Annotated in this window: 44 protein-coding genes, 4 tRNA genes, 1 pseudogene and 1 CRISPR repeat array (2 of these 50 running past the window's edge); of the genes and pseudogenes, 21 read left to right on the top strand and 28 right to left on the bottom strand. The window is 54.8% G+C overall.

Annotated elements, in window-relative coordinates; genetic code table 11:
• From OSH09_RS11835 to cas1f, 8 genes are all read right to left on the bottom strand, one after another.
• Positions 1-503, bottom strand: the start of a protein-coding gene (locus OSH09_RS11835) for an ABC transporter permease (RefSeq protein WP_266121076.1). The gene continues 1,456 nt to the left of window position 1, outside the view; only the first 503 of its 1,959 coding nucleotides appear in the window; it begins with the start codon at positions 501-503; the stop codon falls past the left edge of the window.
• The gene (locus OSH09_RS11830; protein WP_266121075.1) at positions 497-1,675 is read right to left on the bottom strand and encodes an efflux RND transporter periplasmic adaptor subunit; all 1,179 of its coding nucleotides are present in this window, start codon (positions 1,673-1,675) and stop codon (positions 497-499) included. The genes OSH09_RS11835 and OSH09_RS11830 overlap by 7 nt, the downstream gene beginning before the upstream one ends.
• Before the next feature lie 374 nt (positions 1,676-2,049).
• Positions 2,050-5,258: direct repeats of the CRISPR family, unit length 28 nt; unit sequence TTTCTAAGCTGCCTATGCGGCAGCAAAC.
• A gap of 128 nt (positions 5,259-5,386) precedes the next feature.
• Entirely contained in the window at positions 5,387-5,953 is a 567-nt protein-coding gene (cas6f, locus tag OSH09_RS11825) for a type I-F CRISPR-associated endoribonuclease Cas6/Csy4 (RefSeq protein WP_266121074.1), read from the bottom strand.
• A gap of 4 nt (positions 5,954-5,957) precedes the next feature.
• Positions 5,958-6,977, bottom strand: a complete 1,020-nt coding sequence (csy3, locus tag OSH09_RS11820; protein WP_266121073.1) for a type I-F CRISPR-associated protein Csy3 — start codon at positions 6,975-6,977, stop codon at positions 5,958-5,960.
• A gap of 153 nt (positions 6,978-7,130) precedes the next feature.
• On the bottom strand, positions 7,131-8,153 hold the full coding sequence (gene csy2 / locus OSH09_RS11815; RefSeq protein WP_266121072.1) for a type I-F CRISPR-associated protein Csy2: 1,023 nt from the start codon (positions 8,151-8,153) through the stop codon (positions 7,131-7,133).
• A complete protein-coding gene (gene csy1 / locus OSH09_RS11810) occupies positions 8,150-9,505 on the bottom strand; it encodes a type I-F CRISPR-associated protein Csy1 (protein ID WP_266121071.1) in 1,356 nt (451 codons plus the stop codon). The genes csy2 and csy1 overlap by 4 nt, the downstream gene beginning before the upstream one ends.
• Before the next feature lie 479 nt (positions 9,506-9,984).
• On the bottom strand, positions 9,985-13,395 hold the full coding sequence (gene cas3f, locus OSH09_RS11805) for a type I-F CRISPR-associated helicase Cas3f (RefSeq protein WP_266121070.1): 3,411 nt from the start codon (positions 13,393-13,395) through the stop codon (positions 9,985-9,987).
• Positions 13,396-13,405: 10 nt separating this feature from the next.
• Positions 13,406-14,386 carry a type I-F CRISPR-associated endonuclease Cas1f gene (gene cas1f / locus OSH09_RS11800; protein WP_266121069.1) on the bottom strand — a complete coding sequence of 327 codons (981 nt, stop codon included), beginning with the start codon at positions 14,384-14,386 and terminating at the stop codon, positions 13,406-13,408.
• A gap of 259 nt (positions 14,387-14,645) precedes the next feature.
• On the opposite strand from cas1f, the gene mutS reads away from it, so the two are divergent.
• The 7 genes from mutS to bioD all read left to right on the top strand — a co-directional run bounded on the left by mutS (position 14,646) and on the right by bioD (position 25,218).
• On the top strand, positions 14,646-17,282 hold the full coding sequence (mutS, locus tag OSH09_RS11795; protein WP_266121068.1) for a DNA mismatch repair protein MutS: 2,637 nt from the start codon (positions 14,646-14,648) through the stop codon (positions 17,280-17,282).
• A 237-nt stretch (positions 17,283-17,519) separates the two neighbouring features.
• Positions 17,520-18,710, top strand: a complete 1,191-nt coding sequence (locus OSH09_RS11790; RefSeq protein WP_266121067.1) for a JmjC domain-containing protein — start codon at positions 17,520-17,522, stop codon at positions 18,708-18,710.
• A 455-nt stretch (positions 18,711-19,165) separates the two neighbouring features.
• Complete coding sequence (locus tag OSH09_RS11785) at positions 19,166-20,410, top strand: benzoate/H(+) symporter BenE family transporter (RefSeq protein ID WP_222667541.1); 1,245 nt, start codon at positions 19,166-19,168, stop codon at positions 20,408-20,410.
• Positions 20,411-20,801: 391 nt separating this feature from the next.
• The gene (locus OSH09_RS11780) at positions 20,802-21,998 is read left to right on the top strand and encodes a cytochrome P450 (protein ID WP_266121066.1); all 1,197 of its coding nucleotides are present in this window, start codon (positions 20,802-20,804) and stop codon (positions 21,996-21,998) included.
• A complete protein-coding gene (locus OSH09_RS11775) occupies positions 21,995-23,161 on the top strand; it encodes an aminotransferase class I/II-fold pyridoxal phosphate-dependent enzyme (RefSeq protein ID WP_266121065.1) in 1,167 nt (388 codons plus the stop codon). The genes OSH09_RS11780 and OSH09_RS11775 overlap by 4 nt, the downstream gene beginning before the upstream one ends.
• Before the next feature lie 6 nt (positions 23,162-23,167).
• Entirely contained in the window at positions 23,168-24,508 is a 1,341-nt protein-coding gene (bioA, locus tag OSH09_RS11770; protein ID WP_266121064.1) for an adenosylmethionine--8-amino-7-oxononanoate transaminase, read from the top strand.
• Positions 24,505-25,218: a dethiobiotin synthase gene (gene bioD, locus OSH09_RS11765; RefSeq protein ID WP_266121063.1), complete on the top strand. Its 714-nt coding sequence runs from the start codon at positions 24,505-24,507 to the stop codon at positions 25,216-25,218. The genes bioA and bioD overlap by 4 nt, the downstream gene beginning before the upstream one ends.
• A 2-nt stretch (positions 25,219-25,220) precedes the next feature.
• Here the strand turns inward: bioD and OSH09_RS11760 are convergent, their stop codons facing one another.
• From OSH09_RS11760 to OSH09_RS11735, 6 genes are all read right to left on the bottom strand, one after another.
• A complete protein-coding gene (locus OSH09_RS11760) occupies positions 25,221-25,595 on the bottom strand; it encodes a FecR/PupR family sigma factor regulator (protein ID WP_207873530.1) in 375 nt (124 codons plus the stop codon).
• Positions 25,596-25,605: 10 nt separating this feature from the next.
• Positions 25,606-25,926: a sigma factor-like helix-turn-helix DNA-binding protein gene (locus OSH09_RS11755; RefSeq protein ID WP_222667546.1), complete on the bottom strand. Its 321-nt coding sequence runs from the start codon at positions 25,924-25,926 to the stop codon at positions 25,606-25,608.
• Between the two features lie 223 nt (positions 25,927-26,149).
• Positions 26,150-27,283 (bottom strand): outer membrane protein assembly factor BamC, encoded by a 1,134-nt coding sequence (gene bamC / locus OSH09_RS11750; protein WP_207873528.1) that lies wholly within the window; start codon positions 27,281-27,283, stop codon positions 26,150-26,152.
• Positions 27,280-28,185, bottom strand: coding sequence for a 4-hydroxy-tetrahydrodipicolinate synthase (gene dapA, locus OSH09_RS11745; RefSeq protein WP_207873527.1), 906 nt, complete (start codon positions 28,183-28,185; stop codon positions 27,280-27,282). The genes bamC and dapA overlap by 4 nt, the downstream gene beginning before the upstream one ends.
• A 79-nt stretch (positions 28,186-28,264) precedes the next feature.
• On the bottom strand, positions 28,265-28,915 hold the full coding sequence (locus OSH09_RS11740; RefSeq protein WP_207873526.1) for a site-2 protease family protein: 651 nt from the start codon (positions 28,913-28,915) through the stop codon (positions 28,265-28,267).
• 161 nt (positions 28,916-29,076) lie between these two features.
• Positions 29,077-29,703, bottom strand: coding sequence for an L-threonylcarbamoyladenylate synthase (locus OSH09_RS11735; protein ID WP_207873525.1), 627 nt, complete (start codon positions 29,701-29,703; stop codon positions 29,077-29,079).
• Between the two features lie 195 nt (positions 29,704-29,898).
• Here OSH09_RS11735 and OSH09_RS11730 point away from each other — a divergent pair.
• The 4 genes from OSH09_RS11730 (at position 29,899) to paaX (ending at position 33,174) form a co-directional block, all read left to right on the top strand.
• A tRNA-His gene (locus tag OSH09_RS11730) sits at positions 29,899-29,974 on the top strand.
• 367 nt (positions 29,975-30,341) lie between these two features.
• A complete protein-coding gene (locus tag OSH09_RS11725; RefSeq protein ID WP_266121062.1) occupies positions 30,342-30,578 on the top strand; it encodes a hypothetical protein in 237 nt (78 codons plus the stop codon).
• A 4-nt stretch (positions 30,579-30,582) separates the two neighbouring features.
• The gene (locus OSH09_RS11720) at positions 30,583-32,052 is read left to right on the top strand and encodes a phospholipase D-like domain-containing protein (protein WP_207873523.1); all 1,470 of its coding nucleotides are present in this window, start codon (positions 30,583-30,585) and stop codon (positions 32,050-32,052) included.
• 159 nt (positions 32,053-32,211) lie between these two features.
• Positions 32,212-33,174: a phenylacetic acid degradation operon negative regulatory protein PaaX gene (gene paaX, locus OSH09_RS11715; protein WP_222667549.1), complete on the top strand. Its 963-nt coding sequence runs from the start codon at positions 32,212-32,214 to the stop codon at positions 33,172-33,174.
• 135 nt (positions 33,175-33,309) lie between these two features.
• Here the strand turns inward: paaX and OSH09_RS11710 are convergent, their stop codons facing one another.
• The 3 genes from OSH09_RS11710 to OSH09_RS11700 all read right to left on the bottom strand — a co-directional run bounded on the left by OSH09_RS11710 (position 33,310) and on the right by OSH09_RS11700 (position 35,760).
• Complete coding sequence (locus OSH09_RS11710; protein ID WP_266121061.1) at positions 33,310-35,028, bottom strand: cation acetate symporter; 1,719 nt, start codon at positions 35,026-35,028, stop codon at positions 33,310-33,312.
• Entirely contained in the window at positions 35,025-35,333 is a 309-nt protein-coding gene (locus OSH09_RS11705; RefSeq protein ID WP_207873520.1) for a DUF485 domain-containing protein, read from the bottom strand. The genes OSH09_RS11710 and OSH09_RS11705 overlap by 4 nt, the downstream gene beginning before the upstream one ends.
• Positions 35,334-35,683: 350 nt before the next feature.
• A tRNA-Arg gene (locus OSH09_RS11700) sits at positions 35,684-35,760 on the bottom strand.
• A 272-nt stretch (positions 35,761-36,032) separates the two neighbouring features.
• Here OSH09_RS11700 and OSH09_RS11695 point away from each other — a divergent pair.
• The gene (locus tag OSH09_RS11695; protein ID WP_376912279.1) at positions 36,033-37,334 is read left to right on the top strand and encodes a phospholipase A; all 1,302 of its coding nucleotides are present in this window, start codon (positions 36,033-36,035) and stop codon (positions 37,332-37,334) included.
• A 17-nt stretch (positions 37,335-37,351) separates the two neighbouring features.
• Here OSH09_RS11695 and OSH09_RS11690 read toward each other — a convergent pair whose 3' ends face one another.
• Entirely contained in the window at positions 37,352-38,305 is a 954-nt protein-coding gene (locus tag OSH09_RS11690) for a LysR family transcriptional regulator (RefSeq protein WP_376912280.1), read from the bottom strand.
• Positions 38,306-38,432: 127 nt separating this feature from the next.
• Between OSH09_RS11690 and OSH09_RS11685 the strand changes: the two genes are divergently transcribed.
• The 4 genes from OSH09_RS11685 (at position 38,433) to OSH09_RS11670 (ending at position 44,800) form a co-directional block, all read left to right on the top strand.
• Entirely contained in the window at positions 38,433-41,990 is a 3,558-nt protein-coding gene (locus OSH09_RS11685) for an indolepyruvate ferredoxin oxidoreductase family protein (protein ID WP_266121059.1), read from the top strand.
• A 242-nt stretch (positions 41,991-42,232) separates the two neighbouring features.
• On the top strand, positions 42,233-44,122 hold the full coding sequence (locus OSH09_RS11680) for an LTA synthase family protein (RefSeq protein WP_266121058.1): 1,890 nt from the start codon (positions 42,233-42,235) through the stop codon (positions 44,120-44,122).
• Positions 44,123-44,181: 59 nt separating this feature from the next.
• A tRNA-Pro gene (locus OSH09_RS11675) sits at positions 44,182-44,258 on the top strand.
• A 227-nt stretch (positions 44,259-44,485) separates the two neighbouring features.
• Positions 44,486-44,800 carry a hypothetical protein gene (locus OSH09_RS11670; RefSeq protein WP_266121057.1) on the top strand — a complete coding sequence of 105 codons (315 nt, stop codon included), beginning with the start codon at positions 44,486-44,488 and terminating at the stop codon, positions 44,798-44,800.
• Here OSH09_RS11670 and OSH09_RS11665 read toward each other — a convergent pair.
• Both OSH09_RS11665 and OSH09_RS11660 read right to left on the bottom strand, forming a co-directional pair.
• Positions 44,779-45,195, bottom strand: coding sequence for a c-type cytochrome (locus OSH09_RS11665; RefSeq protein WP_207873514.1), 417 nt, complete (start codon positions 45,193-45,195; stop codon positions 44,779-44,781). The two genes, OSH09_RS11670 and OSH09_RS11665, sit on opposite strands and share 22 nt — an antisense overlap.
• Positions 45,192-46,819, bottom strand: a pseudogene (locus tag OSH09_RS11660) (flavin monoamine oxidase family protein). The gene OSH09_RS11665 and the pseudogene OSH09_RS11660 overlap by 4 nt, the downstream one beginning before the upstream one ends.
• Positions 46,820-47,104: 285 nt before the next feature.
• Between OSH09_RS11660 and OSH09_RS11655 the strand changes: the two are divergent.
• Positions 47,105-47,181, top strand: a tRNA-Pro gene (locus tag OSH09_RS11655).
• A 107-nt stretch (positions 47,182-47,288) separates the two neighbouring features.
• Here the strand turns inward: OSH09_RS11655 and OSH09_RS11650 are convergent.
• Positions 47,289-47,726 (bottom strand): PACE efflux transporter, encoded by a 438-nt coding sequence (locus tag OSH09_RS11650; RefSeq protein WP_207873512.1) that lies wholly within the window; start codon positions 47,724-47,726, stop codon positions 47,289-47,291.
• Between the two features lie 97 nt (positions 47,727-47,823).
• On the opposite strand from OSH09_RS11650, the gene OSH09_RS11645 reads away from it, so the two are divergent.
• The gene (locus OSH09_RS11645; protein ID WP_266121056.1) at positions 47,824-48,729 is read left to right on the top strand and encodes a LysR family transcriptional regulator; all 906 of its coding nucleotides are present in this window, start codon (positions 47,824-47,826) and stop codon (positions 48,727-48,729) included.
• On the opposite strand, the gene OSH09_RS11640 is transcribed toward OSH09_RS11645, so the two are convergent.
• On the bottom strand, positions 48,713-49,438 hold the full coding sequence (locus OSH09_RS11640) for a transporter substrate-binding domain-containing protein (RefSeq protein WP_266121055.1): 726 nt from the start codon (positions 49,436-49,438) through the stop codon (positions 48,713-48,715). The genes OSH09_RS11645 and OSH09_RS11640 overlap by 17 nt on opposite strands.
• 82 nt (positions 49,439-49,520) lie before the next feature.
• On the opposite strand from OSH09_RS11640, the gene OSH09_RS11635 reads away from it, so the two are divergent.
• Positions 49,521-49,922: a DoxX family protein gene (locus OSH09_RS11635; RefSeq protein ID WP_207873509.1), complete on the top strand. Its 402-nt coding sequence runs from the start codon at positions 49,521-49,523 to the stop codon at positions 49,920-49,922.
• 55 nt (positions 49,923-49,977) lie between these two features.
• On the opposite strand, the gene OSH09_RS11630 is transcribed toward OSH09_RS11635, so the two are convergent.
• Genes OSH09_RS11630 through OSH09_RS11620 form a run of 3 tightly spaced genes read right to left on the bottom strand, consistent with a single transcriptional unit; the run spans position 49,978 to position 52,530 of the window.
• Positions 49,978-51,339, bottom strand: coding sequence for a sensor histidine kinase (locus tag OSH09_RS11630; RefSeq protein WP_266121054.1), 1,362 nt, complete (start codon positions 51,337-51,339; stop codon positions 49,978-49,980).
• Positions 51,336-52,001 carry a response regulator transcription factor gene (locus OSH09_RS11625; RefSeq protein ID WP_266121053.1) on the bottom strand — a complete coding sequence of 222 codons (666 nt, stop codon included), beginning with the start codon at positions 51,999-52,001 and terminating at the stop codon, positions 51,336-51,338. The genes OSH09_RS11630 and OSH09_RS11625 overlap by 4 nt, the downstream gene beginning before the upstream one ends.
• A gap of 1 nt (position 52,002) precedes the next feature.
• The gene (locus tag OSH09_RS11620; protein WP_266121052.1) at positions 52,003-52,530 is read right to left on the bottom strand and encodes a PepSY domain-containing protein; all 528 of its coding nucleotides are present in this window, start codon (positions 52,528-52,530) and stop codon (positions 52,003-52,005) included.
• Positions 52,531-52,757: 227 nt separating this feature from the next.
• Between OSH09_RS11620 and OSH09_RS11615 the strand changes: the two genes are divergently transcribed.
• On the top strand, positions 52,758-53,168 hold the full coding sequence (locus OSH09_RS11615; RefSeq protein ID WP_266121051.1) for a hypothetical protein: 411 nt from the start codon (positions 52,758-52,760) through the stop codon (positions 53,166-53,168).
• A gap of 303 nt (positions 53,169-53,471) precedes the next feature.
• The gene (locus tag OSH09_RS11610; protein ID WP_266121050.1) at positions 53,472-55,097 is read left to right on the top strand and encodes an acyl-CoA synthetase; all 1,626 of its coding nucleotides are present in this window, start codon (positions 53,472-53,474) and stop codon (positions 55,095-55,097) included.
• A 331-nt stretch (positions 55,098-55,428) separates the two neighbouring features.
• On the opposite strand, the gene pstB is transcribed toward OSH09_RS11610, so the two are convergent.
• The 3 genes in view from pstB to pstC are tightly spaced (at most 33 nt apart) and all read right to left on the bottom strand, a layout consistent with a single transcriptional unit that may run on beyond the window.
• Positions 55,429-56,208: a phosphate ABC transporter ATP-binding protein PstB gene (gene pstB / locus OSH09_RS11605; RefSeq protein WP_189392002.1), complete on the bottom strand. Its 780-nt coding sequence runs from the start codon at positions 56,206-56,208 to the stop codon at positions 55,429-55,431.
• A gap of 33 nt (positions 56,209-56,241) precedes the next feature.
• Positions 56,242-57,105, bottom strand: a complete 864-nt coding sequence (gene pstA / locus OSH09_RS11600; protein WP_207873503.1) for a phosphate ABC transporter permease PstA — start codon at positions 57,103-57,105, stop codon at positions 56,242-56,244.
• A 12-nt stretch (positions 57,106-57,117) separates the two neighbouring features.
• On the bottom strand, positions 57,118-57,671 hold the 3' portion of the coding sequence (gene pstC, locus OSH09_RS11595; RefSeq protein WP_207873502.1) for a phosphate ABC transporter permease subunit PstC. The gene runs 385 nt beyond the window's last position; 554 of the gene's 939 nt are visible here — the last part of the coding sequence; the start codon falls outside the window, past its right edge; it ends in the stop codon at positions 57,118-57,120.

Here is a 57,671-nt window from a genome sequence, read left to right as displayed (position 1 = left end):
TTCATCAGAGCGCGAGCAATGGACACCCGCTGCTGCTGGCCACCGGACAACTGATTCGGCCGATTATCCAGCTTGTCCGCCAGTCCCAGACTGCTGAGTAATTCTGCAGCCCGTGCTGCACGTGCGTCCTCATCCATACCCGCATAAATGGCGGGCATCTGGACATTTTCACTGGCGCTTTCTGTGGGAATCAGGTGATAGCCCTGAAACACAAAACCGAAGGTTTCCCGACGTAGCTGGGCCAGCTCGTCCGGGCTTAAATCCGCAACATTCCGGCCCTGAAACAGATAACTGCCACTGCTGGGTTTATCCAGACAACCCAGCAGATTCATCAGCGTCGATTTACCCGAGCCCGAGGCCCCCACAATCGCTACAAACTCACCCGGCTCAATACACAGGCTGACATCGAACAGAACTTGCACAGCAGGCTTGGTGCTGGGCGGACCGCCATAGATACGGTTAATGTCGCGCAGCTCAATCAAAGGAGGCGCAGACCCTACCATTGCAACCACCGCCAGCCACGCTCAGGTGTGATCACTGCCAGAACAACCTGCTCTCCTTTAGCCAGCCCCTCCACGACTTGCACCTGATGGCGATTGCGCACCCCCAGGTCAACCGGCTTTTCCTGCAGCTTGCCACGCTCCAGCACTGGCACCGTAAAAGCGTCAGGACCGCGAGCAGGATCGGGGCGCAACGCCACCAAAGGCACCAGCAAGGCCTGATCGGCACGATCAATTTCAAACAACACCTGAGCCGTCATCTGCGGCATCAACTCGCCATCTTCATTGTCCACATCAAACAGCACCGTATACATGATGGCCTGCGTGGCCGTCGGTGCCGCTGCCGTGCTTTCATCCTGAGTGCTGCCTTCGGGCGCAGGCATGATTTGACGAGCCTTGGCCTGCCATTGACGCGCCTGAGTTTCGCCCTGCTCACCCAAGGTTGTGAAGGTAACCGTCATACCGGGCTTGATACGACGAATATCGGCTTCGGACACGCTGGTCCACACCGTCATGGTGCTCAAGTCTGCAATGCGCAGAATATTGGGGGTTTGGTACGTGGCATTCAGCGTCTGGCCTTCACGGGCCTGTACGCCAATGACCGTGCCACTCATGGGTGCATAAATGCGCGTGTAGCCCAAGCGCGCCTCATCAGCTTTCAGCGTGGCCTGGGTCTGCTCCATCTGCGCTTGCACATGCGCTACCCGAGCCTGCGACGTTGCCAGATTGGCTTGAGCAATCTGAATATCTTCCTGACGGCTGGCTTGCTGGCGCTCCAATTGACGCTGACGAGTCAACTGCTGACGCGCCAGTAAAAGCTGCGCCTGCTGCTCGGCCAACTGGGCACGGAACGCGGCCAAAGAAGCTCGGCCTGCATCCACTGTGGCTTGTTGCACACTGGGATCAATTTCCACCAGCAACTGGCCCTGCTCAACCTGATCGCCCGGCGCAACTGGCAAAGCCGTAATCTGTCCCGACACTTGCGCGCCCACATCCACATAGCGGCTGGGTTTCAAAGTGCCTACTGCTGCAACGGTGGTGCGTATATCGCTTTGCTCCACCGATACCGTCTCAAACTGCTCGGACGAACGCCCGGCCTGCGCGGCCAGCGCCCCCAGTACCAGCACCGCCACAATGGCCAACGCCCAGCGGCGCTTTACTGCTTTGGACTTCATAAATAATCCCGTTAAAACCGTAGATCTACACCCGCCGGATCATGCATGACAGGTGATCAAAAAAGTAATAGTGGTCAAGAAGGCAACGGCTTGCTCACACCGAAACTGGCGTCGTGCTGCTTAACAGACAGCGAGGCCCATCACCCAAACGGTGCAGTCAAGCGGACAGGGCAAGAGGTCCTTTTTCAGGCCTTCCTTATAAAGACGTTTGAGAGCCCACTTTCCGGACATTTATTTTGTAAAAGTTATAGCGATGGGCTGGAAAAAGGACGACAAGGTCGAACCAGATGCCTTAAATGAGAATGAATTCTATTATTGATTATAAACAAAAAGGCAAATATTACCCGCAGTAGACACTTAATGATGTGAAAACATTGTTAGGCTGCCTATGCGGCAGCAAACGACAATATTCAAAGCGAACTTGACGAACTGAATTTCTAAGCTGCCTATGCGGCAGCAAACATGTGGGCTGGGGTGCTTTCCATCGCACTGCTTTTCTAAGCTGCCTATGCGGCAGCAAACCATGCGGCCTCCGACAACGCAGCGCGGGCCATTTTCTAAGCTGCCTATGCGGCAGCAAACGGCCGGCCCTTGGTAGTGCTCTCCAATAACGATTTTCTAAGCTGCCTATGCGGCAGCAAACACGGAGTGAATGGCATGAGCAAGGAACATTTATTTCTAAGCTGCCTATGCGGCAGCAAACTAACCCGATCACGCTCATAGGGAGGCCCGCATTTTCTAAGCTGCCTATGCGGCAGCAAACGCGTTGCTGCAGATTCATCATCTGCTCCACCTTTTCTAAGCTGCCTATGCGGCAGCAAACATCGCGAGGTGTGATATGCAGCGGTATGAAATTTTCTAAGCTGCCTATGCGGCAGCAAACATGGACGAAAAACAATTACAGCCGATGGGAAATTTCTAAGCTGCCTATGCGGCAGCAAACATGGGGTGGTGCTGTAGTCGTGATGCTTCATATTTCTAAGCTGCCTATGCGGCAGCAAACCATACGCACCGCCGTTCATCCGAGCGCAGCGGTTTCTAAGCTGCCTATGCGGCAGCAAACTGAAAGGAAGCGCCGCGGTTCAGTTCCTTAAATTTCTAAGCTGCCTATGCGGCAGCAAACTGTGTCCGCGCCGCTATCGACGCAGCCCGTAATTTCTAAGCTGCCTATGCGGCAGCAAACGACGTTTGCGACTTGGCGTGTCGATGAAGACATTTCTAAGCTGCCTATGCGGCAGCAAACATACGCGTATCCGGTCTTTGTCGCCAGATCCATTTCTAAGCTGCCTATGCGGCAGCAAACACGGCACTGTAGAGCGCGTCTCGCCAGTTCAATTTCTAAGCTGCCTATGCGGCAGCAAACGCCGAAGAGGCCGAGCAGCGCCGCCGCGAAGATTTCTAAGCTGCCTATGCGGCAGCAAACTTTGCGTGCCAAGCTGGATGAGGAGGTGGGCTTTTCTAAGCTGCCTATGCGGCAGCAAACTGACTGGCACCGAGCGCGGTACTGGTGGGTTTTTTCTAAGCTGCCTATGCGGCAGCAAACCATATGGTCGGGATTCCCACGGGGTCCGCATATTTCTAAGCTGCCTATGCGGCAGCAAACAAATCATGGGCTGGACCGGCATTAAAACGCACTTTCTAAGCTGCCTATGCGGCAGCAAACATTATAAGGGCAAAGAAAAACCCGCCGAAGCGTTTCTAAGCTGCCTATGCGGCAGCAAACATCACGAGGGCAAAGATCGGGGTTGCTGAAGTTTTCTAAGCTGCCTATGCGGCAGCAAACTTAAACGATACAACCAGCGTGGAAACGATTAATTTCTAAGCTGCCTATGCGGCAGCAAACTGTAGATGTCGCCCACCTGGGCGTCCGGGTGTTTTCTAAGCTGCCTATGCGGCAGCAAACGACGTCACACAGCAAACGCTCGATGATGTGATTTTCTAAGCTGCCTATGCGGCAGCAAACATGTGGTTTAAAAACCTGCGCATCTTCCGCCTTTTCTAAGCTGCCTATGCGGCAGCAAACGACAATAATGGAGTGAAGCGGCAAGCCCTAGATTTCTAAGCTGCCTATGCGGCAGCAAACATCTCGCGGGCGGCCTGTCTTTGTTGTGGGCATTTCTAAGCTGCCTATGCGGCAGCAAACTTCTGGTTATGGCGACCGCCAACACACCACTTTTTCTAAGCTGCCTATGCGGCAGCAAACTTAAGCGTATCGGCAAGCCTGCCGCGATTGCTTTTCTAAGCTGCCTATGCGGCAGCAAACGCATGGGGGCTGGTGCATGAAGCTCTAAGCATTTTCTAAGCTGCCTATGCGGCAGAAAACGCCAAAAACAACTTTGAACAACCCCCCTAAGATTTCTAAGCTGCCTATGCGGCAGCAAACTTGTTCGGCTGCGGCTTTTGCGCCCAGGTCTATTTCTAAGCTGCCTATGCGGCAGCAAACGCCAATATGCAAGGATGCTAGGTGGTCGAGATTTTCTAAGCTGCCTATGCGGCAGCAAACGTTAATGACATGAATATTGGCGACAAAGTGAATTTCTAAGCTGCCTATGCGGCAGCAAACGATTCGATGGACGAGGATACTGGCGAGATCCTTTTCTAAGCTGCCTATGCGGCAGCAAACTTGGCCTTGGATTGTAGGCGTGTGCTTGATGATTTCTAAGCTGCCTATGCGGCAGCAAACGGCCAGACTCTTGGCATCTTTGGGGCCATAGATTTCTAAGCTGCCTATGCGGCAGAAAACAGGGTATTGGTATTGCTCAGACCGTCCCAGTCTTTCTAAGCTGCCTATGCGGCAGCAAACTGCCGGTCTCGCAAGTTGTTCCACTGATCAACTTTCTAAGCTGCCTATGCGGCAGCAAACGGTACAAGACGCTTGCTGCTGGTGCTGTCAATTTTCTAAGCTGCCTATGCGGCAGCAAACACTGCATCGCCGGTGATCTTTGGCTTGTTCATTTTCTAAGCTGCCTATGCGGCAGCAAACTGCATCATCCCAACGGTGATTACTCCTGACATTTTCTAAGCTGCCTATGCGGCAGCAAACAATTGTCGGTGTATGCTTGATCAGGTCATCCATTTCTAAGCTGCCTATGCGGCAGCAAACGTAGCAGTAAAGATCAAACGGCGACACGGGATTTTCTAAGCTGCCTATGCGGCAGCAAACCAGAACATTGGTCAGCAGAACCGGGCGATTGATTTCTAAGCTGCCTATGCGGCAGCAAACCAGGAGATCGGCATGTCCGCTTTCTGTGTATTTTTCTAAGCTGCCTATGCGGCAGCAAACGTCCCGGCCTTCGACAATGCCGTACCAGCGAATTTCTAAGCTGCCTATGCGGCAGCAAACCAGCGCATCGCAGTAGTTGAATCTGTGGTGGTTTTCTAAGCTGCCTATGCGGCAGCAAACCAGCCACTCTACGCCGCCCCCGTTGCCGCCCATTTCTAAGCTGCCTATGCGGCAGCAAACTATCAGCCTCATACTGCATGATCGCCCACTCTTTTCTAAGCTGCCTATGCGGCAGCAAACTACGCACCACCAAAAGAGCGAACGCGCAATATTTTCTAAGCTGCCTATGCGGCAGCAAACTAGAGTCAAAACGCCGAAAGTGCTGAATCCTCAGCGCTCTCCAGCTTTTGCACCTCCAAAACCCTTTTTTTAGACAAAACCCCAAACTATTGATTTTTAAAGATAATTATTTTCAATGAAAATTAGGGTCAAAACCATGGGACGCTCGCCTCCGAACTTAGCCCATAAGCATTAAACCTCCCAGCCGCAGGAACTCCATGCTCCGGTCCTATTTCCAGGAAAAGACAAAATGGTTGTGCAGTGCTTTGGCTACGCAACTGTATAAAAGGCAAATCTGGCTGTTGTTGAACACGATCTGGAATAGCTGCCGCAGCTTGCTCCGCTGTTTCACCATGCCGCTTCATACGCCTACGTCGCAAACGATCAACATTCGTTTTAAATTGACGACGATAAACGGTTCGGTATTTCACTCCTTCCGGCACAGGGCACACTTCCTTCAGCTTTATATGATCACGCATGCCACTTAACCACTGGGTTTGCTCCAAACGCTGCAACTCTGGCAAGCCTCCATGAATCCGCATCACCTGCCCTAACCCACGCGGCTTTAAGGAATAATCCGGGAAGCTGACTCCCAAGCCCTGAGTTCTCATTTGTACTAAAGCGCGATGCAGCTTGGCATATAAGGCGCCCATCAAATGAGCCGCACTGAACTCTGGATCAGGCAAAATGCGAATTTCGATGTAGTGCGTACTCATCGGACTAATTCCCGGCATCGCCAAAGACACCTCCACGAATCAATACGGCAATGACAAAGTGTTGATGGTCCAAAGCTGGAACTTTGTCTTTCAGCACCCAGTTATCCAGCAGTGTATAGAAGTCCAGATTCTCTTTAGGCTGACGATACGCCTTACCCTGAGTCGTCACCGAGCCATACGGCTCCACCGCAATAGGCCCCAACTCCTGCGAACCGGGATACCAATCATCGATGGTACGAATCGCATTGCCAATTTTTTGTGAATGCATCGCCGCCACATTATTGACTTGATAAAGCGTCCGGCTTTTATCGCCTTTACCTCGTTCCAAAATCAGCTCCTGAGAAGGGAAAACCTCCTGCCCTTCTCCCATACGCGCATAAGCACGAATACGCAGCAAAACGTGGCGTACCCCAGCCAAACCTTGGGCAATCACTTGCGTCAACGCCTCCAGCTCTGGGGGTTGTCCCTTTGTATCAAACTGACGCAGGCTCAACTGCAGCGCATCAAACAACCAGCTTTGACTGGCCTGGCCCTGCTCCAGTAAATCGATGACGACTTGGACCTGCTCAGCCCCAATTCGATTGCGCCACAAAAACCGGCCATTAGCCAAATTATGAGCATAACGACGTGCCAGCTCCTCAAAGCCATTGCTCTGTATATAACCCTGCACCACCTGTTGAAGCTTGGCCTGATACTCAACGTTATTACAGGCTGACGGCAATCCCGCGCCAGACAAAATACGTAAAGTAAAACTGACCTGCAAAGTATCGCTGTCTGGTGGTAAAGCAGCGACATCTACCGTTTGCAAATTAGGCTTTTCAATAGCCGCATCCAGCTTGGCTGGATCTTGATCTTTTGTTTTAAGTCGGTTGGAGATCGTACCGCGGACGGACTTCTGGCTTATAGCAAGCGTTTGCCAAGTCACCTGCTGACTCTGATCTTGCCAATTTCCTGCATAAAACAAAGCATCAGACGGGTCTATTTTGCGCTCGAATGCTAATACGGATGCGGTCTTCAAAGACATAAAAACTACTCCAGAATAATTCGTAATCAGATTGAATGGAGGCCAAAAAGAACGCGAAAAACACATTCACTTTTATGGCCTTCCAAGACACTTATCGCCTTATTTACAAACTGCCAGCCCAAGCTGGAATTCACACAAAACTGCTTGCAAGACTTACGAGGCCCAATCAAAGGCCGAGTCATCCAGAACAGACAGACTTGACTCAGGTTCCAACTGCGGAGCCTGATACGTATTGCAGCAAAGATAACTTCCCACAGACTCTTGATGTTGGGCGTACCAGAGCAAATCATCAGGGTGATTTAAATGATGAGGGCCGAGCCACTGTCCAATCGAATAAACACTTTCTACAAATCGGAAAGGCGTGGACGTGTCACGGGCATTCTGAACAGCCCCCGACTCATGCAACGGGCCTAGTGCACGATAACCAACGGGAATAGGCACAATCCAACCAGTACGATCGTGCTGCCACTTGACCGACCCATCCTCCATTTCCTGGCTACGGTAATTGAACCGTGATAGATCTAGCCAAGCATCCAGCAGGCTCGTTTCCGGTACTTCGTCTTTTAGTGTCGCCCAGTGCGACTGCAACAAGTCTTCCCGACTCACCAAGGCAAAACCGGGCAAACAACGGCGCCGCAACATCCGAAACACATCTTTCTGCTCCCACTCATCTGAGGGCCAAAGAATCATGGATGGACTTCGCTCCACGCCCTGGTGCCCCAGCACACTACCACCAGCCACACGCATGGTCGCCAAACACTCATCGACCTGTTTCGCCCAGTCCTGAAGTTGAGCTTGCTCTTGACTGGCCAAGCTCAGGGGCTGAGCGCTGTCAGCTCGCCCTCTTGCCTGAAAAATAAGGCTGAGCTCCATGTGCATACGCCCCTCTTCGACAATCGCGACTGTGTCGCCTTTCTTGTCGACTGGATTACGAGTCAGGTTAAAGGTGCTGACAAAACCCGTATCCACCTGCTCCTGATGCGAGTGGCATACAACACCCACCTTTTCCAACACGATAGGGACACCTGCTTTTTCCAGCTTACGATTCAATGCCCACATCAAACCCAGAAAAGCGCTCATGGCTGGGAAGCCATGGGTTAAGGGGCTGGAGATCGCATTGGCGTTTTGAACACGCAAGCGGGGGATCAGTAGCAAGGCCTCAATACTTGAACTCATGCCTCCTCCCCCATATCCGTTTTTGATAAGAACACTTTTCGCTGTAAGGTCTGCAATTGATCTACCCAATAAGTCTGGTCAATTAACAGCTCTTTCTTCCAGTGACGATACTCAACATCGCCTACAGGTAAATAAGCATCCAAACGCCCATTAATCCAACGAGCAAAACGCTCGCCAATTTGATCAGGCCAGTCCATCCAGTACCATTCGGCTCGAAACTCCTGATCTGCCTCCGTACTAAAAACCTCTTCCTGACGAACTCGTTCAATATCCAACCAAAGCTGCTCTTCACGAGCAAGCTGACAACGACTATCCGCAGTCCAACCAGCAGGCCAAACCATACGTAACTCAGCAGCAAACGACACCAGCTCATCAATCAAACGAGCTAGATAATCGTCAACGCGGTCCCGGGTTTCTTTAATAGACTTAGGCTGACTTTGCAAAAACCGTCGCAAACCACCTACTTGTTGGCGCACTTCCCGACGCTGTATCAATAAGGAGTCAAAAATAGACTCGACCCCCCAGGGGCTAGGAGAGGATCGGGAGGTCCAGCTAGGAGGCAAAGAGCTCAACAAATAATTAACTCCGCCCCGCTCGCTATTTAACTGAGAAATATTCTGCGGCTTAGTGCCTCCCAACTTGCGCACGGCCAAATCCGGATACCAACGCACCGCATGTTCATGCATCACTTTGTCGCGCTGTGCCTGTCGAGCTTGCTTCATCTGCTCGCCAAACCGGTCCTTTTGAAGCACAGCATGAACAGCATGCACCAACGAAGTAGGAAACAAAGGAGCAAGCAAATGATATTGGGCGTCATCCTGACAATCTTCACCCACCAACCAATACAGTTGCTTAGCCAAGGCGTGGCTGGATATGGATTGCCCATTGTCCTGACGCAAGCCTAAAAAGGCATCACGCCACTCACGAGCCTGTTCAACATCTGAGCCTAAAGCCGCCAGCACCGCTGGATCATCAGCCTGCAAGCGATCCAAAATACTGATCCCATCCAACGCCAAGCGGAGAAACTTGTAAACATCAAGCGCCGCGGCATTACCGACCACATCACTGGCAAAGTTTTCATCTAACACGTGGCTTCCAAGCTGAGCTAATGCAGATAATGCCGTCGGATCCACATACAGATTAGTGCCACGCGCATCAGGGTGAATGGGTTTTAGCGCATGCGTTACAGCCTGAATCTGCTTAACCCGCCGAGCCGCATCCGCCAACCAGGTCTCGACTTGATACTGAGCGATCAAATCAGGGCGCTTCGGGTCACCCTCGGCCATTTTTTCTAACTTGGCCTCTAAACGGGCCTGGATAAAGTCATGGATCAAGCTTTTCAGTTTTTCCACATTCTTCGTAAAACCAGTCAAAACGTACCTCTACGAAAAACTATCGTGAAAGGCAAGCGAGGTGCCTTGGAAGAACACCGCGCTTAACGTAAAATCCCTATGCAACACAAAAAGTATCGCCTAGGGAAGTAGCGTTTTTAAGGGCAGCAACGCCCTAACTTCTTCTGATCGGATGAGGGTCAATCATCTCTCCTCCTTTCTACCCTTAGGTAGGTCAAAATGGCCGGCAGCCATGTTGCATCACCTGTTACAGCAGGTGGTTTTTAAAAAAATAAACCACTATATTTTGACTTGCATAGCAATTTAAAAAACACATATGGAAGCACTGTATACTTTTTCACTCAAAACCGCAACTGCTGGAAAAGCAGCTTAGAAAACTATGTTTTGACTCGCTTAGCAAACCTTCGCTGCCGCATAGGTAGTTTTGTAAGCAAGCTCAACAATTACACCCCGATGCCTTGAAATAGGCATCGGTTTTTTTAAACCCTCCGAAAACCTAAGGCTTCATCCCAAAACCACCCACTTTCACTAGCTCCCACAGACGCCAGTCCAAACTTGTAGGCAAACGCCTCTAAGGACAACCCCATCTCCTCAGCTTGCCTGTGCATCATTTCATCCAAACCCTCCATCCGCCATCTACAAGTGCCTTTATCCTCTGGCAAAAACACGGCGTGTCTCAGGCTTTCATTGACGGATACATACAGCTTTCCACCACGCCACTCCTGGTCCTTCACTTTATGCAGTGACAGCACTCCATCCCCGTCCGGTAAAAAGACAAGCTCCACTTGTTGAATGGTTTGTTCCCTGAAGGGTTGCATTTGCTGTACAAAGCCCAACAAATGCGCTTTGGGATCAGCCCAAAAACTGGAAGCATTCAATAAAGATGCCGCAGTAGGCGCTGCGTTATTCGCATCACTAGGCAACATCCACTTCTCCAGCCGTGTGTGCTCCAGATCGATCAGGCTTTTGCGAGGCTCTCGTTGCGGCAGAACACGCGGCAATATTCGCGGGCGGGCATCCACAGGAAACTGATGCTTCTCATCCAACAAAGGCTTGAGCACATCTTCCAATACATGACTTTCCAAGAGATACGAGCCGTCCGCCTCAAACCCAGGTCGACAAAACGCGGGCTTGCCCTTGCCTGCGTCGAAGTGCAATAAATTAGCGTTGCACAGCAAAATATTGGGTTCACCAGCGTGTAGATCACGTCGATGCCGGAGAACCCGCCCCGCTAGCTGAATAATGGATCGCATGGACGACGGTTCAACCAAAGCCCAGTCATAATCGTGATCTCGACCTACTTCTGTAACCGGCGAACCCAACACAACAAATAAATGATCCTGAGCGCTGGAATGATCCAGTGCATGTCGAACAACGGGATGATCAAAAACAGCCTCTGCTTGCCGTCTATTCAAAACCTGATCCAGCATATGCTCGATCGCTGAACGCATTGCTTGTGGATACTGAGAGTGATACACACACAAGTGCAATTGGACACCACTAGGCATCCCGATTTGATGCAAAGCCACCGCCACATCGAACAAAGGGTTGATGTTCGCCATACGCACCAGACCAAAGCTAATTCGCTTGCCACTTTTGGGATCTTGGCAATGATGTGCTTTATGCAGCTTAAACATCCCGCGCCGTGCCACCTCCGCAAACTGCGTACGCCGCTCTTGTTTGGAGAGACTGGCCATATTTTTAGGCAAAGCCAATAACTCGGCCTGGCGCCTTACGGCTTGGCGATTTAGCTCTTGCACCCGCTTCTGTACAAACATCTGATGTTGATCTGCAAATTCTTGACCCTGCCAACACGGTGCATACGACTGATGAAATTCGTCTATCCACAGACACGGAATAGGCCCAGACATCACGGGATTCTGCCCCCTATTTCGCTCAAACCAATGACGTCCCGCCGCATAAGCTAAATAAAGCCCTTGAACCAAAGCCGGAGGCAGGGTCGCGGAGGACAAAAGAACGCGAGCCCCTAACAAACCAGCCCAATGCACCAAACGCGTTAATGCGGGCAGATCAGCCAAATCAAAATCATCCGGCTCATCCAGGACCAGATCTCCCGTCAATAAACGCAACATAGGCGCAATCTGTCGCCCACCACGTAAGCTCTCTGTTGCCGGAGTCAAATGATCTATGGTGCATACCAACAAAGGCGCAATTAATAATTTTTGGGCCCCAGGTTCGTGCGCCAACTGCTTTAAGGCCGGATGATCGGTATTGCTTTCATAAATGACATGGCTACTTTCATCAATCAGACTTTGCCGAGATGCAGAACCGCTACGCTCTGCCAGTTGTTCGTAATATTCAAACAAGGCTTTCTGGCTGGAGCCCCCCACTTGAATAGCCAAGGCATCCTCATCCAAACCTAAATCTGTCTGAAAGCTGCGCCCGGTCTGCAGAGTTAACGTACGCAAACCAATTGCAAATGCACAACGTAGTCCCAAAGCCGGATCAGCCAGGGCATTCATAATGCGAGCATTGGCCAAGGTTTTACCGCAACCCGTCGAAGCCATGTTGACAATAAAAGCGCCACGATCCTTGGAGTCTTGCCGTATCGCCACCGCCAAGTCTGCGGCCTTATCCTGCCAGCGAAACCGAGCATCAGCGCTACGTTGTTTCAATTTTCGATGAGCAATCAAATGGGGCAATTGCCCTTTTAAAGACGGCAAGCTATACACCAGCTTTCCTGCCTGATGCTCCACCCCCAACAAGTGCTCGTCTAGGGGCTGTAATAGTTGACCAGTCGCTCGATCTGTATTGGCGTATAGGGGAAAGCTTTTCTCACCCTGAAGTCGATGCTCCTCTTTTTTCAGACCAGAGTAATAATGATCCGCCAGCATCAAAGACAAGCGCGATAGGTGCATTACATAGGGGTCATACAGCATGTCTTGCCCATTCAAAACATGCTGCCGCAAGGCCTTCGCAAAACGAGCTGCCCGCTGCCTCCACTGCAAAGTGCGCACAGGCAAGCCGTAAGGGAAATGCCAATAAGGCTGGCAGCGCTCAACGGCTTGGGTATCCGCACTTTCAGGCCAAGGCTCATTCCAATCAGCATCCACCCTATCCAGCAAACTCTCTATTCGCAGCGCACTGCCGCTATAAGGCTTTTTCCCATGCCAATGACTACGCTCTGGATCCGGATTCAAATCGTCGGGGCAAGCAGGTAAACGGTGATGCGTTAAGACCAGCCAGGCAATAGCTTGTGCCAAAGGGGGCAAGCCGGAACCATCTTGCGTAAAAGGTCGATGTTGTTTTGCATTTTTATCTAGGCCATCTTTAAACAAAACATGGTCTGAGTCACCCAGCCATATTTGCTCAAATTCCTGAGCATCAGCCTGTTTTTGCCCAGCCTGTATCAAACGAGTCAGCCAAGCTTGATCGTCATCCTTACCCACAAATGCCTGAAACAGACGCACCGACACCCACTCATGTCGATAACGATTCTTTTCCGGTAAAGAACCAGGTCTTAAGCGATCCTGAAACGACTGGCAAGACTTACCCAAATCGTGCAGCAAGGCCGCCAATCCAGACAGCAAATTGATAAGCGACAGATTATGCCAGTTGTTCTCATCAGCTTGCCGCAACACATCCCGGGCCGTGGAATGCGTAGGCACCGCACCATACTCATTAAATTGGCTACGATTGCCCACAACCCACAATAATTCGGTGTGATCCTTGGCGCGTATCCAGTGGCACGCAACGGCTGTATTCTTTCTTGCCGTTTGCCGCAACAGTTTGCGTAAGGTTTCTAAACCAGCCTGAGTAATTGCCGTTTGCCAGGTACGCTCCCCTCTACGCTCTGCAAACTGATCCAGAATACGGCGTGTTTGTGCCAAGGCTTGTTTTGTACATTGCGACACCAGCAAAATATTCATGCCTGCCGCCCTACGAATCTACAACAGCGGCTGAAACACTCATCGCAATATCTTTCAGGCTCTCAATCATAAAGTCTAGCGATTCACTGCGTGTCAGCGCCTCAATGCACTGTCGCCGAAACTCCTGCTCCTGATCGCCACGCATCGCAGATAAAAACGCTTGCGGCAGGATAATGGCATCCTTAACCAAATCAGCCGCATCAAATACCAGGCCACCTCGACGCGTTTTGCCATGCAATACTGCCAAACCATGAGGTAAGCCCAGCACCCAACACGCAGTGGCACCTAGGCCATAAGCCAGATAATTACCATGATCCAAAAAACGATTGGCAGGGTCCAAACCCTGCCCTTTTTTGACTCGGGAAAACTCGCCATATTGCACCGCGTTTGCAGCTATACGAAACAGCGCTTTACTAAGCCGTGCCTCCTCAGTCAAAACATGTGTGACATCGGGAGCATAAAGCAACGAGGATTCACTTTTCTCCAATAAAGCATCGAGCTCGGACAAAGGCGGCTGAAAGCCTATCTCCTGCATCTCCCTACGCCCCCACTGAGAGCGCAAGAATTTCAATCGCAAGCTCTGCAATTTCAAGGCAGCCTGCAAGCGTAAATCCTCTTTGAACCAAAACCGCACCCAAGCCTGCAGGTACTCGGTCGGTCGATATTCGCTTTGAGGATTAAGCCATGCCACCTCTACATCCATGGGAGTACCTGCAAATAAAGGAGTCCCTCCTCCACCGCAAAACCCTACAAGCACTCCTGCCTTAGCCAGCTCCCGCATAGCTGCCTGAGTCAAAGAAGTGCCGGTTCCTAACAAAATGCAGGTGGTATTAGCAATGGGAATATTCCAATACAAAGCCTTTTTTCCTGCGTCGGTTACGTACTCGACCCGTCCACCATTAAGCAATACGCGGCAATGCTCCAAATAATAAATATTTGCACGTTTGGAATGCAAAATAGTTTTCAGATCAGAGGCAGCAATAGGTTCCATAAATCAGCTTGTAACATTTTCTTCTTTATTTTTCTATTGGATAAATCAGCCGCCTGATTGGTTAACTACCTTATTACTTAAGACGCAAATAACTGACGACTAGTTGCTACAAGGTCAACGTATAAAGACTGCCAGGAAATATCGACGCTAGAGAAAACTGTCACAGCTAGGCCCCAGCACTTGACTGCCCTCGCTACAATATCGACTCAGCCGCCTCTTGGGCGGCCTTGTTGTTGAATTCCCTGACTTGTACTGCGCCATGACTTCTGCTGCCGATCTGTCCGCCCACACGCCCATGATGCGTCAATACCTTCAGCTCAAGGCTGAAGCTGGCTCGCATCTGCTGTTCTATCGGATGGGAGACTTCTATGAAATGTTCTACGCCGACGCCGAGCGCGGTGCGCGCCTGCTGAACCTGACGCTGACCAAGCGCGGTTCTTCCAATGGCGAGCCCATCCCTATGGCAGGTGTACCTTTTCATGCTATGGAAGGCTATCTAGCGCGTCTAGTGGCCTTGGGCGAATCCGTCGCTATCTGCGAGCAAATCGGTGATCCCGCCACCAGCAAAGGCCCGGTCGAGCGCAAGATCATGCGCGTGGTCACTCCCGGTACGCTGACTGACGACGCCTTGCTGCCTCCCAAGGCAGACCGTCTGATCGCTGCTTGCACCCTGATTAAAGTTCAGCGCCAGGAAATGATAGGGCTGGCCTGGATGAATCTGGCCAGTGGCGAATTTCTGGTCAGCCAGTGCGAGCCAGACATGCTGGACACGGAATTGAACCGCATCGGGCCGGTAGAACTGGTCTACCCCGAATCCCTGCGCCCGGCCCCTGAATTGCCGCAAGCAAGCTGCCATACCTTGCCAGACTGGCACTTCGCCCAGGACGGTTCGCGCGAAACCTTGCTGGACCATTTCGATCTGGACTCCCTGGCCAGCTTTGGCCTGGACGACTTGCCCGCCGCCACCGCGGCCGCCGGTGCCTTGCTGCGCTATGTAGGCAGCACACAATCCCAGTCGCTGGTTCACATCACGGCCATTCGCGTTCAGCACAGCTCGGACTTTCTGGTGCTGGATGCCGTCACCCGCAAGAATCTGGAAATCACGGAAACCATTAGCGGTGAAACCAGCCCAACGCTGTTCTCCACCCTGGATCATTGCCAGACCCCGATGGGCAGCCGTTTGCTGCGCCGCTGGCTACACCATCCGCTGCGCTTGAACCAAGCCGTTCAGCAACGCCAGGATATCGTGTCACTGTTCTTTCAGACTCAGCAAACAGCCAGTTTGAATGCGGGCGACCCCTTAGGCGTGCTGCGTCAGGCCTTGCGCCGCTTCCCCGATCTGGAACGTATTGCAACACGTATTTCGCTGCGTAGTGTCCGTCCTCGGGAACTGGCCAGCTTGCGTGATGCCTTGGCTACCCTGCCCGAATTGCGTCAGGAGTTGGAGCAGAACTTTGGGCAGTCTGAACACCTGTATGCCCATTTATTGAATCTGGCCCTGGACCCTGAGCTGGCCACCTTGCTGCACACTGCCATCGCCCCCGAACCCGCTTTGCTGATCCGTGACGGTGGTGTCATTGCCGACGGCTACGACGCCGATCTGGACGAGTTGCGCAGCCTGGCCAGCGACAGCGGCGATGTCTTGGTCAAGATCGAAGCCCGCGAACGCGAGCGCACCGGCATTGCTACCCTGCGTGTCGAATACAACCGTGTGCATGGCTTCTTTATTGAAGTCAGCCGCGGTCAGGCCGATAAGGTGCCCGATGATTACCGTCGCCGCCAGACCTTGAAAAATGCCGAGCGCTTCATCACGCCCGAACTGAAAGAGTGGGAAGACAAGGTGCTGTCCGCCAAGGACCGCAGCTTGAGCCGCGAGAAGTTCCTGTTCGACGAACTGCTGGACAAGCTGCAAAGCTATGCGGGCCCCTTGGCCCTGTGCTCCAGTGCGCTGGCCGAACTGGATACCCTGTCCTCCCTGGCCCTGCATGCCCTGGACAACAACTGGATCGCCCCGGAACTGACAGAACAGGCAGGCATCTGGATTGAAGCCGGTCGCCACCCTGTGGTGGAACACAGCATCGAACGCTTCACACCCAACCATTGCGAAATGCATACCCAGCGCCGCATGTTGCTGATTACCGGCCCGAACATGGGTGGTAAGTCCACCTATATGCGTCAGGTGGCCCTGATTGCCTTGCTGGCCCGCATCGGCAGTTTTGTACCGGCAAGCAGCGCCCGCATTGGGCAGATTGACCGTATCTTCACCCGTATCGGGGCTGCCGACGATCTGGCCGGTGGCCGTTCCACCTTCATGATGGAAATGACCGAAGCCGCTGCCATTCTGGCAGGTGCCACCCCTTACAGCCTGGTGCTGATGGATGAAATCGGCCGGGGCACCTCCACCTATGATGGCCTGGCCCTGGCCTGGTCTATTGCACATCGCCTGCTCAGCCACAATCAGGCACTGACCCTGTTTGCAACGCACTACTTCGAGATCACCCGTTTGCCCAACGAGTTGCCTGCAGCCGCCAACGTGCATTTGGCCGCGGCTGAATCGGCTTCAGGCATTGTGTTCCTGCATGAAGTTCAGGAAGGCCCGGCCAGCCGCAGTTACGGGATTCAGGTGGCACAACGTGCCGGTATTCCCTCTGCGGTCATTCGTCAGGCCAGCCGTGAACTGAGCCGCCTGGAAGCGCAGAATGATCCTAGTGCACAACTGGACTTGTTCAATGCGGGCAGTGCGCCTGAAACCTCGGTTGCAGAGCCTGATCCTACGACCGATCAAGCATTGGAACTGCTGGATCAGTTCAGGCAGCTAGATGTGGATGAGCTAAGCGCACGGGATGCACTGGACCTGCTGTATCGCTGGAAAAAGGATATGAAGGCGGCTGGTTAAACAGTCCGGAAGGGAGCCCAAGAGGCTCCCTTTTTTATGCAGTTTGCCGAGGGCCGTTGATAAGCAGATAGACAATCAATCATTCTCAGCCTGTCCACCGTGAATCAATCACTCTATTTCGTGAATATTTCTCTGGATTCTTTGCGCTGGATACGCCTGATACGCAGGCTAGCCATACACCGGGGCAGGCCGGATCAGTTAAGCTACGGGCTAATTTAATTCTTGTTCGGGCAGTCCATGAATATCGACCAGCCATTGACCCTTTTGGGCGGCATCAGCGCGCATGAGTTCATGCAAACCTACTGGCAACGCAAACCTTTATTGATACGCGGCGCCATCCCTAATTTCAAGCACTCGCTGAGCATAGATAATATCCGCGAGCTGGTAACGCGTGAAGAGGTCGAGTCGCGCCTGATCATTCATGACGGCGAAGACTGGGAAATGGAAACCGGGCCTTTTGACGAGCTGCCGCCCGCCTCGCAGCCCAACTGGACCGCTCTGGCACAAAGTGTGGATCTGCACGACGACAATACCGCTGCCCTGATGCGTCAATTCCGCTTCATTGGCGATGCCCGTCTGGACGATGCCATGATCAGCATCGCTTCTGACGGCGGTGGTGTAGGCCCGCATTTCGACAGCTACGATGTATTCCTGCTGCAAGCCCACGGCAAGCGTCACTGGCGCATCAGCCAGCAAAAAGACCTGAGCCTGGTGCCTGACCTTCCCTTGAAGATTTTGCGCAATTTCCAGGTAGAAGAAGAGTTCACCCTGGAACCCGGCGACATGCTGTATCTGCCCCCCCATGTCGCGCATGACGGCATTGCGATTGGCGACTGCATGACGATTTCCATCGGCTTTCGCTCACCCACCCAGGCAACGCTGGCGCGTGGCTTGATGGATGCCGCGTCGGATCAATTGGCTGCTGCCAGTAGTGAAGGCTTTGGCCTGTATGCAGACCCACCCATCGACATGCCTGCGTCCCTGCAAAACCGCTACACCGACCCGGATGCTCTGGCCAGCAGCACACCCGCCGCCCTGCCAGAAAATCTGATTCAGAAGTCGCTGGATGCCTTGAACGCCATTCGTTTTGATGAGGCACTGGCCTCTCGTTTTTTGGGTGTCTGGCTGACCGAATTGCCCAGCAATAGCTGGTTCGACATCGCGGAAGATCCGGTTGATTTACATGACCCTGATCTGCCCGAAGGTCGTCTGGTGCTGGACCGCTGCTCACGCATGATGTATCGCGGCGATGAGCTGTACATCAACGGTGAAGTGGCCCCCTGCCCGGCCAGCCCGGCACTGAAATTGTTGGCTGATCAACGCGAGCTCCCCACTCCTGGCGACGCATTTGCAAAACTGGATGAGGACGACCTGGAAATGCTGAATGCCTGGCTGGATGACGGCTGGCTGCAGTTCAAGGAAAACTGAGCACTAAGCCACTAGCTCTGGCGAGATCAGAAAAAAAGCGGGGCAGCTTGCAGGCTGCCCCGCTTTTTTATTTCTGACACCTCAGGAATCGAAAGCCTGATACATCCGCTGACTGCGGCTGGGGCAGTAGCTGTGGCTGTGGCTGTGGCTGTGGCTGTGGCTGTGGCAACATTATTCACGCCATACAGCAGAAAAAAGTACTATCATGAAAAATGCGATTCACAAGACGAGCAACTCGTCATAAAGCCACCATTGGTGGCTTTGCAGCCCCGCTTCAATCCAGCTCGGGCCACACTCAAAAATCACGTAACCCACCCCACTCCCTGTAGTCAGGCACCTGCCGAATTCAAAAGTGGTCTGCCCTACACCCTGAAAGCGTCCTATCAGGCCAGTCCATTTAATCGCTATAAATAGTGCTCGTTTGTCATCTCTCCTTTTGGAAAGCGCTGAGCACTATGTCTACCTCTCGATCGTCCTCATCCTATTTAATCAGTGATCTGATCCCGCCTATCGTGGCTGGTCTGATCTCGGTCATCGTTAATTACGGCGGCACCTTTATTCTGGTTTTCCAGGCCGCCAAAGTCGCCGGGCTCAGCCCGGAACTGACCGCATCTTGGGTCTGGTCGATTTCGATTGGTGTCGGTGTGACCGGCCTGCTTTTAAGCTGGGTTTCGCGTGAACCTATCATCACGGCATGGTCTACCCCTGCGGCCGCTTTCCTGGTGACCGCCCTGGCTAGTACGCCATACGAAGAGGCCATCGGAGCCTATCTGATATCAGCGGCGGCCTTTGTCGTGCTGGGCCTGTCATCCTACTTCGAGCGCCTGATTCGTCTGATTCCCAACGGGATTGCTGCAGGCTTGCTGGCCGGGATTCTGCTGCAATTCGGGATTGGGGCCTTTGGCAGCATGACGCTGGACCCGAAACTGGCTGGTTTGCTGATTCTGGCCTACCTGATCATCAAACGCTTTTCTGCACGCTATGCCGTGGTGGGGATTCTGATCCTGGGTCTGGCCTTTCTCCTGCTGGAGCATCGTGTCGACCTGAGCGGCCTGAAGCTGGAGCTGGCAGCCCCTGTATTCACCATGCCGGTCTTCACGCTGAATGCCTTGCTGAGCGTGGCCTTGCCCTTGTTTCTGATCACTCTGACTGGCCAATATATGCCCGGCATGCTGGTTCTGCGTAACGATGGTTTTCGCACCAGTGCCAACCCGATTGTGTGGGTGACTGGCCTGGGCTCACTGATCATGGCGCCCTTTGGTTCTCATGCCATGAACGTCGCCGCCATTACCGCCGCCATCTGTACAGGACCGGAAGCACATCAGGATCCCTCCAAACGCTGGATCGCCGGGATTGCTGCAGGTATTTTTTATATTCTGGTCGGTATCTTTGGATTGACCTTGGCCGCCGTATTCATGGCCTTCCCCGCAACATTCATCACCACTCTGGCTGGTTTGGCTCTGCTGGGTACGATTGGCGGCAGTTTGGCTGGCGCAATGGCCGAACCCAAATCGCGTGAAGCGGCGCTGATTACCTTTCTGGCCTCGGCCGCGAATATCACCCTGTTCGGGATTGGCGGGGCATTCTGGGGGCTGGTGATTGGTCTGTTGGCGTACTTCATTTTGAACGGGAAGCTGCCACAACGGAAACCAGCAAAGCTGGGAAATGAAGCCCTTCCTACCGCTTCGGATGCCCGTTGATGGATAACTAAGCACTCGAATCCATACGCTTGAAATCAAGAGCCGTGGCTTTCACAGAAACAATACTGGCTGCTATACAGCGCGGCACCTGACCTGTTCTATCATCAGGCTGTCTATCAAGCAGCAGTCCTGGAAGCAGCAAAAAAGCCCGGCCTTGAGCCGGGCTTTTCTATTTCTCCGGGCAGAACAAGACCTTGAAACCAGGGCTCCACCATTTCAAATTATTGTAAAAAATAGTTACTCAACTTCCACCTATAGACACCACAAGACATCAAGTTCGACCTAAATCCGGCAAAACACACTGAAAGAATTAATAGACACAATCTCCTGACTGCCTCTTTCCAGATCGAGTGCTAGCCTGCGCTGGCTTTGATCTTCAGGAAACGGTGTCATGTTTGGCGATTTCAATCTTGCGTCCCCCTATGCGGCTTATGCCCGCCTCCATCAGGGGCCGCCTTTGGTGTGGGATGCGGATTTCTGTGGTGGGGCCTGGCTGGTTCACAGACATAAGGATGTACAAACCGCCCTGCGCCATCCCGATTTAAGTGTGCGACGTGTGGGAGGATGGGTGTCTCAAGCCGGTGCCGCTCCCTCCCCTCGCCTGCAAGCTTTCAAAGGCCTGATGGCCAGAACGCTGGTTTTTCTGGATCGCCCCCGCCACACCCGCGTGCGACGCGTAGTCAATGCTGCCTTTAGCCCCAAAGCACTGGAATCCCTGCATGGCACGATTGATAGCCGCGTCACGCAGATCCTTCTGAATCTGGAAGAAAAGCTGCAGCATGGTCCTGCGGATCTGGTTGATGAAATCTGCCGCCCCTTGCCCGCTTTGGTCATGATGGATGTACTCGGATTGAAGACATTACCCTTGTCCATGTTCCAGGACTGGTCCGAGCAACTGGCGCGATTTATAGGGCAAGCAACCCCTGATCTCCCCTTGTTGATGGACACCCAGGACGCCTTGCTGGATATGGCTGATTTTTTGAGCACCACGTCCAATCTGTGCGAAGGCGGTCTGGCTTGGCGGCTGTTGCAGGAGGAGCAATTGTCCCTGCACGGCAGGCGCGAACGTCTGGCGCAGTCCTGTATGTTGCTCTTCGCAGGCTATGAAACCTCTCGGCATCTGCTTAGCACGCTCTTTCAGACTCTACTTGGCGACACACGCAAGCTGCGGCACCTGCAGGCACAGCCTGAAAACATCCCCGCAGCCATTAAAGAGGTCTTGCGTCACGACAGCCCGATTCAATACACGGCCAGACGTCTGATGCGTGACCAGCATTGGCACGGTCAGCACTTGCGCAAGGGGCAGTTGCTGCTTCTGCTCTTAGGTGCCGCCAACCGGGACCCCGAAGTTTTTACTGACCCGGACGAGCTGGATTTCAGCCGCGACAACCAGGCCGAACTATCAATGGGCCACGGCATTCATCATTGCTTGGGAGCAGGCCTGGTGCATCTGGAAGCCCGCCTCACCCTGCAACGAACTCTCCCCCTGCTGTCCCGCCTTCAACCAGGCCAGGGACAACGTATTCAGTTGCCTGCCTATCGTGGCTGGAACAGCCTGCCGGTCCAATTACGGGCGTCGCACTCATGAGCGCTTTTCTTGCCCATGTGGACCAGCAAATAGCGGCTTTAAAAGCCAAGCAACTCTGGCGTCAGCGCGCTATTAGCCGCCCCTTGCCCAACGCGCAGATTGAGCGCAATGGCCAGGTCCTGCTGAACTTTGCTGGTAATGATTACCTGGGTCTTAGCCAGCACCCGCAACTCAAACAGCTAGAGGTCCAAAGCGTCGCCGGAGCCACAGCCTCCCCCTTGATTTGCGGACATCACCCGCTTGCCCAGACGCTGGAACAAGAGTTGGCAGCATGGAGTGGCTTTGAAAGCAGCCGCCTGTTTGTCAGTGGTTATCAAGCCAGCCTGGGGGTAATTCCTGCTCTAGTAGGAGCTAGCGACACTATTTTTTGTGACCGGCTCAATCACGCCAGCCTGATTGATGCCAGCCGTCTGTCTGGTGCCCGTTTACGTGTTTATCCTCACCGCGACATGGAGCGCCTGGACGATTTACTAGGTCGTCCAGGCACGGGCTTCAAACTGGTGATTTCAGACAGCCTGTTCAGCATGGATGGCACCATCGCGCCCCTTGATACGCTACTTGATCTGTGTGAACGCCATGACGCCCTGCTGTATCTGGACGACGCACACGGCCTGGGCATTCTGGGGGAGAACGGACGCGGGGCAGCTGAGCATTTCCTGCTTCGCCCCGAACAACGCCGACGCCTGATTTATCTGGGCACATTTGGCAAGGCTGCCGGACAAGGCGGGGCCTTTATTGCCTGCTCCAACTCACTGGCAGACTGGTTTACCCAATCTGCACGCAGCTATGTATACAGCACGGGCCTGGCCCCAGCCCATTGCGCATCTTTGCTGGCATGCCTGCAACTGATCAAGCAAGCCCAGCCGCAACGCGCCTGTCTAAAGGCGCACATTCAAAACCTGCAAACCTTAAGCCGGGACTTGCCCTGGCATCTGGCCCCTTCGGACACGCCAGTGCAAAGCCTATTGATTGGAGAGGTCGAGCCTGCTGTGCAGCTATCTGAAATTTTGCTGCAAAAAGACATTTGGGCTCCCGCTATACGGCCGCCCACCGTACCTCGTCACCAAGCCCGCTTACGCATTTCTCTGTCTGCCGCCCACAGCCAACAGGACATTGAAAAACTGGTCCAGGCTCTGCATGAAGCCGCCCATTTTTTACGGTGATTTGCCATGAATACGAACTCCATCTCCCCTCTAGCCCAACGCAGCCTGAAGGCCGTCTGGCATCCCTGCACGCAAATGCAGCATCACGATCAGGGTGTGCCGCTACTGGCTATCAAGCGTGCTCAGGGTGCCTGGCTTTACGATGCTGATGGCAATCGCTATCTGGACGCGATCAGCTCCTGGTGGGTGAATCTGTTTGGACATAGCCACCCGCATCTGGTGCAGGCTATTCGCGATCAGGCGCAACAATTGGATCACGTCATGCTCTGCGGTCTGACGCATGAGCCAGTCGTGCAGTTGTCCGAGCAGTTAGCGGCCTTGAGCGACCATCATTTAGGCCATGCCTTTTATGCCAGTGATGGTGCCTCCGCCGTGGAGATCGCACTCAAGCTAAGTCTGCATTACTGGCGCAACCATGGCCAGGAGTACAAGCAGCGTTTTGTGGGCATTGAGCAGGGCTATCACGGTGAAACCATGGGAGCTTTAGCCGTAACGGATGTGCCTTTGTTCCGTGAAAATTATGGTGCTCAACTCAGCGCCCAATACACGGCCGCCAGCCCGGATCTGCGCCAAGCCACAAGTCCGGAAGAACAGACGCTGGTCACCGAAAAAGCCCTGCTATCGCTGCAGCAAATTCTGGATACGCATCAGGACATTGCCGCCGTGATTCTGGAGCCACTAGTGCAATGCGCCGCCGGGATGAGAATGCATTCCCCCAACTATTTACGCGGCGTGCGCAGCCTGTGTGATCGCTATCAAGTGCATTTGATCCTGGATGAGATTGCCGTAGGGTGCGGACGCACCGGTACTTTTTTTGCTTGTGAACAAGCAGGTATCTGGCCGGATTTGCTCTGCCTGTCCAAAGGGATTAGTGGTGGTGCCCTGCCCCTGTCAGTCGTGCTGTCTACCCCTGCCATCTACCAAGGTTTTTACGACCAGGACCTGCGCCGTGGATTTCTGCACTCACACTCCTACACCGGAAATCCACTAGCCTGCCGCGCGGCTCTGGCTACCTTGGAACTGTTCCGTCAGTACCCCGTGTATGAGCTGCAAAACACGCTGGGACAACACATTGATGAAGGTTTGCAAGCACTGGCGCAGCGTCATCCCAAAATGCAGCATCTACGACGTTGTGGCGTGATCTGGGCCTTTGAACTGGACGCAGGTCCGGCCCGCTACGATCACCAGGGCTTTGCACGACGCTTTTACCGCTCGGCTCTGCAACAGGGGCTGATGCTGCGCCCCATTGGCAATACGGTTTACCTGATGCCCGGCTATCTATGGACTGAAACAGAGGTCCAACACTTGCTGGGTGGTTTGACTCATCTAATGAAGGAATACGCATGAGGGCCTGCTTTGTCACGGGAACAGACACCGAAATCGGCAAAACACTGGTCAGCTCGGCCCTCCTTCAGCTCTTGGGTCGGGAAGGCGCACATACGCTAGGCGTCAAACCGATTGCATCGGGTGCAGCGGAAAGGAATGGTTGTCTGCACAACGAAGATGTGGACGCACTGGCAAGACACTCCAGCATCCAAGTGGATCAAGAGAAACTGACACCATATCTGTTTCGCGAGGCAGCGGCACCTCACGTACTTGCTGAAAAAACAGGCATCTCATTAGACCTCACACTGATTCAGCAAAACATCCAGAAACTGAACGGACAGGCCGACTACATGATCGTCGAAGGCGTAGGAGGCTTCATGCTGCCGCTGGGGCAAGGGCGAACGGGAGAGGATCTGGCACAGGCTTTGCAATTGCCTGTGGTGCTGGTCATCGGTTTGCGTTTGGGAGCCTTGAATCACGCTTTGCTGACAGTCCAGGCCATACGCGCAAGCGGTTTAGCTTTGCTGGGCTGGGTCGCCAATTGCGTCGATCCAGAGATGGCTTATATCGAGGAGAATTTGCAGACTCTGCATGACTATATGCCTGGCCCTTGCCTGGGGGTGATTCCCCGGCTGGCTTCTCCCGATCTGGATGAGCGTATTCATCAAGCCGCGCAGTATCTACGCTCGCCTTGGGCCGATCTGGATAAAGGCCAAGACCTCAGAGCCTGACCCTACAAAAAATAACTGCCAACACTGCCTAGAACCGCCACTCCCAAAAGCAGGCACACCGCACCGCTCAAGGCAAAGCGCAAGGCCGGGTTGGCAGACCAGGCGTCCACGCACGCATTCATCAGTCGTTGACGCCAGCCGCCTTGCTCTGTCAATACACCACTTTGCTGAGAGTCGGCACGCAAGCGATTCAGGTTCTCAGCGCTGATTCCGTCCATCGCTTCCCACGCCAGCTTCCAGCGCAAAAAAGCAGCCTGATGCTCGGGATCAATGGACAGCCAGGCACGAAACGCAGACTGACTGCGAGCATCACCCTGATGTTTGGGATCGTGCTGTTTGAGCAGCCAACTCAAGGCCTGCTCATCAATATGCTGCATGTGCTCGTCCTTAGACATACGAGCCAGCCGGGCGCGGCACTGCCCCGTCCACCCGATTGACCGGCGCTGGGTTATGACGGCAAGCCAGCATGGCCATGCGGATATAGTGTTCTACCACACGCGGGCTGGTGCCCATACGTGCCGCAATTTCTTTGTAGTTCAGGCCCTCGAAGCGATGCAGCACAAAGGCTTCGCGACGGCGGCGCGGCAAGGCCTCGATCATGGCCAGCATGCGTGCGCCGGGTTCAGAAGGAGCGTGAGCAGAGGCTTGTGTACCACGCAGCATACGCAGGCAAAAACTTGAACCGTTACGGTAAAACGATTTCAGCATGGGCCACTCCCTAAAAGAGATTAAATGATAATGGTTCCTATTATCTTTACTGTTTTACAGAAAGTCCAGCCCTGTTCGATAAAGATTAACTCTGCTCACAAAAATAAATAGAAAGCGGCAAGGCTTGGCGCCAAACCATATCAGGGCGAATTTCGGGCATAAAAAAAGCCCTGGCATGAAACCAGGGCTTTTTCCAGACGGCCCGAGGGCCAAATCAAAACAATCAGTTGCCGGGGCGCAGATTGGTGGACAGCACATTGATGATGCGCTTGGCTGTCGCCGTAGTCTGTTCCTGACCTTGCTGATCCAGCACGGAGACACGTGTGCCCGCACCTTGAGCGCTCAGCTTGATGCGGAACGGTGTAGCTTCAGCGGTGTTACGGCTACCGAAGATACGGCCAATGATGTTTTGCTGTTCGATCTTCTCGCCCGTATCCGAATCCAGATAACGGATGAAGAATTCGCCAGCGGAACGGTCACGATCTTCCACCGAGAAGCCAGCGGAGTCGATGGCTACGCCAACACGACGCCATGCACGGTCAAAGGATTCGTTCAGCACCAGTTCGGCCTGGTCGCCCTTGTCCGAAGCCTGGACTTGAACGCCAGCAGGATCCTTGGAGGCGTTAGCCACTTGTTCACGTGCTGTTTCAATGTCGGAGCCCAGGAAGACCATCATGCGAGCCAGCATGGCTGCATTCAGGCCTGGATCTTCTTTAGCGAACACCCACTTAAAGGCGGAACCGTCTGCCGTCGGTGTTTCTTCCATGTGCTGGTGGGACACATAGATTTCGGTCTTGTTGCCAACGCGCTCAAAGCGGGTGCGGAAGCGATCACGTTCGCCGCTGTCAAAGACCTGGTCAATGATGGAGCCCAAGGCACTGCGAATCCAGCTTTCTGGAATCTTGGCGCGGTTTTCAGCCCAGTCGGTCTGGATCAGGCCAGCACGAGGGTCCTGGGACTGAATGGTGAAACCATGATCACCCCAGAAATCGATGATGCGGGGGAACAGATCTTCAACAGGGCGGTCCACCACCAACCAGCGCAAATCGCCGTCACGCATCACTTTGATGGCATCGGACTGAGGCAGAACCTTGTCTGCTCCGCCGGTGGCCTGCTGCGCGTTTTGACCTTGTGCGTAGACCGAGTAGGACGTGGCACCTTCTGGAGCGCGGTAATGCGCATCGCGGTTAGCCTGGGTCAGATCCGGGGGAATGCTCAGGGGATCGCCTGCAACCGTACTCTTGTAATTTACCGATTCGCCCTGGCCCATTATCTGGTCCATCGTCGAGCAGCCCGACAGCACCAACAGGCTCAGGGACAGCCCGATCAGGCTTTTATTAACTGGCTTAGCAATCATGGAAGAAGATCCGCAAGTTTCAAAGATTGACGCAGCAATTCGTGATGCTGTGCATTTAACGGCGTCAATGGTAAACGATATCCCAACTGAGTAAGGCCCATTTCTGCAACGGCCCATTTCACGGGAATGGGGTTAGCCTCAACAAACAGGTTCTTGTTCAGACCTGCCAAATGGGCATTCAAACGACGTACCGTGGGTACGTCCATATCCAGGGCGGCCTGGCACAACTGGCTCATCAAGCGTGGAGCCACGTTGGCTGTCACGGAGATATTGCCTTTGGCGCCCAGCAAAATATAGGAAGCCGCAGTAGGATCATCACCGCTAACAACGATGAAATCTTCAGGCGCATCACGCAGCAGCAGGCCACCGCGCGCCAGATCACCCGTTGCATCCTTGATACCAATGATGTTGGGGATTTGGGCCAGACGCAGCACGGTGTCGTTCTGCAGGTCGGCAACGGTACGGCCAGGTACGTTGTACAGGAACTGGGGCAGATCCACCGCTTCGGCAATCGCACGGAAGTGCTGATACATGCCTTCCTGAGTAGGACGGTTGTAGTAAGGCACCACCGACAAACCGGCATCAGCACCCACTTCCTGGGCGTGACGCGACAGCTCGATCGCCTCGCGCGTGGAGTTGCCACCCACACCGGCAATCACGGGAACACGCCCAGCGGCATGCTCAACCGCGATCTTGATCAGTTCAGCGTGCTCATCAACCGACACCGTAGGCGATTCGCCCGAGGTTCCAACGACCACCAGCACACGGGTTCCTTCTTGTATGTGCCAGTCGATCAGCTTTCGGTAAGCGGCAAAATCCAGACCCCCATTGGGATCCATGGGTGTAACAAGGGCAACCATGCTGCCCTGAAAATTGGAAATAGCAGAGTCCGAACTTGCCATGATGAGATGAATCTCCGGGTTTAAGGCCCTACAGCCCAAAAAAATAATGACTCACAAGTTTAACGGATAAGCCGTTAAATCATAAGAACCATTTCAACACGCCTTCACCCAGCGCAATCAAAGGCCTCATCAGGGTCCAAAGTGCGCCGGTAAACATCAGCAGGATCAAAATGACCATGCCGTAAGGCTCGATACGAGAATAATGATAGGCCAAACGATTAGGCAATAGACTAAATACAATGCGCCCGCCGTCCAGAGGCGGCAAAGGCAAGAGATTCAGTGCCATCAAGACCAGGTTGACCTGTACACCGGCAATGGCCATACCCATCCAGAAACGGCTATCGCCCTGCCCCAGCTTGACCATCAAATGGGCATACAGAACCCACAAGATAGCCATCACCATATTAGAGGCAGGTCCGGCCAGGGCCACCCAAAGCATATCGCGCTTGGGATTGCGCAACCGGCCCCAATCAACAGGCACGGGTTTGGCCCAGCCAAACAAAATGCCACCCATCCCCATCATGGCGCTGGACAGCAGCAGAACGGCGGGCACCACAATCGTGCCGATAGGATCGATATGCCGCAGTGGGTTCAGGCTGATGCGACCGGCCAGCATGGCCGTGGGATCGCCAAACATGCGTGCCACATAGCCGTGAGCGGCTTCATGCAGCGTAATACCGAAAATGACTGGCAAAGCATAGACCGTCAAGGTCTGTATAAAAGAGTCCATGGTGATCCTTGGTCCGGGCCGGGGACTTATCCTCTCGCCATTCAAGGGGATAAGTCACCTGCACAATCAGCCCGTCTGATTGGGACAGCGAGTGCTGCCCCAAGGTTCAGAATTGAAACACGGATACGCACCTGGACGCGAATTTTGTGCAAGCCAGGGGATCAGGACAAGCCCAAGGTGGCAGGATCACCCGAACCACGACGCAGCACTTCGGGCGTGGGGCCCGTCAAATCGATCACCGTAGTGGCTTGCAAGGGGCAAGGACCACCATCGACCACCGCGGCCAATTGGTGCGCAAAACGCTCCAGAATTTCCTGGGCATCGTTCAAGGGTTCGTCTTCGCCCTCAGGAATCAGCGTGGTGGAAATCAGTGGGCTGCCCACTTGTTCCATCAAGGCCAGGGCTACTTTCTGATCCGGAACCCGAATGCCAATCGTTTTACGCGACGGGTGCGACACGCGACGTGGCACTTCTTTGGTGGCTTCCAGAATAAAAGTCCAAGGACCGGGGGTCGCCATTTTCAACAAGCGATACTGCGGATTGTCCACTTTGGCAAAGTGGCTGATCTCGGCCAGATCACGACACAGCAAGGTCAGATGATGACGATCATCCAGGCCACGCAAACGACGCAAGCTATCTGCCGCGGACTTATCGTCCAGACGGGCAACAACGGCGTAACTGGAATCGGTAGGAATGGCTAACAGCCCTCCTTTAGCCAATAGTTCGGCCGCTTGAGCCAATGCGCGGGGTTGGGGGTTTTCGGGATGAACGACGAATAATTGAGACATTTCGCGCTTCCTTGCTATTACGAGGGGAAATCATTAAACCTGAGTCACACCACGACCGGCAAGACCGGGGCAAGACTGAGGGTCGAGGCATTCTTGCATGACTGTTGCATTATTTAAAATATTCATGCTAGAATACATTTTTTACTTCGCAGCCCACCCTAAAGTCGGTTGGAAGCAAAAAAGCAGTAAACAGTGGTGACCGTAGCTCAGTTGGTAGAGTCCCGGATTGTGATTCCGGTTGTCGTGGGTTCGAGCCCCATCGGTCACCCCAGAAATTTACCGCTTCCAAGGTTTTGCAGTTCTCCTTAATCGGTGACAGAACCAGGAAATGGAAAAGAACATACTTGAAAGCCCGCCACGTAGCGGGCTTTTTTGCGTTTGTTCATCGTAGCAAGTTTGGCACCTTCGCACACCCCCGCACAAGTCCAGGCTGGACAATAAACTGTGTTTGATTGTGAACCCCAGGCGCAGCAAGCCTTGACGCAATGGCTAGCTACCTTCCAGTTCATGCACGCAGGCCTCAACGCATTCCGCCGCCCTGTCCGCAAGCTTTTCAGCCCGCCATCTCAGTAATAGAAACTGGCACAAAAGCACGCTTTCTTATACTCTAATCTGTCCCATTTTCTGGAAGTTTGCTGATGACACTCGGTTTTCCCTGCTGGGATCAGGCTCCTGCCCATTGGGACTGGCTCGCGCAAGACGAAGACGGTCAGTGGTTCTGGTATGGCGTCCAGCCCTCCCCCGGCATTGGTGGTGGCGTATGGCGCTCCCCCTCGCGCATGCAGCAGCTTGCGGCCAAGGGCGAACCCAACCCGGCCTGGATGCACAGCCTTTATCAACGTCCGGACCTGCCCGACAAGAACCGTAGCACCTGACCCCATGCAAGAGCATCTGATACATCTGCGCTCCCTGCTGCACGATTACTGGCCGCATCTGGCCCTGGCACTCAGCGTGATACTGGGCGCGTCGGCGGCGATTCATGCCGCCATGACCAAGAATGATGTCCGTGCCGCCATCAGTTGGGTAGGCGTCATCATCATGTCGCCGCTCCTGGGGCCGTTTCTTTATTTGATCGCAGGCATCAACCGCGTACGCAGGCAAAGCCGCCTGGAACACAGCGCAGACGTGTTCTATGAGCAGGTTACCTATCTGCATCCCCCCGTCTCGGATATTGGCGCCCTGGTCGGCGCGCCGTTCCGTTCCTTGCAGATTCTGGGTGACCGGGTCAGCCGCAGCCAGTTGCGCAACGGCAATAATGTGCGCCTGCTGGTGGGGGGCGATCAGGCTTACCCCGCCATGCTGGAAGCCATTGAGCAAGCCCATAGCACCATCGCTCTGCAAAGCTATATCTTTGATAGCGACCGCCTGGGGCGCGAATTCGTCAGTGCCCTGTCCCGCGCGCACCAGCGTGGTGTGCAGATTCGCGTTCTGGTCGATGCCATCGGCGCAAAATACTCACGCACACCCATTGTGCGGGCCCTGCGTCGTGAAGGTATACGCTGCGCCTTGTTCATGACCAATCCCCTGGGCTTTTTACGCATGCCCTACGCCAACCTGCGCAGTCACCGCAAACTGCTGATTGTGGATGGCACGGTAGGCTTTACAGGCGGCATGAATCTGCGCGAATCCTTTATGGCGCAATACAGCGACGGCAAACCATCCCAGGACACGCATTTCCGCCTGGAAGGCCCCGCCGTCATGCAGTTGCTGGCCTCTTTCCGCCACGACTGGCAATTTACGACCCGCGAGGATCTCTCCCCTGCCTATTGGCATGCCAGCTCCTCGCCCGCCCCCCGGCCCCACGTACCGGCACGCTGCATTGCGTCTGGCCCAGACCGCTTCATGGCCAGCACGCACCATATGCTGCAAGGTGCATTTGCCATTGCTCAACGCCATATCCGCATCCAGTCCCCCTACTTTCTGCCCGACCAGATTCTGCTGGGCGCCTTGAATACGGCTGCCCGCCGTGGCATCCAGGTAGATATCGTGATTCCAGGGCAAAACAATCTGCGTCTGGTCAACTACGCCATGACAGCCCAGCTAGACCAGGTTCTGCGCGCAGGCTGTCGAGTCTGGCGCGCTTCCGGCCCCTTCAACCATTCCAAACTCATGACGATTGATGGCGTCTGGTCCTATATTGGTTCGTCCAATCTGGACCCACGCAGCTTGCGTCTGAACTTCGAGCTGGATGTGGAGATCTACAGCCGCGACACCGCCCGCCAAATCCAAAACCTGATTGATCTGGAAATTGAGGAAGCCGAAGCGGTCACCCTGGAATCCTTAAGTTCGATTGGCTTTGGCAAGCGCTTGCGCAACCGCCTGATCTGGCTGGCCAGCCCTTATTTGTAGTGTCGGTGCGTATAAAACTCCTGCAAGCTTCAAGAAAGCCCCTAGCTTGCACAATCTTTCAATCCGCTTGCGCACCCACCCTTTATAATCAAGCGCTTGAACGGTCTACACAGATAGGCGTGCCGTCCCTATACAGCCTTGAGCGCCTTTAAAAAAACAATGTCCGAGCTCTCTTATTCCGACCTGGCCCACTGGGCCGCCCACCATCTGGAAAATCGCCCTCCCCGTGCCAAGTCCCTGGTCATGACCTTGTTTGGCGACGTCATTCGCCCACATGGCGGCAAACTTTGGCTGGGTAGCTTGATCCAGTTGCTGGCCCCTTTCGGGATCAGCGACCGACTGGTGCGCACCAGTGTGTACAGGCTGGCCGAAGAAGGCTGGCTCAGCGCACAGCGCGAAGGGCGACGCAGCCAGTACACCTTGCGCCCCGAAGCCAGCCAGCGCTTTGAGCATGCGTATCAGCGCATCTATACCCCGACCTATCTGGCCTGGGACGGGCAATGGACACTGATTTTCAGCATGCCCAGCCTGATGATGAACTCCAAACAACGGGCCGATTTGCGTAAAGAACTGCTGTGGGAAGGGTTTTGTGCCTTGTCACCCACCGCGTTCCTGCACCCGAACCCAGATCACACGATTCTGGATTACATCCTGCAGGCCACGCAGGCCCAGTCTCAGGTGTATGTCGGCAAACTGGAGCCGTCCCAATTGCCCCAGACCCGCCCCCTGTCCCAATTGATCCAGGACAGTTGGGACTTGGCTCAGGTTGCCAACGGCTATGGGCAGTTCATCCAACGCTTTGCGCCAGCACTGGCGATGTTAAATGCGGGCCAGTCTTACAACGACGAACTGGCCTTCGTGATTCGCACCTTGCTGATCCACGAGTTCCGCCGTATTCAGTTGCACGACCCTCAATTGCCTATTGAATTGCTGCCAGCAGGCTGGGCAGGCAAGCAGGCATACGAGCTGTGCCGAGATGTCTATCGACAAGTCTGCGGCAAAGCCGAGCGCTATATCCTGTCCACCTTGCGGGCGGAAGACGAGCAGGCCCCGGAAGCAGCAGCCTATTTTTACGAGCGCTTTGATGGCCTGCCCCAAGCAACAGCCCCTGATCAGGCATAACGCCATCCAATAGACGGCATAGCCGTTAGGACTGCCATAAAAAAACCCGGTGTGATTGAAATCACACCGGGTTTTTTGTGCCCTTTCACTATCAGGGCCAGGCACGGGCGATCAAGCCCGGCCTGTCAGCATGTATTAGTGCGAAGACGCGGCTTCAGCACCCACACCCGTTTCGGAACGTACCGACTGAGCTTCAAAACCAGCACGGTCAATCTCGGCACGTGGACTTCTATCGGTGATCGAGAAGAACCAGATCGCGATAAAGGCCAAAGGCATGGAGAACAAGGCAGCCGAAGCATAAGGGAACGGAGCCGAACCAGCAGGATTACCCAGCGTGGCTTCCCACACTGATGGCGAGAGCAAGGTCAGCAGCAAGGCAACGATCAGGCCCAGGAAACCGCCAATCGTGGCACCGCGTGTCGTGCAACCTTTCCACAGAATGGACAGGAACAGGACCGGGAAGTTAGCCGAAGCGGCAATCGCGAAGGCCAGGGACACCATGAAAGCGATGTTCTGCTTCTCGAAGATAATGCCCAGCAGCACGGCAATGACACCCAGAATCAAGGTGGTGGTACGCGATACACGCATCACTTCCTCGTTCGTGGCTTCACCTTTCTTGATCAGCGTGGAGTACAGGTCATGCGACACAGCGGAGGTGCCCGACAGGGTCAAACCCGCCACCACAGCCAGAATCGTGGCAAACGCCACTGCCGACATGAAGCCCAGGAACACGTCACCACCCACAGCATCCGCCAAGTGCACGGCAGCCATATTGGAGCCGCCAATCAGGTCGCCGCCAATTTCCAGGAAGCGGGGATTGGTAGACACCAGCACGATAGCGCCAAAGCCAATGATGAAAGTCAGGATGTAGAAGTAGCCAATCCAGGTCGTTGCCCAGAACACGGATTTACGTGCTTCTTTTGCATCAGGCACGGTGAAAAAGCGCATCAGGATGTGTGGCAGACCAGCCGTACCAAACATCAGAGCCATACCGAAGGAAATCGCGCTGATGGGATCCTTGATGAAGTTGCCGGGGCCCATGATGGCCTGACCAATCGTGGAGGCCTGAACCGCATCTTTACCCGCAGCAATAGCGGCATCGGTCTTGACCTGCACGGCAGCGGCAAACAGTTTTTCAGGGGAAAAACCGTACTGCGCCAATACCATGATGGCCATGAAGGAAGCACCGAACAACAACAGGCCCGCTTTGATGATCTGCACCCAGGTCGTGGCTGTCATACCGCCAAACAATACGTAGACCATCATCAACACACCGACCAGCACCACGGCAACCCAGTACTCCAGGCCAAACAGCAGCTTGATCAACTGGCCTGCACCGACCATCTGTGCAATCAGGTAGAACAGAACCACAACCAGCGTGCCCGAAGCCGCAAAGGCGCGAATCGGACCTTGGCGGAAGCGGTAAGCCGCCACATCGGCAAAAGTGAATTTACCCAGGTTGCGCAGTTTTTCTGCCAACAGGAAAGTAATGATGGGCCAGCCGACCAAAAAGCCGATGGAGTAGATCAGGCCGTCATAGCCGTTGATCATCACCGCAGCCGAAATACCCAAAAAGGAAGCCGCAGACATATAGTCACCGGCAATGGCCAGGCCGTTTTGAAAGCCTGTAATACCGCCACCTGCCGTGTAGAAGTCAGAGACCGACTTGGTGCGGGCAGCCGCCCATTTGGTAATCCACAAGGTCGCCAGCACAAAGACTGCGAACATGCCAATGGCAGTCCAGTTGGTCGGCTGCTTTTGCAGCTCGCCCAGGTCGCCACCCGCCGCCAGCAAGGCGGGGCTAGCCAACATCAGACCCAGAGCCAGGCCGGAACGAAGATAGGAATGCTTCATTTACGCACCTCCTCAAGGACTTCCTTGGCCATCTGGTCAAACTTGGTATTGGCGCGCCAGACATAAATGCCGGTAATGACAACCGCCAAAACAATGACACCAAAACCAATAGGAATACCCAGCGTCATCACGCCATCACCCAGACGCTCTGCAAACAATTCCTTGTCGAAAGCAATAATGCCGATATAGCTGTAGTAAGCCACCAGCATGACGATGGTGAGTATCCAGCCCAACCGCAGCCGGGTCTTGACCAGATTCTGATAGCGAGGATTGGCCGAAATTCGACCTACAAGGGGGTCTTGCATAGTTTGTCTCCGCATTGTTCTGAACGCCTTATTTTGCTGGCGTATCTTATTGAACCGGCCCAGCCCGAAAAGGCTGAAAACGGCGCTATGAAGACGCCTGCCGACGTCTATGCGGTGAACATTAGAGCCCGACACTTACACCATACTTACTAACAGCACCGCCTCAGGGTTATGCCTAGGACGGGCAATATACAGCCTTCCCGCAGGCAGCAAAGACCTTTGCCGCGACAATGAATTTCGCTGTAAAAACAGATAGTTAAATGGTAATCAACAAGAGAAACGGAGCGCACAAAAACGCTACTGCGATCCTGACAGACCAGGCGCAAACCGCGTAAGAAAAGGAATAAGATTGGCGCGGGTGGAGGGGTTCGAACCCCCGGCCCCAGGCTTAGAAGGCCTGTGCTCTATCCAACTGAGCTACACCCGCCGGTTCTGATGGCATCGCCAGAGAAAACTGGGCAATGCAAGGTCCTGAAAATCAAGATCCTGTATAAACAAGGACTTAATCCATGGCCGAATTTTGGAGGAAAATAAGGGCCAAAAAGGACAATCGAATATTCTAGCCTGAAAAGCCGTTTTAGATAAGCAGCAAGCCATTCAGAGTGTCAATACTGTAAGAAAAATAATTATAAGTAGTATTTTTAGTCGCAAATGGTACAGTCGTGTACGGATTAACTCGTTTTTCTGGATCTCTTTTTCATGCCGACAGCAAAGAAATTAAGTAAGCACTCTTTAATCTTATCGGCCCCCTTTCTACTCTTGAGCGCCATCCTGAATACCGCACAAGCCGGTATCACGTATCAGTTGCGCCAAGTACAGGCCAGTTCAGGCGAAAGCGTCAATATTGATGCCATCGTCTACAACGATACGGGCAGCTTGATGAGCTGGACCGCCCCGCAAAATCTGGTGTTGCAGTGGCGTGACAATGACGGCAACGTCATCCGAAGTCTGGCTGAACTGGTTACCCCCCGACCGCGAGCGTCCATCCCCACCAACAACTTCACTGCCTATAGCTGGCGGGCTGTGGTCCCCAATGGGTTGACCGGCCTGCAAGCCGTCAATATTGAAGGCGAGCGGGTCATGTTGGCGCTGGATACCAACTCGCAAGGCCAAAGCCCGATTACGTCACGCCCCGCCACCGCGCCGGTAATTAATGCGGGCGCAGGTGGCGATCCTCGGGTCATTGATCCTGAATTGCCCTACGCACAGGCTGTTGCTGCCGGAGCACAAGCTGAAGGTCCCGCCATTAATAGCGGCGAGGGTTTGCGCCCAGCGAACTCCAGTTTCGAGAACTTCAGCAACGCGATCTCGGCCCACGACCCGACCTACTTTATTGGTGGCAATAAAGGCGGCACGAATGCTCGCTTCCAGTTGAGCTTCAAGTACCGCCTGCACTCGCCTGACGATCCTAGCAATCCGAAGTTCTACGACCACTTCTATATTGGCTATACGCAAACAGCCCTGTGGGATCTGCACGCCGACTCCAAACCGTTTGTGGACACCACGTACCGCCCCAGCTTCTTCTGGCGCAAGGACTCCATCTGGGAATCCGAGCAGAAACGTCTGTTCATGGGCCTGGCAACCGGTTATGAACACGCTTCCAACGGCAAGGCAGGCGACGACTCCCGTTCCATGAACGAAGTCTTCATCCAGCCCGAGTTCAATTACCGCTTTGATCACGGTGCCACGCTGACATTTGCCCCACGTATCAAACACTATGTGTTTATGGGCGAAAACGCCGACTGGGCGCACTACCGTGGCCGTTACGACTGGAAGCTGCGTTACGCCCAGGACAACGGGCTGGTCCTGTCCGGTATGTATAACAAAGCTGCAGGTAGCCGCAACACACACGAGTTCTCGATTGCCTGGCCGCTGAAGCGCACGCCTTTGAACATGAATGGCTATCTCTATGGCCAGTACTTCTCGGGCTATGCCGAAACCATGCTGGGCTACCGTGATCGTTCTTCGCAATTCCGTATTGGTCTGGCCCTGGTGCCTTGAGCCGAGTTAAGCCGAACTCAAAGCAGTCCCCCACCGCGTCGGCTACCCATGCCGGCGCGGGCCATATCATGATCACAGGCCTGGATCAAAAAGCGCTGGAACAAGGCCACCAAACCTTGTGGTTCCCGCCCTTTCGGCCATAACAAGCCCACCTCTACCGACTCCACCGGGTCACTAATCCCGATGGCATGGATGCGCTTGCCTTCCAGGGACCAGGGGCGGTAAACCATATCGGACAAAATCGTCACCCCAAAGCCATAAGCCACCAGACCTCGCACGGCTTCCAGTGAACGCGTCCGCATTGCCACTCGCTCTGGAAAGCCAGGCAGTCCCCAATGCCGCCTGGCGGCCGTGTCGGCGTCATCCACCGTCAGAAAGATAAAGGGATAGTTATTGACCTGCCCCAGTGAAACACTGGATTCATTGGCCAGAGCATGTTGATCCGACACCCATAAACGACGGCGCGAGCTGCTTAAGCGATGATGACCATACATGGCCAGATCGGTGATATTCGACAAAATAGCAACACCCAGATCGATACGCTCGCTTTGCAGGGCCGCTTCCATTTCAGGGCGTTCCATATCCACCAGCTCGATATCAATATTGGGGTAACTGTGCTTGAAACGGCTGATCAGGTCGGGTAGAAAATACCCTAGCACTGTGTAGCCCGCTGCTACCCGAATCTGCCCCTCGATATTCTGACGGCGCAAATCCGCATGATTCAGCGCATCACTGACGGCATCAATAACGTGGTGAGCATGATGGAAAAACGCCTGCCCCTGTGGCGTTAATTCCACGCCATGCGGCAAGCGCTCGAACAGCGCCACATTTAGCTGACGCTCCAAACTTTGCACTGCATTGCTGATTGCCGACTGCGATACGTTCTCCGCCTGAGCCGCCGCCGAGAACTGCCCACTAACGGCCGCAGCGATGAAATAGCGGAACTGTCTCAAGGTCACTTCGTGTTTCATAGCCATCCGTTTTTCAGATATCAGGTACACGTAAATTTGATTTTACGATAACAAAAAGCTGCCCTAGACTAAAGAACAAACTACAACAACTTGCACGAAAACCATCCTTCTTGCAGGAGACAAACTCATGAATGCCCCACTCAACAAACCTTACAAGGCCATGTTGGAATCCGTGTCCCTGGACGACAAATACACTGTCACCAAGGGCCGCGCCTATATGAGCGGCACACAGGCGCTGGTGCGCTTGCCCATGCTGCAAAAGGAACGCGACCAGCGCGCTGGTCTGAATACCGCCGGCTTTATCTCTGGCTACCGGGGTTCCCCATTAGGGAGCGTAGACCAGGCTCTGTGGCAAGCCAGCAAACACCTGAAAGAACACGACATCGTCTTCAAGCCCGGGCTGAACGAAGACCTGGCCGCTACCGCCGTTTGGGGTAGCCAGCAAACCAATCTTTACCCCAATGCCCGTTTCGACGGCACCTTTGCCATGTGGTACGGCAAAGGCCCCGGCGTGGATCGCTCCATGGACGTGCTCAAGCACGCCAACTCGGCCGGTAGTGCCCGTCATGGTGGCGTGCTGGTTCTGGCGGGCGATGACCACGGCGCCAAATCCTCCACCGTCGCCCACCAGTCCGATCACGTTTTTGCCGCCGCCGGTATCCCCGTGCTGTATCCGGCCAACGTGCAGGAGTACCTGGACTTCGGCCAGCATGGTTGGGCCATGAGCCGATTCTCCGGTCTGTGGGTGGCCTTGAAGTGCGTCACCGAAGTGGTGGAATCGAACGCCTCGGTCGACCTGGACCCGGACAATCTGAAAATCGTCCTGCCCGAAATCGAGGACATGCCGGCTGACGGCCTGAATATTCGCTGGCCTGATCCTCCGCTGGCTCAGGAAGCCCGCATGATGAACCACAAGTGGTACGCCGCTTTGGCTTATGTGCGTGCCAACAAATTGAACCGTGTCGAAATTGATTCGCCCGACGCCCGCTTTGGCATCATGACGGCCGGTAAGGCCTATCTGGATACTCGCCAGGCCTTGGCCGATCTGGGCCTGTCCGACGAGCTCTGTGCCGAGCTAGGCATCCGACTATTTAAAGTGGGCTGTATCTGGCCTCTGGACGGGCAGGACGCCCGCCAGTTCGCCACAGGCCTGTCCGAAATTCTGGTGGTGGAAGAAAAGCGCCAGATTCTGGAATACGCCCTGAAAGAAGAGCTGTACAACTGGCGCGACGATGTACGCCCCAAGGTCTACGGCAAATTCGATGAAACCGAACACGGCGGTGGCGAATGGTCTCTGTCGCGCTCCCCCTGGCTGTTGCCTCCGCAAGGTGAACTATCGCCCGCCATTATTGCGCGCGCGATTGCCCGCCGCTTGGGCACCATGGGCCTGCCTGAGGAGCTGCAAGCCCGCATCCAGGCCCGTCTGGCTATTCTGGACGCCAAGGATCGTGAAGCCCGCATGCCGCGCGTCAGCGTAGAGCGTAAACCCTGGTTCTGTTCGGGCTGTCCGCACAATACCTCTACCCGCGTGCCTGAAGGTTCGCGCGCCATGGCCGGGATTGGCTGTCACTACATGACGGTCTGGATGGATCGCAACACGTCCACCTTCAGCCATATGGGTGGCGAAGGGGTCGCCTGGATTGGCCAGCAACCCTTTACCGATGAAAAGCACGTCTTTGCCAACCTGGGCGATGGCACTTACTTCCACTCGGGTGTACTGGCGATTCGTGCGTCGATTGCTGCCAACTCCAATATCACTTACAAGATTCTGTATAACGATGCCGTCGCCATGACAGGCGGCCAGCCCGTAGACGGGATTTTGAAAGTCACCGATGTGATTGCCCAGGTGCATGCGGAAGGCGCCCGCAAGATCGTGGTCGTGACCGACGAGCCCGAAAAATTCAAGGGTCTGACCCTGGCGGGCAATCCTCCTATCTATCACCGTGATGAGCTGGACCGCGTACAGCGCGAGCTGCGTGAAATACCCGGCACCACCATCCTGGTCTATGACCAGACCTGCGCCACAGAGAAACGTCGCCGTCGCAAAAAGGGCACGTATCCTGACCCTGCCCTGCGCGCCTTTATCAATGACACGGTCTGTGAAGGCTGCGGGGATTGCTCGGTCAAGTCCAACTGCTTGTCCGTAGAACCCTTGGACACCCCTATGGGTTCCAAGCGTCGTATCAACCAGTCCTCCTGTAATAAGGACTTCTCCTGCGTTAACGGTTTCTGCCCCAGTTTTGTCACCCTGAAAGGGGCGCAAGTACGCAAGCCGGAAGCGCAAGGTCGCTCGCTGGAATCCTTCAATCTGGCCGAATTGCCTTTGCCCAAGCTACCTAGCCTGGACAAGACCTACGGCATTTTGATCGCGGGTATTGGTGGAACTGGTGTGGTCACGGTGGGCGGCCTGCTAGGCATGGCGGCTCATATTGAACAGAAAGGCGTCAGCGTACTGGACATGGCCGGTCTGGCACAAAAAGGCGGTGCCGTGCTGAGCCACGTGCAAATTGCTCGCCAGCCCGACTTGCTGCATGCCACACGCGTTCCTACCGGCGAGGCTTCTTTGCTGATTGGTAGCGATGCACTGGTTAGCGCCTCCACCGATGTACTGAGCCGCGTCAGTCGCGACCGCACGCACACCATTATCAATACGGCAGCCAGCCCCACCTCGGATCTGATTGGCAACGCGCACTGGCAATTCCCACTGCAAACCGCCTGCACAGATATTGAAAGCGCTGTGGGCCAGGATATCCGCTATCTGGATGCCAACGCCCTGGCCGTACACGTCATGGGCGATGCTCTCTATGCCAACCCCATCTTGCTGGGCTATGCCTTCCAGCGTGGTTGGATTCCTCTGCACATGGACAGCCTGCTGCGCGCCATTGAGCTGAACGGCGTGTCCGTTGAAGCCAACCGCAAAGCCTTCCAGTGGGGCCGCCTGGCGGCGGAGAAAGGGATTGAAGCCTTGATGGAAGGTGCTACACCCAAGGCTCGCGCCGTTGCCTTCCCTGAAAGCGTGCAATCCCTGATCAAGCGCATGGAAGAACACCTGAGCGCCTATCAGAATCCGGCCTGGGCCAAGCGCTACCGTGATGCCATCACCTCCGTCATGGAACGTGAGTCCCGCCTGGATCAGGACAAGGCTTTACCTTTGACCCGTATCGCTGCCACGCAACTGGCCAAGCTGATGAGCTACAAGGACGAGTACGAAGTCGCCCGTCTTTATACCGACCCGGCTTTCCTGGATAAGCTGCGTGCCCAGTTTGCGGGTGAGCCTGGCAAGGACTACCAGATTCAATACCATCTGGCTCCACCCCTGCTAGGTCGCAAGAACAGCCAGGGCCAGCCTATCAAGAGCAAGTTCGGCCCCTCGACCCGTAGCCTGTTCAAGATTCTGGCCGGTCTGCGTGGTTTGCGTGGCTCAGCGCTGGATATCTTTGGCTACACCCAGGAACGTCGTCAGGAACGTCAGAACATTGAAGACTATCTGGCCGACCTGAACGAAGTCAGCGCACACCTGGATGCAGACAATCTGGAAGTGGCGCAGCGTTGGCTGAACTACCCGGATCTGATCCGTGGCTATGGCCATGTCAAAGATGCCGGTCACCTCAAAGCCTACGCCCAGCGCGAACAGCAACGTAGCCAATTCCGTTCTCGCACGGAACCCAGCCAACGCGTTGCCTAAGCCTGCCCCCAGCCCTGAGCTCAGGGCTGGGCCCCTTTAGCTCCTCCTTAATAGCAGGCTGTCTTAGCAAGCAGCCTGCTCTTTTTTTGCTCTTGAACGCTACCTGGCCCCTGGAACGCTTCCCCCGTTCAGACCCTGTCCGTTTAACGACATAGTTTGCTTATTAAACTGACATACAATCGTGCAATTCGATGCCAGTGCCACCGTCCGTGGCGTATGGGTCGGCCCAGGACCACATTCTTATGCGCCATCTTGTTTACGTCTTTATTCCCTCTGCCCTGATCTTGCTGACTGCGTTCAGGCTGGCCTTTGCCTTCTGGCAGTGGCCACGTGTGCGTCAGGCGGGAGGACTGCTGCCGATTCTGATAGGTGGCTTGCGTATTGACGCCCTGATGATTGCCGCCTTAAGTGCTCCTGTTGTGCTGCTGGCCCCTTGGGTGGGACATTTCCCCGTGATGACCACGGTAGCGGCTCTCTGGTTTACCTTCGCCTGGTTCCTGCTGACCTTGCTGGAAGTGTCCACGCCCCAATTCATTATTGAATACGACACCCGTCCAAACCGCCTGTATGTGGATTACCTGAAGCACCCTCAAGAAGTCATGGGCATGCTCTGGAAAGGCTACAAGCTGATGATTGGTATCGCCCTGATCGGATTGGGACTGATTGTCTATTCAGGCTGGTCTATTTTTGGGCATATTGCCCCCGATCCGGTCATGAGCTGGTGGCTGCGTCCTATCTGGATGCTGGTCGGCGCCGCCTTGTGCGCCCTGGCGATACGCGGCACCTTGGCGCACCGCCCCATCAACCCCTCATCGGTGGCCTGGAGCAGCGACAGCATGCTCAACACCCTGCCCTTGAACTCGCTGTACAACGTGGCCTACGCCATTTACAGCATGAAAAACGAGCGCTCTGCTGAAGACATTTACGGCGGCATGGATGCAGCGGAAATGAACCAGATTGTGCGCGATGCCGCGTCCCTGCCCGCCGGGCCGGATAATCTGCCCACTCTGCACCGCCAAACACCCGCCCAGAAAGGTACACGCAAGCCCAATCTGGTCCTGATTGTGGAAGAAAGCCTGGGCGCACAATACGTCAGCAATCTGGGCGGCGCAAACCTGACCCCAGAACTGGACAAGCTGGCTCAAACGGGCTGGAACTTCCGTCGTGCCTACGCAACGGGCACCCGTTCTGTGCGCGGTCTGGAAGCCGTTTCCGCCGGTTTCCCGCCCACCGTAGCCGATGCCGTGCTGCGGCTGCCTGGCTCCCAAACCCGCTTTTTCACCCTGGCCCAGTTGCTCAAGGAACAAGGCTACCGCTCGCGCTTTATTTATGGCGGTGAAGCCCACTTTGACAATATGAAGAGCTTTTTCCTGGGTAATGGCTTTGATGAGCTGCATGAGCAGTCCAGCTTTGAATCCCCCGAGTTTGTCGGCACCTGGGGTGCCAGCGACGAGGACATGTTCAACAAGCTGCACCAACTGCTTAGTCAGGACACTGAACACCCCACGCTGACACTGGCTTTTTCCGTCAGCAATCACTCGCCTTGGGAGTATCCTGCTGGCCGTATTCAGATTGACGGCGATCCTGCGACGGTCGAGAACACCGTGCGTTATGCCGACTGGGCCATTGGCGACTTTTTCAAGAAAGCCCGTGAATCTGAGTACTGGGACAACACCGTATTCCTGATTGTGGCCGATCACGATTCCCGTGTTGGAGGTGCCAATCTGGTACCCCTGCGCCACTTCCATATCCCTGCCCTGATTCTGGGGGCAGGCGTGCCCAGCCGCCAGGACGACCGCATTGTCAGCCAGATCGATATGGCCCCCACTTTGCTGTCCCTGATGGGTATTGAAAGCGAACACCCCATGATTGGGCGTGATCTGACCCAGCAAGACAGCGACCGGGCCATGATGCAGTACTTTGAGAACTACGGTTATCTGAAAGGCGACATCCTGACTGTGCTGATGCCCCACCTGCCGCCTTGCCAGTACCGCTATACCGCTCCAGACAAGTACGAAGCGCTGGAGCAAATTGACGAAGCACTGGCTAAAGAAGCCTTGGCCCATGTGCTCTGGCCTAGCTGGGCCTACCATGAGCAGGCTTACACCCTGCCGCACCTGCAAAAGCGTTAAATCAGGACGTGCAGCGCTTGACGAAGTGCTGAATCCGTTCTATTATGCTTGTCTTTAGTCGGGGCGTAGCGCAGCCTGGTAGCGCATCTGGTTTGGGACCAGAGGGTCGTAGGTTCGAATCCTATCGCCCCGACCATTAAAGAATTAAAGGCTTAGTTCATTACACAGTGAACTAAGCCTTTTTCTTTGCCCGCTTCTCGGGCAACGCTTGCTTTCCTGCCGGACTCACTTCAGCTCGCCCGCGAGCACGATTCAATTAGCCTGCTTTGCCAGGCAACACGTGTACCTGCCCCCACCAGCAACATCAGTTTGTAGCCTCAAGTACGTTATGCTTTAAGCGAAAAACATGGTCAGGAGTCCGAAATGAGCGACTCAAAAATTATAGGTTTGAGCAGTCTTGCCTTGCTGCTGTGCCTGCTGACTGTGCCCATCCTATTCCTGCTTCTGCCCGTCTTTCTGTTTCCGCTGTGCGCTTGCCTGATCGGCATCCATGTCTACAGGCGCGGCCTGCGTGGGCAAGCAAGCCGTTTGGGTATTCAGCTTTTTGCCCTGCTGCCTATCCCGGCGGCAATATTTACTTTCCTGTTTTGCATGCAGTGGATTCAGCAGGGCTATCGGGCCTGGAGCCCCACAGCCCTGACTCTCCATGCTCCCTATCAGTTCAGATCAACATACTGATGGTCTTTGGGCCGTTGCGCCGCTACATCCTTGGCTGTGACCTTGTCACTGAACTCATTGCCAAAATGCGAGCGTACATAATTAACCACCTCGGCAATTTGCTCGTCATTCATCAAACCACCTAAACCCGGCATGGCCCGATTGCCCTGGGTCACCATGAACACAGCGTAGGCCGGTGCTCCCAGCTTGGGATTTTTGGACAGGGAAGGATAGGTCCCCGCCCCTGTCGCCCCTTTGGCATCAAGCATGTGGCAGGAGGCACAGACCTGTTCATACAACTCCTTGCCCGTTTTCTGGGTAAAGACCTGAGTGTCGCCTCCCACCACCGCCGTATCGGCATAGCTGACAGTCAGAAAGCCAGAAGCCAGCAGTATCGCTAAAGATCGCATCATCATGACTGGGCTCCTTTGGAATCGGCTTGCTGATTACCCACGACCTGACTGTGCAAGCGGCTAATGGCGTTCAGGGAAGACAGAATCGCCCCCTCCTGCCAGGCGTTGATATAAGAAGCATGCTCACCGGCCAGCACCAGATGCCCGTCTATCTGACACAGGTTGTTGTAATGCGCCTTGCGGGTCTGATCCGTCCATAAACCGTAGCAACCCAAGGTCCACGGCACGCGGTGCCAAGCCACGGCCACCCCGCTTTCAAACTCGTCCTTGTATTGAGGGTGAATCTGCGCGCCATACTCCAGCGCATGCTTGACACGATCCTCAGGACTGAGCGAGGACCACTCTGTCGCACTAGGCCCAAACATATAGCCCCCCAGCAACACGCCCTTGCCCCCGGCATTCATCCCGCCACTGGGGTAAGAAATCTGGGTAATGGGCAGATCCGTATAGCTGATGCCACCGTAAATGGCCTCATCGTCCTCCCAAAAGCGTCGCTTGAATTGCAAGCCGATCTTGACCGATGGCGCATACGGCACGGCATCAATAGCTGCCCGCATTTCCTTGCTGGAGTCGACTTCGATCTGGCTCAACACGGACAGCGGAATGGTGCAGACACACCAGTCTGCCGTTTCCTTATGTTCCTGGCTCTTGGTCTGATCGGTATACGTGACCGTGACTTTGCCATCGCTTTGCTTGATGGCCGTGACCTTGGCATTAAAGGTAAATAGCCCTTCCAGCTCTTTGCCAAACGCCACCCCGATCTGATCCATACCACCTACAGGCTGGAACATGGTTTGCTGGAACTCATACAGATCGTGAATGCCCATATTGTGCCAAACGCTGGAACGCACAATATCGGCCAGAGCCAGAGGCTCGGAAAAAACGGGCTCGGCGTTCAAGCCACCGCCAGGGTCCCGCTCAAAGCCACGCACATCAGAGCTGGCATGACCTTTAACGTAAGCCATGTTCTTGTCCAGCGCCCCCAGCTACGCAGGGCCTCCAGCAGCTTTTCCTGATCTTCTTTGGACATGGGCGCATCCAGCGCCTGGGTATTGATGACCTTGGACAGCAGCTCGGCCACCTGTCCCTGAAAGTCCGCGTGAATATGGCGAAAGCGCTGCGGCTTGCCATCAAAATGTTTACTGCTGTGCAAGTAAGCGTTGTAGTTGTACTGGACAAAGGGCTCCAGCCGGACTTTGAGTCGTTTGCAGTAATCAATCAAGGCTCTGTGATGAAAGGGAATCCGCCACGGACCGGGATTAATGTACTGATCCTTGTCGAACTTCACCTCCTGCTTGGCTCCACCCAGCTCGGTAAAACTGTCTCCGCCGTGCAAAGACCAATTTCGCCCGCCTACTTTCTCCCGAAACTCCAGGATCTTGACCTTGTAGCCTGCATTGCGCAGCTCCAAAGCGGCCACCATACCCGCCAGACCGGCCCCCAGAATGACGACAGAAGTCCCAGGCTTGGGTTTGCCTTCCAGGCGGATAGGGCCGTCGTAACTCCCTTCGGCCGCATGGCCCAGCCGCATCATGGCCTGATACATGGCCGCACCACCTGCGGCATACCCGACCATTGTCAGAAAGTGCCGCCGTGTCAGTATGCCACCCTGTAAAACTTGGCTCATCGTGCTTTCTCCTTTTTGGAAAACTGATGAGCAGCATTCGCCCCCAACGTCTTTGCCAACCCCCGGTGCATAAATGCTACTCGTGTGGAAAACAACAAAGAACACATGCTTTGTTATCGGCTTGCCACTTAACTATAAGCACCTAAAATATTTAAGCCAAAGATAAAAACATATCTTTACAGCGCTGAAAACTAGCTGACTCCAGATAAATACCTTCAAGCCCCTTTTTGTCGTGGGCATTTGCTTGCCAAGTTCATCGCCACGAGATATAATTTTTTTCTTAGTCGGGGCGTAGCGCAGCCTGGTAGCGCATCTGGTTTGGGACCAGAGGGTCGTAGGTTCGAATCCTATCGCCCCGACCAAAAAATTCGAAGGCCTTGCAGAGCAATCTGCAAGGCCTTTTTGTTTTGCTGAATCAATGAGCTGGCTGCGACGATACAAGTCCGGGCAGCCACTTGGCCTCCGCCGCTTAGGCCTGGCTAGAACTGATCCCGACCGAATTGGGCAAGCCAAAAATAGAATCAAACGCCCAGTTGTAAATGAACGCAAAGATGGGAAAGAAAGCCAACAGCACCGCTTCCATCAGAAATGCCTTCCACAGGCTGACATCCAGCCACCACGCGATCAGCGGAATCAGCAAGGACACCAGCACGATCTGAAATCCGGCCACATGCAGCACCCGATGCCAGAAGGTGCGCGCCTGAATCTGGCGACGACGCTCCCAAGCCTCAAACAGCATGTTGTAGAACAGGTTCACCGATACCGCGCACGTGCTGATCATAAAAGACAGCACACCGCTTTCCATCGCCCCCGCCCCGCTCAAATGTCCTAGCACGACAGCCGCCACCATCATGCCCAACAGCTCGAACATACCCACATAGACCACTCTTCTTTTCCATCCCTGCACGATAAATATCCTTGATCAAAATGTTCAAAAGGATGATTATCCGGGGTACAGCTTTTAGAAAAAGTCAGATTCCATCAGTTTTACTTATGGTTTAGCCATGCTTACCAGTGATCATCTTGAACTGCTGCTCGCCGTGGTCGAACACGGTTCCTTCTCCGCTGCTGCACGCGCCTTACGCCGCACCCAGTCCGCCGTCAGCATGGCGGTAGCCAATCTGGAGGCCGAACTGGACCTGCCCCTGTTTGATCGCAGCCGCCGTGAACCCGTCCCAACGGCAGAACTACTGGCCATGCTGCCCGATGCCAAACTGATCAGCAGTCGCTTGCAAAGTCTGCGCCTGCATTTGCAGGAATTATCGGGTGGACTGGAAAGCCATTTGCGTCTTGGCATCGTGTGTGACGTGAATCCCGAGCCTGCCTTGATTGCCCTGCAAGCCCTGGAGCAACGCTATCCCGGCCTGGACATAGAGCTGCGGACTGCGCCGCAGGACACCTTGGTCAAGGCCCTGAAAAAGCGCGAACTGGACCTGTGCCTTGCCTATGGAGGACTGGAGCTGGAAAGCGTGGGGATTGTGCAATCGCTATGGACAGAAACCATTAGCGCCGTCGCCGCGCCCGGCCACCCTTTGCTGCAGAATAACCCCCGGCCATTGGAGGATTTGAAGGCCTACAGGCAGATTGTGATCACCAGCCCCGACGACGATATAGGCAAAGACCGATCCATGCTCAGTCTGCGCCAATGGAAGACAGATAACCTCTCCCTGACGCTAGAACTGGTGGAGCGGGGACTGGGTTGGGCGAACCTGCCCTTGTCATGCCTGGGCCCCTCACTGGAGTCGGGGCGCTTGAGCCGCATCCAGTTCGCGACTGGCAGCAATGGCCTGGACTTGCCAATTTATCTGCTGCAGTCCAAAGGACAGGAGGTAGGCAAGGCACAGGCCCTGTTCAGACAGGCTCTGCAAGACGAGCTGAATACGCGTCTTCAGCCTATTCCGGCACCGTGACATTGGCCTGGCCGCTATCGGCCAGAAACTGCGCCACCATCCCTTCTTTTTTCTGTCGGGCAATAAACGCCTCGATCCAGGCATGGGCCAGGGTCCGTTCCGACGGCACGGCCATCGCCTGACGAATCACAGTGAAACTATCCGGCAAAACACGCAGACCACTGCGTGAACTGGCATAGCGTTCCAGAGGCTGGCGCACACCGGCAGCGGCATCCAGTTCCTGCTCTACAAACAGATCAATGGCCGCAGCCGAGGTCGTAGCGCGCACCAAATCGGCATGCTTCAGGTTACGGCTCAAAAACAGGTCATAAGCCGCCCCTTTCCCCACTGCAATGCAGACCCCATGCCTATCCAGTTGATCCGTCGCCTGGAAGATCGAATCGGCACGCACCAGATAGGTGCCTTCGATATGCACATAGGCTTCTGTAAAACGGATCTTTTCAGCACGCTTGGGATCAATCGCCAAAAAGGCCAAATCCCACTCATCCTTGTACACAGCTTCCACCACCGCCTGGGCGGCGTCATAGCCATGAAAGTGCACACTCAAACCCAGCTCTTGCGCCACGCTGCGGGCCAGATCTGCCGACACCCCTTTGGGTGACTGATCAGTGGCACCGCGTTGGGCCAGGACGGGGTTGCCGTAATTCATGGCAACACGCAAAACCCCGCTGGGGGCCAGTTCTGCTGCGACAGCCTGCTTTTGTGTCATGTAAATGCTCCGTCATACTTTTAAGAACCCGGTCTTCTACAATAACGCACCTTCCTGTCCCACTACATAATGGAGCGTCTGTATGTCTCGTGATGATCTTGGAAAACTCTTGCTGCGTGTCACGGTCGGTATCTTGATCCTGCTGCACGGCATCGCCAAGATACGTTATGGCATTGGTGGCATCGAAAGAATGCTGATCGCCAATAATATGCCTGGCTTTCTGGCCTGGGGCGTATACATAGGCGAAGTGATCGCTCCCGTCCTGATGATTCTGGGTTTCTACGCCCGCGCAGGTGGTTTGATTGTAGCCATGAACATGGTCATCGCCCTGTTACTGGCCCATAGCAACCAGATTGGCAGTTTTAATGCCCAGGGTATTTGGGCTCTGGAGCTTCAGGGCATGTTCCTGATTGGTGCTCTAACGGTAGGTTTGATTGGTGCCGGTCGCTACAGTCTGGGCGGTGACGGCGGCCCCTGGAACTAGTCTGCCTCTTTCCACAGACCACACAGCCAAAAAAGCGCCCGCTCTGCCGGGCGTTTTAACTGGCCAAGGTCAAATCCAGACGCAAGCCACCTTTTTCCGAGGCACTGGCCTGCACTTGTCCCTGATAACTACGCGCCAGTTCGCGCACAATATCCAAGCCCAAACCAAAGCCCGGATGACGTTCATCGGCCCGCTGACCACGGCCAAACACACGCTCCAACTGCTCTGGGTCCAGACCGGGGCCATCATCTTCCACCACCAGATGCAGCACATTGTCCTGCTGCCATACCTGACACCAGACATGCTGGCTCGCCCATTTGCAGGCATTATCCAGCAAGTTACCGGCCATCTCCTGCAGGTCCTGCTCTTCACCCTTAAAGACCAAGGTTTGATCCGCTACGTCCAGATGGATCTGTTTTTCACTATGCAAACGCCCCATCACCCGGCATAAAGATTGCAGGCAGGCAGACACATCAGTACGCACCCCGATGGCCCGTACCGCCATCGCCCGTGCACGTGACAGATGATGATCCACCTGCCGCTGAGCCAAGGCTACCTGTTCGCTTACCAGGCCCGCCAGATGCGGGTCTTGTGCCTCTGCGGCATTGCCCATGATCGTCAGCGGTGTTTTAACCGCATGGGCCAGGTTTCCGGCCTGCGCACGCGCCCTGTCCACCATGCCTGCATTGGCACTGAGCACAGCATTGAAGTCGTCCACCAAAGGCTGAATTTCACTAGGAAAGCTGCCACCTACCTGCGGTTCTCGTCCTTCCTGCACATCCAGTAAACGGCGGCGCAGTAATTGCAGGGGATACAAAGCCAGCACCACTTGCAACACGGCGGCCAGAATCAGCCCCAGTGCCAAGCCACCCAAGGATAGAAACAGAATCCGCTCAAAGCGGGCCAGAGGTTCGGCCAACAATTCCCGATTACCGCCCACCATGATCTGCAAGCTTTGGCCTTTCTCGTTGACCTCGTCCAGCTCCTGACGCAGCACCACCAGACGCTGCTTTTCGGGGCCTGTCAGCGACAAGACGCCATTGGGCGTATCAGGCGCATTCACATCCAGGGCTTCATCCCACAGGGAGGTCGAGCGCAAGGCCACTGCCCACTGATTACTGCCCTCTTCCTGACGTGCAATCTGCCAGTACATGCCCGAATAGGGTTGCTCAAACAAGGGGTCACTCAGGCGCGATTGCAACGTTACGCCATCGCTGCTGTCCAGATTTACGTCCGCCATGATCTGATCCAGATGCGTTTGCAAACGCTGCTCAAACTGGCGGTAAACATGGTCTTGAAACAAGCGGTTCAAACCAAAACCGGCCAAGACAATGCTGAGCAAAATCCAGGCCAAGGTCCCCAACAGCAATCGACTGCGCAAGGAACCCAGGGCGGTACGACCGCGAAGCGCAATCATGCTTGCGGGTCCACCAGGCGATACCCCATTCCGCGCACCGTTTCGATATAGCCCGGTGGCAATTTCTTGCGCAAACGACCAATGAAAACCTCGATAGTATTGGAGTCGCGCTCAAAGTCCTGAGAGTAAATATGTTCGGTCAATTGCGTACGTGACAGTACCTGACCGGGGTGATGCATCATGAACGCCAGCAAGCGATATTCATGGCTGGTCAAGGCCAGGACCATACCCGCACAACTGATCGAGGACGAGCGCGCATCCAGCTCCAGCTCACCCAATTGCAAACGCGGATTCGCCTGCCCCGCCGCACGACGCAGCAAGGCACGCATACGGGCCAGCAGCTCTTCCATGTGAAAAGGCTTGGCTACATAATCATCCGCCCCCGCATCCATGCCTTCTACCTTGTCGTGCCAGTCATTACGGGCGGTCAGAATCAGCACCGGCATATTGATGTCCGATGCACGCCAGCGCCTCAGTACCGATACGCCATCCATCCCCGGCAAACCCAGATCCAGCACAACCGCATCGAAAGCCTCGACTTCACCCTGGTAGTGGCCTTGTTCACCATCATGGACCACCTGAACGGCATAACCGGCCCGCTCCAGGGCCTGCTGCAATTGTGCCGCCAGAGTGGGTTCGTCCTCGACAACCAGTATCCGCATATCAATGTCCTTTGGAATGCGGACGCTTAACGCCACGCACAAGCAGCACTTCGGCGCTCAAGGCATCTACTTTCAGTCGCAGGAGACGGTTGTCGTCAAACAGCATGCGGATGTCGTACACCCAAAGCTCAAAGTGATCATCATATTCAAACTGCACTCGCAGCACCCGGCCAGGATAATCACCGCGGACACGCCGCAGCACTTCCCTCAAGGGCAAGGCCTCACCCCGGCGTACAGCCTCACGGGCCTGATCATGGCCTCGATACGCCGGTCCGGGGGGCCAATCAGGGTTAGGCCCAAAACGATCTCTAGGCGGAGGTGGTGGTGGCGGGCGGCGTTCACAGTCCTCGTCCTGCCAATACTCATGCCCTGACCAGTCCGGGCGCTCTTGCGTCTCCCAGGACGAATCGCCCCGCCGATGTGTATCACAGGCGGGGGCATCATCATGAGAGCGGGCTCCTACCTGTGGCATCAGGGCGGTCAGAACCGCGGCCAGACACACAAGCAGTGCAGATCGTTTCAAGGACATCATGGGAACCGGTACGTGCAGAAAAAAAAGAGGGATCAAAAGATCACGCCCCCCTTATATAGCAAGCTGCGGATGAACATAACATGAACAGCGACTTCAGTTTAGATTCAGAGCCGCTTGCTCATAATGGGCACCAGGCTGACAGGACAAACAAACCTTCCCCACTCAAAAGGAAGCTACCCAGGAATCTGACAGCACTACTTTTCGATTACATGAAGGAGCTACACATGAAACGCACTTCCCTTTTCTCCGCCTTGTTGTTGAGCGCCAGCCTGTTGGGCGGCACCGCTGCCATTGCCCAGGAAGCGACCCCCGCGGCCCAAACACAAACCGCCCAGAAACAAACACGTCAGGCCCGCGACCACAAACCCCTGACCGCGGATGAAGTCAAAGACATTGGTCCTGCCTACCAGCGCCTGAAAGACGCGGGCTACACCAAGGTAGGTAGCTTGCACCAGCGTGGTGATCACATCATGGCCATGGTCGTGGATAAAGACGGCAAAGTCGTCCGCGTCCGCTCCGAAGGTGAAAACGGCGACTTTACCGTGGTGGAACGCAAGACCGATGGCCAGCATCGTCGTGGTCACCGTGAAGGACACGAGCAACATCGTGATGCCGCCACGAAGGAAGCCAAGTAATCCTTGGACCTGAGGGCATCTCTATCACTTTTCCCTGAGCAGTCGCTGTTCGCAACAGTAGTTAGTCGTTTGAAGTGACAACATGCAGTTCTTTTAGCAGTAAAAGTCGGTAGTTGTAGTAAAGCAGGACGAAAAACGGCGCACCCCCAGCGCCGTTTTTCTTGCCTGTCACTTTCAGCGTCCAGTCGGCGTCGCCTTCTTTCCATCTCCCTACTCGCCTCTCTACTGACTAGCCCGGATAGGGGCATCCCGCCATAAGCGTTAGGATGGAGGTCTGTTTTACCTTTGGAAAAAGTGCCTCCCATGCTGTCTGCTGATTCTGTTTACTCACAAAGCTACTCGGAATTTCACTGGTCCATCCCCGAGCACTACAACATTGCCCAAGACGCCTGCGACAAATGGGCCGATGGTTCCGGACGTCTGGCCCTGATCCAGCAACTGCCCGATGGTCAGGTCAAACGCTACACCTTCGATCAACTCAAGAGCTGGTCCGATTCGCTGGCCGCCGCCTGGCAAGCTCAAGGCATACAGGCGGGCGACCGTATCGCCATTTTTCTGGCTCAAGGTCTGGAAACTGCCCTGGCGCATTTGGCGACCTACAAGATCGGCGCCATTGCCATGCCTTTATTCACCCTGTTTGGCACGGATGCCCTGCGCTATCGCCTGAATGACTCCGGTGCCAGCACAATCGTTACCGATCAAACGGGGCTGAATACGGTATTACCTTTGCGGGAACACCTGCCGCAACTCAAGCACCTTTATCAAAGTGATAGCCGACACGATCAAGGCCCAGCGCTGTCCCTATGGCAAGCCATCCAGGCGCACCCCAACCCTGCCCCCTCTACGCTGAATACCCGTGCTGACGACCCTGCCTTGCTGATCTATACCTCCGGCACCACGGGCTCAGCCAAAGGTGCCTTGCATGCGCATCGCGTTCTACTTGGCCATCTACCCGGCGTGGAAATGTCGCACAACTTTCTGCCCGCAGGCCAAGGTCTGATGTGGACGCCCGCTGACTGGGCCTGGATTGGCGGCTTGCTGGATGTGCTGTTACCCGCCTGGCATCACGGCATACCCGTTCTGGCCTACCGCTTCCCCAAATTCGACGCCGAAGCCACCTGGAAGCTGATGTCCGAACACGGCGTCACGCATACCTTCCTGCCACCCACTGCCTTGAAGATGCTGCGTCGTAGTGAATGGTCGCGTGAGCAATGGCCTCTGAAACTGCGCTCCATTGCCAGCGGTGGGGAGTCACTGGGCGCACAACTGCTGGATTGGGCGAAACAGGAACTGGGCATCACCATCAACGAGTTCTACGGACAAACCGAGTGCAATATGATCGTGTCCTCCTGCTCGGCCTGGTTTCCCGGTCAGGCAGGCAAGATCGGCAAGGCGGTGCCTGGGCACAAGGTCGCGATTGTGGATGATCAGGGGCAAATTCAGAAAGCCGGGGTCGAAGGCCATATTGCCGTGCAAGCTCCCGATCCGGTGATGTTTCTGGGCTACTGGCAAAGACCTGAGGCGACTCGTGAGAAATTCGTGGGCAATTGGCTGCTGACGGGCGACAAAGGCATACAGGACGAGGACAGCTATATCCAGTTCGTAGGCCGGGATGATGATGTAATCACTAGTTCCGGCTACCGCATTGGCCCAGGCCCGATTGAAGATGGCCTGATGGGGCATCCTTCTGTCGCGATGGCCGCCGTCATTGGCGTACCCGACCCAGAGCGCACTGAAGTGGTGAAAGCCTTTATTGTGCTGAAAGAGGATGTCGAACCATCACAAGCGCTGGTCAAGGAGATTCAGGAGCACATCAAGCGCCGGGTGGCTGCACATGAGTACCCACGATTGATTGAGTTTGTAGATGCCCTGCCCATGACCACGACAGGCAAAGTCATACGTCATGCTTTACGCAAGTTGAGCCAGTAAGCGAACAGTCTACGGGTGATTGCTGGCTGCTGGCTGCCGGCTGCTGGCTGCTGGCTGCTGGCTGCTGGCTGCTGGCTGCTGGCTGTCAATTGTCGCTCGCCTGAATCAGGTCACGTCTACAAGCTGCACGACTCAAGACCGTCGCTACTCCCATTACCGGAGCCAACTCCGCATCACCGCGCCAAGGGATAAAAAAACACCCCAATCATTGGACATAAATCCAGCGATTGGGGTGTTTGCCACAGAGGAACGACTGCCCCGATGTGGAAGTATGGCTCTCATCAAACTCCAGACGAAGCGCCGCGAGGCAGTTTTGCCTGCATCCGTCTGATTAACCGAAACGACCAGTAATGTAGTCTTCAGTCTCTTTACGAGCAGGCTTCACGAAGATCTGGTCGGTTTCACCAAATTCCATCAACTCGCCCAGGTACATATACGCGGTGTAGTCCGAGCAACGAGCAGCTTGCTGCATGTTGTGGGTCACGATCACCACGGTGTAGTCCGTTTTCAGTTCCGCAATCAGCTCTTCGATCTTGGCCGTAGAAATCGGGTCCAGTGCCGAACAAGGTTCGTCCAGCAGCAGAACTTCAGGTTTGATCGCCACACCACGGGCAATACACAGACGCTGCTGCTGACCACCAGACAGGCCGTTACCGCTTTGGTGCAGCTTGTCTTTCACTTCATTCCACAGTGCGGCTTTGGACAAGGCCCATTCCACACGTTCGTCCATTTCACCTTTGCTCAGGCGCTCGAACAAACGCACGCCAAAGGCCACGTTGTCGTAAATGCTCATGGGGAACGGCGTGGGCTTCTGGAACACCATGCCCACTTTGGCGCGGATCAGGGAAATGTCCTGCTTGGAAGTCAGCAGGTTTTCATTGTCCAGCAGGATTTCGCCTTCAGCACGTTGGCCGGGGTACAGCTCGTACATGCGGTTCAGCGTGCGCAGCAAGGTGGATTTACCGCAACCCGAAGGTCCGATAAAAGCCGTGACTTTCTTTTCCTTGATGGACATGTTCACGTTGCGCAGGGCATGGAACTTGCCATAGTAGAAATTCAAGTCTTTGATTTCAATCTTGATCGATTCGGCGGGGGTAATAATTTGACTCATAGCGATAGCCGACAAGGGCGCTCCGTGAAAATGTTATTTTTGGCGGAAAAGGCTGCGGGCCAGGATATTGATACCCAACACCAGCAAGGTGATTAGAACTGCACCCGCCCAGGCCAGTCGGTTCCAGTCCTCGAAAGGGCTGGCAGCGTATTGGAAAATAACCACTGGCAAGTTAGCCAGAGGTGCGTTCATGTTCAAGGACATGAACTGGTTGTTCAGGGCTGTAAACAACAGCGGTGCGGTTTCACCGGCAATACGAGCCACGGCCAGCAAAACGCCAGTCACGATACCAGGCAAGGCTGCGCGGTAAGAGATGGCCATCACCACTTTCCACTTGGGGCAGCCCAAAGCCGAAGCCGCTTCACGCAGACCGTTGGGAACCAGCATCAGCATATTGTCGGTAGAACGCACCACCACGGGGATCACCAGAATAGCCAGTGCCAAGGCACCCGCCCAACCCGAATAGTGTCCCACCTGGGCCACGTATACGGCGTAGATGAACAGACCAATAATGATGGACGGAGCCGACAGCAGCACGTCGTTCAAAAAGCGGGTTGCCGGAGCCAGCCAGCCACGCTGACCATATTCAGCCAGGTAAGTACCCGCCAGAATACCGATAGGCGTACCGATCAGAGTGCCCACGCCAGCCATCATGACACTACCGACGATGGCATTGAGCAGACCGCCCTCACCACCGGGAGGCGGTGTGCTCTCCAGCAGCAGGGACCAGGCCATGGCGCTGCTGCCCTTTTCAATCAGGGTCCAGATGATCCAGAACAGCCAGAACAGGCCAAAGATCAAAGCAGCAAAAGACACACCCAGCATCAGGCGGTTAAACACCTGCCTGCGTTTGTAGATCGGGTTGCTCAGACTAATTGCGGATTTTTTATCAAACATGGTAGGTGATCCTTAGCGCGACGTGCCTTCGTTCTTGGCCAGACGCAACAAGAGCAACTTGGAGATCGCCAATACAACCGTGGTGATCAGGAACAGGATCAGACCCAGCTCCAGCAAGGCAGACTTCTGCATGCCACCGGCTTCGTTAAACTCGTTGGCCAGTGCCGACGCAATCGAGTTCGACGGCGAAAACAGCGAACTGGGCAAGTTAAAGGAGTTACCAATCACAAAGGTAACGGCCATGGTTTCACCCAGAGCACGCCCCAGGCCCAGCATGATGCCGCCAATCACCCCGTTCTTGGTGAAGGGCAAAACCACACGCCACATCACTTCCCAGGTCGTGCTGCCCAGACCGTAAGCAGATTCTTTGAGCATGGGAGGAACCAGCTCGAAGACGTCACGCATCACCGCGGTAATGAAGGGGATCACCATGATGGACAGAATCAGACCGGCGGTGAACACACCAATCCCGAAGGGCGGGCCCGCAAAGATCTGACCCAGCAAAGGCACCCCGTCAAACAGGGAGATCAGGCTGGGCTGCACATAGCGCTGGAACAGGGGCACAA

The sequence above is a fragment of the Alcaligenes parafaecalis genome (assembly GCF_026344135.1).
Classification (GTDB): Bacteria; Pseudomonadota; Gammaproteobacteria; order Burkholderiales; family Burkholderiaceae_B; genus Alcaligenes; species Alcaligenes parafaecalis.
The sequence above is the reverse complement of the archived record's forward strand: the minus strand, read 5'-3'. Positions and strand labels throughout refer to the sequence as shown.

Bases quoted from the DNA above. Each gene is read 5' to 3' on its own strand.
- OSH09_RS11830 (WP_266121075.1), bottom strand. From the start codon at position 1,675: ATGAAGTCCAAAGCAGTAAAGCGCCGCTGGGCGTTGGCCATTGTGGCG.
- cas6f (WP_266121074.1), bottom strand. From the start codon at position 5,953: ATGAGTACGCACTACATCGAAATTCGCATTTTGCCTGATCCAGAGTTC.
- csy3 (WP_266121073.1), bottom strand. From the start codon at position 6,977: ATGTCTTTGAAGACCGCATCCGTATTAGCATTCGAGCGCAAAATAGAC.
- csy2 (WP_266121072.1), bottom strand. From the start codon at position 8,153: ATGAGTTCAAGTATTGAGGCCTTGCTACTGATCCCCCGCTTGCGTGTT.
- cas3f (WP_266121070.1), bottom strand. From the start codon at position 13,395: ATGAATATTTTGCTGGTGTCGCAATGTACAAAACAAGCCTTGGCACAA.
- cas1f (WP_266121069.1), bottom strand. From the start codon at position 14,386: ATGGAACCTATTGCTGCCTCTGATCTGAAAACTATTTTGCATTCCAAA.
- mutS (WP_266121068.1), top strand. From the start codon at position 14,646: ATGACTTCTGCTGCCGATCTGTCCGCCCACACGCCCATGATGCGTCAA.
- OSH09_RS11790 (WP_266121067.1), top strand. From the start codon at position 17,520: ATGAATATCGACCAGCCATTGACCCTTTTGGGCGGCATCAGCGCGCAT.
- OSH09_RS11785 (WP_222667541.1), top strand. From the start codon at position 19,166: ATGTCTACCTCTCGATCGTCCTCATCCTATTTAATCAGTGATCTGATC.
- OSH09_RS11780 (WP_266121066.1), top strand. From the start codon at position 20,802: ATGTTTGGCGATTTCAATCTTGCGTCCCCCTATGCGGCTTATGCCCGC.
- OSH09_RS11775 (WP_266121065.1), top strand. From the start codon at position 21,995: ATGAGCGCTTTTCTTGCCCATGTGGACCAGCAAATAGCGGCTTTAAAA.
- bioA (WP_266121064.1), top strand. From the start codon at position 23,168: ATGAATACGAACTCCATCTCCCCTCTAGCCCAACGCAGCCTGAAGGCC.
- bioD (WP_266121063.1), top strand. From the start codon at position 24,505: ATGAGGGCCTGCTTTGTCACGGGAACAGACACCGAAATCGGCAAAACA.
- OSH09_RS11760 (WP_207873530.1), bottom strand. From the start codon at position 25,595: ATGCAGCATATTGATGAGCAGGCCTTGAGTTGGCTGCTCAAACAGCAC.
- OSH09_RS11755 (WP_222667546.1), bottom strand. From the start codon at position 25,926: ATGCTGAAATCGTTTTACCGTAACGGTTCAAGTTTTTGCCTGCGTATG.
- bamC (WP_207873528.1), bottom strand. From the start codon at position 27,283: ATGATTGCTAAGCCAGTTAATAAAAGCCTGATCGGGCTGTCCCTGAGC.
- dapA (WP_207873527.1), bottom strand. From the start codon at position 28,185: ATGGCAAGTTCGGACTCTGCTATTTCCAATTTTCAGGGCAGCATGGTT.
- OSH09_RS11740 (WP_207873526.1), bottom strand. From the start codon at position 28,915: ATGGACTCTTTTATACAGACCTTGACGGTCTATGCTTTGCCAGTCATT.
- OSH09_RS11735 (WP_207873525.1), bottom strand. From the start codon at position 29,703: ATGTCTCAATTATTCGTCGTTCATCCCGAAAACCCCCAACCCCGCGCA.
- OSH09_RS11725 (WP_266121062.1), top strand. From the start codon at position 30,342: ATGACACTCGGTTTTCCCTGCTGGGATCAGGCTCCTGCCCATTGGGAC.
- OSH09_RS11720 (WP_207873523.1), top strand. From the start codon at position 30,583: ATGCAAGAGCATCTGATACATCTGCGCTCCCTGCTGCACGATTACTGG.
- paaX (WP_222667549.1), top strand. From the start codon at position 32,212: ATGTCCGAGCTCTCTTATTCCGACCTGGCCCACTGGGCCGCCCACCAT.
- OSH09_RS11710 (WP_266121061.1), bottom strand. From the start codon at position 35,028: ATGAAGCATTCCTATCTTCGTTCCGGCCTGGCTCTGGGTCTGATGTTG.
- OSH09_RS11705 (WP_207873520.1), bottom strand. From the start codon at position 35,333: ATGCAAGACCCCCTTGTAGGTCGAATTTCGGCCAATCCTCGCTATCAG.
- OSH09_RS11695 (WP_376912279.1), top strand. From the start codon at position 36,033: ATGCCGACAGCAAAGAAATTAAGTAAGCACTCTTTAATCTTATCGGCC.
- OSH09_RS11690 (WP_376912280.1), bottom strand. From the start codon at position 38,305: ATGAAACACGAAGTGACCTTGAGACAGTTCCGCTATTTCATCGCTGCG.
- OSH09_RS11685 (WP_266121059.1), top strand. From the start codon at position 38,433: ATGAATGCCCCACTCAACAAACCTTACAAGGCCATGTTGGAATCCGTG.
- OSH09_RS11680 (WP_266121058.1), top strand. From the start codon at position 42,233: ATGCGCCATCTTGTTTACGTCTTTATTCCCTCTGCCCTGATCTTGCTG.
- OSH09_RS11670 (WP_266121057.1), top strand. From the start codon at position 44,486: ATGAGCGACTCAAAAATTATAGGTTTGAGCAGTCTTGCCTTGCTGCTG.
- OSH09_RS11665 (WP_207873514.1), bottom strand. From the start codon at position 45,195: ATGATGATGCGATCTTTAGCGATACTGCTGGCTTCTGGCTTTCTGACT.
- OSH09_RS11645 (WP_266121056.1), top strand. From the start codon at position 47,824: ATGCTTACCAGTGATCATCTTGAACTGCTGCTCGCCGTGGTCGAACAC.
- OSH09_RS11640 (WP_266121055.1), bottom strand. From the start codon at position 49,438: ATGACACAAAAGCAGGCTGTCGCAGCAGAACTGGCCCCCAGCGGGGTT.
- OSH09_RS11635 (WP_207873509.1), top strand. From the start codon at position 49,521: ATGTCTCGTGATGATCTTGGAAAACTCTTGCTGCGTGTCACGGTCGGT.
- OSH09_RS11630 (WP_266121054.1), bottom strand. From the start codon at position 51,339: ATGATTGCGCTTCGCGGTCGTACCGCCCTGGGTTCCTTGCGCAGTCGA.
- OSH09_RS11625 (WP_266121053.1), bottom strand. From the start codon at position 52,001: ATGCGGATACTGGTTGTCGAGGACGAACCCACTCTGGCGGCACAATTG.
- OSH09_RS11620 (WP_266121052.1), bottom strand. From the start codon at position 52,530: ATGTCCTTGAAACGATCTGCACTGCTTGTGTGTCTGGCCGCGGTTCTG.
- OSH09_RS11615 (WP_266121051.1), top strand. From the start codon at position 52,758: ATGAAACGCACTTCCCTTTTCTCCGCCTTGTTGTTGAGCGCCAGCCTG.
- OSH09_RS11610 (WP_266121050.1), top strand. From the start codon at position 53,472: ATGCTGTCTGCTGATTCTGTTTACTCACAAAGCTACTCGGAATTTCAC.
- pstB (WP_189392002.1), bottom strand. From the start codon at position 56,208: ATGAGTCAAATTATTACCCCCGCCGAATCGATCAAGATTGAAATCAAA.
- pstA (WP_207873503.1), bottom strand. From the start codon at position 57,105: ATGTTTGATAAAAAATCCGCAATTAGTCTGAGCAACCCGATCTACAAA.